At 67.4% G+C, this 57,671-nt stretch carries 47 protein-coding genes and 1 riboswitch (2 of these 48 only partly in view); of the genes, 18 read left to right on the top strand and 29 right to left on the bottom strand.

Features of this window, described 5'->3' with window-relative positions; translation table 11 throughout:
- Positions 1 to 1,048: the beginning of an FUSC family protein gene (locus LGN19_RS16440; protein WP_043182124.1), read on the bottom strand. It extends 1,244 nt beyond the left edge of the window; only the first 1,048 of its 2,292 coding nucleotides appear in the window; it begins with the start codon at positions 1,046 to 1,048; its stop codon lies off the left edge, out of view.
- Between the two features lie 498 nt (positions 1,049 to 1,546).
- On the opposite strand from LGN19_RS16440, the gene recC reads away from it, so the two are divergent.
- From recC to arfB, 4 genes are read left to right on the top strand one after another with little or no spacing between them, the layout of a single operon-like run.
- Positions 1,547 to 4,885 (top strand): exodeoxyribonuclease V subunit gamma, encoded by a 3,339-nt coding sequence (gene recC / locus LGN19_RS16435; RefSeq protein WP_226215993.1) that lies wholly within the window; start codon positions 1,547 to 1,549, stop codon positions 4,883 to 4,885.
- On the top strand, positions 4,882 to 8,589 hold the full coding sequence (gene recB / locus LGN19_RS16430; protein WP_226215991.1) for an exodeoxyribonuclease V subunit beta: 3,708 nt from the start codon (positions 4,882 to 4,884) through the stop codon (positions 8,587 to 8,589). The genes recC and recB overlap by 4 nt, the downstream gene beginning before the upstream one ends.
- Complete coding sequence (locus tag LGN19_RS16425; RefSeq protein WP_226215985.1) at positions 8,586 to 10,895, top strand: AAA family ATPase; 2,310 nt, start codon at positions 8,586 to 8,588, stop codon at positions 10,893 to 10,895. The genes recB and LGN19_RS16425 overlap by 4 nt, the downstream gene beginning before the upstream one ends.
- A complete protein-coding gene (gene arfB / locus LGN19_RS16420; protein WP_122944909.1) occupies positions 10,892 to 11,296 on the top strand; it encodes an alternative ribosome rescue aminoacyl-tRNA hydrolase ArfB in 405 nt (134 codons plus the stop codon). The genes LGN19_RS16425 and arfB overlap by 4 nt, the downstream gene beginning before the upstream one ends.
- A 58-nt stretch (positions 11,297 to 11,354) precedes the next feature.
- Here the strand turns inward: arfB and LGN19_RS16415 are convergent, their stop codons facing one another.
- The 5 genes from LGN19_RS16415 to thiC form a co-directional block, all read right to left on the bottom strand.
- Positions 11,355 to 12,635 carry an EAL domain-containing protein gene (locus LGN19_RS16415; protein ID WP_122944910.1) on the bottom strand — a complete coding sequence of 427 codons (1,281 nt, stop codon included), beginning with the start codon at positions 12,633 to 12,635 and terminating at the stop codon, positions 11,355 to 11,357.
- Between the two features lie 460 nt (positions 12,636 to 13,095).
- Positions 13,096 to 14,022, bottom strand: coding sequence for a DMT family transporter (locus LGN19_RS16410; RefSeq protein WP_226215977.1), 927 nt, complete (start codon positions 14,020 to 14,022; stop codon positions 13,096 to 13,098).
- Positions 14,023 to 14,165: 143 nt separating this feature from the next.
- The gene (locus LGN19_RS16405; protein WP_122944912.1) at positions 14,166 to 14,414 is read right to left on the bottom strand and encodes a hypothetical protein; all 249 of its coding nucleotides are present in this window, start codon (positions 14,412 to 14,414) and stop codon (positions 14,166 to 14,168) included.
- A 191-nt stretch (positions 14,415 to 14,605) separates the two neighbouring features.
- On the bottom strand, positions 14,606 to 14,818 hold the full coding sequence (locus LGN19_RS16400; RefSeq protein WP_043182137.1) for a glycine zipper 2TM domain-containing protein: 213 nt from the start codon (positions 14,816 to 14,818) through the stop codon (positions 14,606 to 14,608).
- A 250-nt stretch (positions 14,819 to 15,068) separates the two neighbouring features.
- Positions 15,069 to 17,000, bottom strand: coding sequence for a phosphomethylpyrimidine synthase ThiC (gene thiC, locus LGN19_RS16395; RefSeq protein WP_048024440.1), 1,932 nt, complete (start codon positions 16,998 to 17,000; stop codon positions 15,069 to 15,071).
- Between the two features lie 124 nt (positions 17,001 to 17,124).
- Positions 17,125 to 17,241, bottom strand: a riboswitch (TPP riboswitch).
- 270 nt (positions 17,242 to 17,511) lie between these two features.
- On the opposite strand from thiC, the gene LGN19_RS16390 reads away from it, so the two are divergent.
- The 3 genes from LGN19_RS16390 (at position 17,512) to LGN19_RS16380 (ending at position 19,328) form a co-directional block, all read left to right on the top strand.
- Positions 17,512 to 17,787, top strand: a complete 276-nt coding sequence (locus LGN19_RS16390) for a pentapeptide MXKDX repeat protein (protein WP_122944914.1) — start codon at positions 17,512 to 17,514, stop codon at positions 17,785 to 17,787.
- 91 nt (positions 17,788 to 17,878) lie between these two features.
- A complete protein-coding gene (locus tag LGN19_RS16385; protein WP_226215975.1) occupies positions 17,879 to 18,511 on the top strand; it encodes a cytochrome b/b6 domain-containing protein in 633 nt (210 codons plus the stop codon).
- Positions 18,512 to 18,539: 28 nt separating this feature from the next.
- On the top strand, positions 18,540 to 19,328 hold the full coding sequence (locus tag LGN19_RS16380; protein ID WP_226215973.1) for a molybdopterin-dependent oxidoreductase: 789 nt from the start codon (positions 18,540 to 18,542) through the stop codon (positions 19,326 to 19,328).
- A gap of 78 nt (positions 19,329 to 19,406) precedes the next feature.
- Here LGN19_RS16380 and LGN19_RS16375 read toward each other — a convergent pair whose 3' ends face one another.
- Together LGN19_RS16375 and LGN19_RS16370 are read right to left on the bottom strand one after the other, a co-directional pair.
- Positions 19,407 to 19,688 carry a helix-turn-helix domain-containing protein gene (locus tag LGN19_RS16375; RefSeq protein WP_226215971.1) on the bottom strand — a complete coding sequence of 94 codons (282 nt, stop codon included), beginning with the start codon at positions 19,686 to 19,688 and terminating at the stop codon, positions 19,407 to 19,409.
- The gene (locus tag LGN19_RS16370; protein WP_226216034.1) at positions 19,685 to 20,038 is read right to left on the bottom strand and encodes a type II toxin-antitoxin system RelE/ParE family toxin; all 354 of its coding nucleotides are present in this window, start codon (positions 20,036 to 20,038) and stop codon (positions 19,685 to 19,687) included. Before LGN19_RS16370 ends, LGN19_RS16375 begins: the two co-directional genes overlap by 4 nt.
- Positions 20,039 to 20,541: 503 nt before the next feature.
- On the opposite strand from LGN19_RS16370, the gene LGN19_RS16365 reads away from it, so the two are divergent.
- Positions 20,542 to 21,723 carry an EamA family transporter gene (locus LGN19_RS16365; RefSeq protein WP_226215969.1) on the top strand — a complete coding sequence of 394 codons (1,182 nt, stop codon included), beginning with the start codon at positions 20,542 to 20,544 and terminating at the stop codon, positions 21,721 to 21,723.
- A gap of 21 nt (positions 21,724 to 21,744) precedes the next feature.
- Here LGN19_RS16365 and LGN19_RS16360 read toward each other — a convergent pair whose 3' ends face one another.
- From LGN19_RS16360 to LGN19_RS16315, 10 genes are all read right to left on the bottom strand, one after another.
- Positions 21,745 to 22,944 (bottom strand): MFS transporter, encoded by a 1,200-nt coding sequence (locus tag LGN19_RS16360; protein ID WP_174957244.1) that lies wholly within the window; start codon positions 22,942 to 22,944, stop codon positions 21,745 to 21,747.
- A gap of 177 nt (positions 22,945 to 23,121) precedes the next feature.
- A complete protein-coding gene (locus LGN19_RS16355; protein WP_226215967.1) occupies positions 23,122 to 23,946 on the bottom strand; it encodes a phosphodiesterase in 825 nt (274 codons plus the stop codon).
- 84 nt (positions 23,947 to 24,030) lie between these two features.
- A complete protein-coding gene (locus LGN19_RS16350) occupies positions 24,031 to 25,062 on the bottom strand; it encodes an ABC transporter ATP-binding protein (protein WP_226215965.1) in 1,032 nt (343 codons plus the stop codon).
- A gap of 13 nt (positions 25,063 to 25,075) precedes the next feature.
- Positions 25,076 to 25,972: an ABC transporter permease gene (locus tag LGN19_RS16345; protein WP_226215963.1), complete on the bottom strand. Its 897-nt coding sequence runs from the start codon at positions 25,970 to 25,972 to the stop codon at positions 25,076 to 25,078.
- A 10-nt stretch (positions 25,973 to 25,982) separates the two neighbouring features.
- Positions 25,983 to 26,807: an ABC transporter permease gene (locus LGN19_RS16340; protein ID WP_089445290.1), complete on the bottom strand. Its 825-nt coding sequence runs from the start codon at positions 26,805 to 26,807 to the stop codon at positions 25,983 to 25,985.
- 17 nt (positions 26,808 to 26,824) lie between these two features.
- The gene (locus LGN19_RS16335) at positions 26,825 to 27,853 is read right to left on the bottom strand and encodes an ABC transporter substrate-binding protein (protein WP_043182161.1); all 1,029 of its coding nucleotides are present in this window, start codon (positions 27,851 to 27,853) and stop codon (positions 26,825 to 26,827) included.
- 70 nt (positions 27,854 to 27,923) lie between these two features.
- Entirely contained in the window at positions 27,924 to 28,949 is a 1,026-nt protein-coding gene (locus tag LGN19_RS16330) for a substrate-binding domain-containing protein (protein WP_226215957.1), read from the bottom strand.
- Positions 28,950 to 29,275: 326 nt separating this feature from the next.
- Complete coding sequence (locus tag LGN19_RS16325; protein ID WP_226215955.1) at positions 29,276 to 30,388, bottom strand: hypothetical protein; 1,113 nt, start codon at positions 30,386 to 30,388, stop codon at positions 29,276 to 29,278.
- Positions 30,389 to 31,479: 1,091 nt separating this feature from the next.
- Positions 31,480 to 33,123, bottom strand: coding sequence for a serine hydrolase domain-containing protein (locus LGN19_RS16320; RefSeq protein WP_226215953.1), 1,644 nt, complete (start codon positions 33,121 to 33,123; stop codon positions 31,480 to 31,482).
- 19 nt (positions 33,124 to 33,142) lie between these two features.
- On the bottom strand, positions 33,143 to 35,518 hold the full coding sequence (locus LGN19_RS16315) for a TonB-dependent receptor (protein ID WP_226215951.1): 2,376 nt from the start codon (positions 35,516 to 35,518) through the stop codon (positions 33,143 to 33,145).
- Positions 35,519 to 35,777: 259 nt separating this feature from the next.
- On the opposite strand from LGN19_RS16315, the gene LGN19_RS16310 reads away from it, so the two are divergent.
- Complete coding sequence (locus LGN19_RS16310; RefSeq protein WP_226215949.1) at positions 35,778 to 36,776, top strand: ATP-binding protein; 999 nt, start codon at positions 35,778 to 35,780, stop codon at positions 36,774 to 36,776.
- A gap of 127 nt (positions 36,777 to 36,903) precedes the next feature.
- Positions 36,904 to 38,370 (top strand): M81 family metallopeptidase, encoded by a 1,467-nt coding sequence (locus tag LGN19_RS16305; protein ID WP_226215947.1) that lies wholly within the window; start codon positions 36,904 to 36,906, stop codon positions 38,368 to 38,370.
- A 33-nt stretch (positions 38,371 to 38,403) separates the two neighbouring features.
- Here the strand turns inward: LGN19_RS16305 and LGN19_RS16300 are convergent, their stop codons facing one another.
- From LGN19_RS16300 to LGN19_RS16270, 7 genes are read right to left on the bottom strand one after another with little or no spacing between them, the layout of a single operon-like run.
- A complete protein-coding gene (locus tag LGN19_RS16300) occupies positions 38,404 to 40,065 on the bottom strand; it encodes a serine hydrolase domain-containing protein (RefSeq protein ID WP_226215945.1) in 1,662 nt (553 codons plus the stop codon).
- A gap of 9 nt (positions 40,066 to 40,074) precedes the next feature.
- Positions 40,075 to 41,094: a dipeptide epimerase gene (locus LGN19_RS16295; RefSeq protein WP_226215943.1), complete on the bottom strand. Its 1,020-nt coding sequence runs from the start codon at positions 41,092 to 41,094 to the stop codon at positions 40,075 to 40,077.
- Between the two features lie 22 nt (positions 41,095 to 41,116).
- The gene (locus tag LGN19_RS16290; protein ID WP_226215941.1) at positions 41,117 to 42,478 is read right to left on the bottom strand and encodes an MFS transporter; all 1,362 of its coding nucleotides are present in this window, start codon (positions 42,476 to 42,478) and stop codon (positions 41,117 to 41,119) included.
- A gap of 24 nt (positions 42,479 to 42,502) precedes the next feature.
- Entirely contained in the window at positions 42,503 to 42,931 is a 429-nt protein-coding gene (locus LGN19_RS16285; protein WP_122944931.1) for an ExbD/TolR family protein, read from the bottom strand.
- A 28-nt stretch (positions 42,932 to 42,959) separates the two neighbouring features.
- Positions 42,960 to 43,391: an ExbD/TolR family protein gene (locus LGN19_RS16280; protein WP_122944932.1), complete on the bottom strand. Its 432-nt coding sequence runs from the start codon at positions 43,389 to 43,391 to the stop codon at positions 42,960 to 42,962.
- A gap of 3 nt (positions 43,392 to 43,394) precedes the next feature.
- A complete protein-coding gene (locus LGN19_RS16275; protein ID WP_226216032.1) occupies positions 43,395 to 44,183 on the bottom strand; it encodes a MotA/TolQ/ExbB proton channel family protein in 789 nt (262 codons plus the stop codon).
- Between the two features lie 56 nt (positions 44,184 to 44,239).
- Positions 44,240 to 44,878: an energy transducer TonB gene (locus LGN19_RS16270; protein ID WP_226215939.1), complete on the bottom strand. Its 639-nt coding sequence runs from the start codon at positions 44,876 to 44,878 to the stop codon at positions 44,240 to 44,242.
- Between the two features lie 374 nt (positions 44,879 to 45,252).
- Here LGN19_RS16270 and LGN19_RS16265 point away from each other — a divergent pair, with 374 nt between their 5' ends.
- Positions 45,253 to 45,963 carry a response regulator gene (locus LGN19_RS16265; RefSeq protein ID WP_205169303.1) on the top strand — a complete coding sequence of 237 codons (711 nt, stop codon included), beginning with the start codon at positions 45,253 to 45,255 and terminating at the stop codon, positions 45,961 to 45,963.
- An 81-nt stretch (positions 45,964 to 46,044) separates the two neighbouring features.
- On the opposite strand, the gene LGN19_RS16260 is transcribed toward LGN19_RS16265, so the two are convergent.
- Positions 46,045 to 46,539, bottom strand: coding sequence for a DinB family protein (locus LGN19_RS16260; protein WP_226215937.1), 495 nt, complete (start codon positions 46,537 to 46,539; stop codon positions 46,045 to 46,047).
- A 310-nt stretch (positions 46,540 to 46,849) separates the two neighbouring features.
- Complete coding sequence (locus tag LGN19_RS16255) at positions 46,850 to 47,824, bottom strand: LysR family transcriptional regulator (protein WP_226215935.1); 975 nt, start codon at positions 47,822 to 47,824, stop codon at positions 46,850 to 46,852.
- A gap of 84 nt (positions 47,825 to 47,908) precedes the next feature.
- On the opposite strand from LGN19_RS16255, the gene LGN19_RS16250 reads away from it, so the two are divergent.
- The 5 genes from LGN19_RS16250 (at position 47,909) to lpdA (ending at position 54,427) form a co-directional block, all read left to right on the top strand.
- Positions 47,909 to 48,940, top strand: coding sequence for an alcohol dehydrogenase catalytic domain-containing protein (locus LGN19_RS16250; protein WP_226215933.1), 1,032 nt, complete (start codon positions 47,909 to 47,911; stop codon positions 48,938 to 48,940).
- A 482-nt stretch (positions 48,941 to 49,422) separates the two neighbouring features.
- Positions 49,423 to 50,655, top strand: coding sequence for a 3-methyl-2-oxobutanoate dehydrogenase (2-methylpropanoyl-transferring) subunit alpha (locus tag LGN19_RS16245; protein WP_175032861.1), 1,233 nt, complete (start codon positions 49,423 to 49,425; stop codon positions 50,653 to 50,655).
- A gap of 2 nt (positions 50,656 to 50,657) precedes the next feature.
- Positions 50,658 to 51,698, top strand: coding sequence for an alpha-ketoacid dehydrogenase subunit beta (locus tag LGN19_RS16240; RefSeq protein WP_043182180.1), 1,041 nt, complete (start codon positions 50,658 to 50,660; stop codon positions 51,696 to 51,698).
- Position 51,699: 1 nt separating this feature from the next.
- Positions 51,700 to 53,028: a dihydrolipoamide acetyltransferase family protein gene (locus tag LGN19_RS16235; RefSeq protein ID WP_226215931.1), complete on the top strand. Its 1,329-nt coding sequence runs from the start codon at positions 51,700 to 51,702 to the stop codon at positions 53,026 to 53,028.
- Positions 53,029 to 53,035: 7 nt separating this feature from the next.
- Positions 53,036 to 54,427, top strand: coding sequence for a dihydrolipoyl dehydrogenase (gene lpdA / locus LGN19_RS16230; protein WP_226215929.1), 1,392 nt, complete (start codon positions 53,036 to 53,038; stop codon positions 54,425 to 54,427).
- A 99-nt stretch (positions 54,428 to 54,526) separates the two neighbouring features.
- Here lpdA and LGN19_RS16225 read toward each other — a convergent pair whose 3' ends face one another.
- Positions 54,527 to 55,666, bottom strand: a complete 1,140-nt coding sequence (locus LGN19_RS16225; protein WP_226215927.1) for an alpha/beta hydrolase — start codon at positions 55,664 to 55,666, stop codon at positions 54,527 to 54,529.
- 81 nt (positions 55,667 to 55,747) lie between these two features.
- Between LGN19_RS16225 and LGN19_RS16220 the strand changes: the two genes are divergently transcribed.
- Together LGN19_RS16220 and LGN19_RS16215 are read left to right on the top strand one after the other, a co-directional pair.
- Positions 55,748 to 56,767: an AraC family transcriptional regulator gene (locus LGN19_RS16220; protein WP_226215925.1), complete on the top strand. Its 1,020-nt coding sequence runs from the start codon at positions 55,748 to 55,750 to the stop codon at positions 56,765 to 56,767.
- 145 nt (positions 56,768 to 56,912) lie between these two features.
- Positions 56,913 to 57,542: an NAD(P)H-binding protein gene (locus LGN19_RS16215; RefSeq protein WP_226215923.1), complete on the top strand. Its 630-nt coding sequence runs from the start codon at positions 56,913 to 56,915 to the stop codon at positions 57,540 to 57,542.
- Between the two features lie 24 nt (positions 57,543 to 57,566).
- Here LGN19_RS16215 and LGN19_RS16210 read toward each other — a convergent pair whose 3' ends face one another.
- Positions 57,567 to 57,671, bottom strand: the 3' end of a protein-coding gene (locus tag LGN19_RS16210) for a LysR family transcriptional regulator (protein WP_226215921.1). It continues 813 nt past the right edge of the window; only the last 105 of its 918 coding nucleotides appear in the window; its start codon lies beyond the right edge, outside the window; its stop codon occupies positions 57,567 to 57,569.

Raw genomic sequence — 57,671 nt, 5'->3', positions numbered from 1 at the left:
GGCGCGTCGCGCTCCAGATGCGCCGGAACGTGGCGAGCACGGCCGCATACGCCTCCGCGTTGGTGGCCGCGAAGTTCTTCTTGCGCATCAGCTCGATCTCGTACTCGATCGCGCGCAGTTCGGCCTTCACGCTGATCCGCGAATGCGGCGCGCGGTTCTCGAGCACCGCGAGGCCGATCTCCTCGAGATCGGCGGCTGCCTTGCAGATCAGGTCGCGATAGAAAATGATCAGATCGGAGCCGCCGAACGTATTGCGCACCAGCGGGTAGTCGGTATGCGCGCCGACGAACAGCTCGTGCAGGTCGACGCTGTTGATGAACAGGTTGTACATCGTCGTGCGGCCGGGGTCGAGCTTGCCGCGCCGCAGCTTCGGCAGGTTGCGCAGCACGATGTCGCGCGCGGTTTCCTGCGTTTCGACCGCGGTGATCTGCCGGGCGACGAGATTGCGGTAGCACTCGTCGAGATCGGCATCGAGATCGTAGAACTGTGCGCGCGCGAGCAGGTAGTCTGCGCAGGCGAACAGGCTCTCGGCGAGTGCTTGCTGCTCGATCCGGCGCGCCTGCCATTGCGACACGAGCGTGGCCCAGTACGTGTACCAGAGGCCGCCCGCGAGAATCCAGCCGGCGTTGATGAACGCCTGCAGCGGCGTGAACTTCTCCTCGAGCGTCATCACCATCATGAACAGCGTCGCGAAGCTGATCTGCGGCCAGCGGTTGCCGTACACGACGATCAGCGACAGCACGAAGGTGAGCGGCACGATGGCGAGCCACAGCACGAAGATGTTCGGTGTCGCGAGGCCGGTGGCGAGCGCGGCCAGAAAACCGATCACGCTGCAAGCGAGCATTTCGTTGTGCTTGTACTTGAGCGGGCCCGGCATGTCGACGACGCAGGCGCCGAGCGCGCCCGTCGAGATCGTGAAGCCGAGCTCCCGGTTGTGAAACACGATCAGGCACAGCACGGCCGGCAGCGAGACGCCGACCGCGATCCGCAGGCCGCCGAAAAAGTACTGGCTGTAGAAAAACTTTCTGATTTCGACCGAATAGCGCATCGATGGGCTGAATGGCAGACGAAGACGCCCGGGGGCGGCATCTTGACTGGCGACGAGTCTATCGTATTTCGCGGCGCCCAAACCCTGGGACCTGTTTACGCTCATAACGGGCTTGCGCTGGCCACCAGAAGGGCCGAGCGCAAGGATTGCGACGAAGCGAATACTCGACGTATTCGCGAGGAGCATGACGCAGCGATCGGCCCTTCTGGTGGCCAGCCCCACAAATGTCTTTTTCCAAACAGGGGAACGTGCCTTTCCGCCCGCATTGCGGCGTCGTTCGTCACTTGTCCCCCAAGGGGACTTCCTTCGGGGCGTTTGGCACGGCCAAACGGCGCTCCTCACTCCTTGCACTACGAGCGGAAAGGCACGTTCGCAAGCCCGTTATGAGCGTAAACAGGTCCCAGGCCTTCCGGCCGATTCTCGTGACCGCGACCCTTTGCTATCCTTGGTGATCCTGTTCGCCCGGCTGGCCCGGCGCGACGTACCGACTCCCGCTTCATGCTCCATCTCTTCTATTCGAACCGTCACGAAACGCTGGCCGATGCGCTGCTCGAGGATCTGGCCGCGTTCCCGGCCCGCAATGGCCCGTGGGCGCCGCAACAGGTCATCGTGCCGAGCGCGGCGCTGCGCCGCCGTCTCGAGCTCGACATCGCCGCGCGCAACGGCGTGTGCGCGAACGTCGAGTTCACGTATCTCGCGCAATGGCTGTGGGCACAGATCGGCCGCGTGCTGACGGTGCCCGCGCGTTCGCCGTTCGCACCCGATCGTCTCGTGTGGCGCTGCTACCGGCTGTTTGCGCAGGCGTCCGACGGCGCGCCGTGGCTCGCGTCGCCGCGGCTGGCCGCGTATCTGTCCGCGTCCGACGATGCGATGCGCTACGAGCTTGCGCACCGCGTTGCGGCCGTGCTCGATCATTACCTGACCTATCGCCCCGAATGGCTGGCCGCGTGGCAGGCCGGTGAATCCGTGCTCGCGGGCGACGGCGCGCCGCGCGGCGTCAGCGACGCCGCACGCGACGACGAGCGCTGGCAGGCCGCGCTGTGGCGTGCGCTGCTCGCCGAGCTGAGCGACAGCGGCACGCCGCCCGCGCACCGCTTCCTCGTCGAAGCGCGCCATCTCGATGCCGATGCGGTTGCGCGAGCCGACTGGCCCGAATCGGTCAGCGTGTTCGCGCTGCCGACGATGCCGCCGCTGCATGTCGCGCTGCTGCGCGAGCTGTCGCGCTGGATCGACGTGCGCGTCTATGCGCTGAATCCGTGCCGCGAATTCTGGTTCGACATCGTGACCGCCGCGCATGCCGAGGCGCTCGATGCGGCCGGGCGGCTCGACTACCAGGAAGTCGGCCATCCGCTGCTCGCGGAATGGGGCAGGCAGACCCAGGCGCAGCTGCACATGCTGCACGAACTGACTGAAAGCGCCGCGTCGGGCGACGCGTCGCGTTTCGTCGAGAATCCCGCGCCGACGTGGCTCGCGCGCGTGCAGAACGCCATCCTCGACCTGCAGCCGGAGGCCGAAGCCGGCGACGCGCCGGCCGAGCGCGGGGTCGAGGTGCACGTGTGCCACAGCCTTGCCCGCCAGCTCGAGGTGCTGCACGACCGGCTGCTCGCGTGGTTCGACGCCGACGCGAGCCTGCAGCCGTCCGACGTGCTCGTCGCGGTGGCCGATCTCGCGGCGGCCGGGCCACTGATCGACGCCGTGTTCGGCACGGCCGGCGCCGGCGGCGCGCGCGTGCCTTACCGGATTACCGGCCTGCCGCCGTCGCAGGCGAACCCGGTCGCGCGCGTGCTGCTCGACTGGCTCGCGTTGCCGGAACGGCAGGTCGGCGCGCCCGAGCTGGTCGAATGGCTGCGCGTCGACGCAGTGGCGGCGCGCTACGGCATCGATGCGGCGGCGCTCGAGACGGTGCAGACCTGGCTCGCGGCCGCCGGCGCGCGGCGCGGGCTGTCGCCGCTCGCGAGCGACGACGCGGCCGTGCCCTCGCCGCGTCATACGTTCTCCGATGCGCTCGCGCGGCTCTTTCTCGGTTATGCGATGCCGGAAGGCGCGGCGCCGGTCGGCGCGTGGCTGCCGATCGAGGCAGCCACCGGCAGCGAGGCCGAACTGCTCGGCCGGCTCGCGCGCTTCACCGACGATCTCGACGGCTTCGCGCGGCGGTTGGCCGAATCGCATACGCCGCAAGGATGGAGCGAACTGTTCGCCGACACGCTCGCGCGTTTCTTCGATTCGGGCGCCGCCTATGCGGACGCGCTCGCGGGCGTGCGCGATGCGCTCGACGCGATGCTGGCCGCGATGACGGAGGGGGCGCCCGACGAAGCGTTGCCGGCGGCCGTCGTCCGGGCCGGGCTGGCCGCCGCGCTCGACGATCCGGCGCGCGGCGGGGTGCCGTGGGGCGGCGTCACGTTCTCGTCGCTGACGAGCCTGCGCGGCTTGCCGTATCGCGTCGTCTGCCTGCTCGGGATGGACGACGGCGTGCTGCCCAGCCTCGCGCGCGCCGACGAATTCGACCTGATGGCCGTGTTGCCGAAGCTCGGCGACCGCCAGCGCCGCGACGACGAGCGCAACCTGTTTCTCGACCTGCTGCTCGCCGCGCGCGACCGGTTGCTGATTGCCTATACGGGCCGCAGCATTCGCGACAACGCGCCGTTGCCGCCCGCGGCACTCGTCGACGAGCTGCTCGACCATCTCGCGCTCGTCACGGCCGGGCCCGACGCTCCGCCGGACGCGGTCGATGCCGCGCGGCGCGCATTCGTCGTCGAGCATCCGCTGCAACCGTTCGCGGCCGCCTATTTCCAGCCCGGCAGCGAGCTCGTTTCCTATGACGCCGAGCGTGCGACGCTCGCGTCGCTGCTGGCCGCCGAGGCGTCGCGCGACGGGCCGCGCGAGTTGCCGTTCTTCGCGCAGCCGCTGCCTGCCGAACCGGTCGAGCCTGTCGCATTCAGCGAATTCGAACGTTTCTGGCGGCATCCCGCGCGTGCACTGCTGCGCGCGCGGCTCGGCATCGTGCTCGCCGACGCGCAGGCGGAACTGCTCGACACCGAGCCGTTCGCGCTCGACTTCGCCGGCAGCGACGCGCTCGCCGAGCGCGTGCTGCCGCTGCTGATCGAGTCGGACGAGGGCGGCGTGCACGATCACGCGCTGCGCATTGCGGACGCGAGCCCCGAACTGCCGGGCGGCGCGACGGGCGCCGTGTGGCGCGACCAGGCGCTCGGCTCGATGACGCAGCTCGCGTCGCACGTGCGCCGCGCGCTGGCCGACGGGATGGAACGGCGGCCGTTCTCGCTCACCGTCGTGCCCGCGTGGCCCGACACGGAACAGGCGCTGTTCGGCGCCGACGACGCGCTGCTGTCGGGCGACGCGGTGAGCGCGCCGCTCGAATTGCACGGCACGCTGAACCGGCTCACGCCAGCCGGGCAGATCATCTACCGCTATGCGCGGCCGAGCGCGCGCGATTACTTGTCCGCGTGGCTCGCGCATCTCGTCTACTGCGCGATCGAGCCGGACGGCCCGCGCCGCACGCTGTGGTTCGGCAGCGGCGGTGCATTCGAGCTGACGCCCGTCGCGGCGCCGCTCGAGCGGCTCGCGCCGCTGGCCGCGCTGTTTCGCGCGGGGCGGCGCATGCCGCTGCGGTTCTTCCCGCGCAGCGCGTGGGCGAGGGTGTCCGACGGCGAGGCCAAGGCCGCGAGCGTGTGGATCAACGAGCGCGTCGTGAGCGAGGCTGACGATCCGGCCATCGCGATCGCGTGGCGCGGTGCGCATGCGTCGCTCGACGAACCGTTCGGCACGCTCGCGCGGCTCGTGTTCGATCCGCTCGTCGAGCATCTGAAGGAGGTCGCATGAGTGCCGTGTCGCAGAATCAGGCGCTCGAACTCGACGTGTTCGCGTGCCCGCTCGACGGCGTCAACCAGATCGAGGCGTCGGCCGGCACCGGCAAGACCTGGAACATCTGTGCGCTGTATGTGCGCCTGCTGCTCGAAAAGGATCTCGGCGCGGACGAAATCCTCGTCGTGACCTTCACGAAAGCGGCGACCGCCGAGTTGCACGAGCGGATTCGCGGCCGGCTCGCGCAGCTTGCACATGCGCTCGACACGGGTGACGACGGCGGCGATCCGTTCATCGAACGCCTGCTCGAGACGACGCTCGGCGAAGGCGGCGCGCTCGATCCCGAAACGGCCGCGAAGCGGATCCGGCGCGCGCTGCGCGCATTCGACCAGGCCGCGATCCATACGATCCACGCGTTCTGCCAGCGCGCGCTGCAGGAAGCGCCGTTCGCGGCCGCGATGCCGTTCGCGTTCGACATGGAGGCCGACGACGCATCGCTGCGCTTCGAGCTGGCCGCGGATTTCTGGCGCACGCGCGTCGAACCGGCGGCCGCGCACTGGCCGGGCTTTGCGACCTGGCTCGTCGAATCGGGCGCTGGCCCGGCCGCGCTCGATGCGCAGCTTGCGCGCCGGCTGAAGAAGCCGCTCGCCGCGCTGCGCTGGGACGGCGTGACCGAGCCGGACGAATCGGCCGAGGCCGCCGCGGCCGAATGCTTTGCCGAGGCCGGGCGGATGTGGGCCGCCGAGCGCGAAGCGATCGATGCGTTGCTGCGCGTCGCGCAGCCCGCGCTCAACCAGCGCTCGCACAAACCCGAAGCGGTTGCCGATGCGCTGGCCGCATGGGCCGCGCATTTCGCGCAGGGCGACGCAACGGCCGCGTTGCCGAAGGCCGCGCTGAAGCTCACGCGCACCGCGCTCGTGAAGGCCACGAAAAAAGGCGGCACGACGCCCGAACACGCATTCTTCGACGTGGCCGACGCGCTCGAAGCGGCCGTGGCGGCGGCCGAGGCCGCGCAGCGCGCGCGCTGGCTCGCGCTGATCGCCGAATGGCTCGACATGGCGCCGGGCGAGTTGGCCGAGCGCAAGCGCACGCGGCGCGTCGTCTCGTTCGACGATCTGCTCGCGAACCTGTACCACGCGCTGCATGCGCATCCGTGGCTTGCCGAGACGTTGCGTGCGCGCTATCCGGCCGCGCTGATCGACGAGTTCCAGGATACCGACCCGCTGCAGTTCGCGATCTTCGACAAGATCTTCGCGCCCGGCGGCCCGCTGTTTCTCGTCGGCGATCCGAAGCAGGCGATCTACAGCTTCCGCGCGGCCGATCTGCATACCTATCTTGCCGCGCGCGCACGGGCGAGCGCGTGCTACACGCTCGCGGTCAACCAGCGTTCGACGCCCGCGATCGTCGATGCGTGCAACCGCTTCTTCATGTCGAATCCGCGCGCATTCGTGCTCGACGGGCTCGACTACTACGCGGTGCGCGCCGGCACGCGCGTGCGTGCGCCGTTCGTCGACGCAACCGATCCGGGCCCGGCCGGCGACTTCCGGGTGTGGGCGTTGCCGGGCGGCGAAGGCACGCTGCTCAAGCGCGATGCGCAGGCGCAGGCCGCCCAGGCCTGCGCGGCCGAGATCGCGCGGCTGATGCGCGGCGCGCGCGAAGGGCGCGTGCGGCTGGGCGAGACGCCGCTGTCGCCGGGCGATATCGCGGTGCTCGTGCAGACGCACCGGCAGGGCAGTCTCGTGAAGCGCGTGCTGGCCACGTGGGGCATCGGCAGCGTCGAACTGGCGCAGGCCTCGGTGTTCTCGACCGGTGACGCCGAGCAGCTCGAACGCGTGCTGGCGGCGATCGATGCGCCGGGCGACCTGCGGCGCTTGCGTGCGGCGCTCGCGTCCGACTGGTTCGGCCTCGATGCCGGCGCACTGTGGCGGATGGAGCAGGGCGACGGCGACGCGCAACGGGAAGCATCGGCGGCGGATAGCGCCGACGCGATGAGCTGGGTCGAGCGCTTTTCGCGGTACCGGCTGTTGTGGCGCGAACGCGGCTTCGCGGTGATGTGGCGCACGTTCACGCGCGAGCTGCGGATTGCCGAGCGGCTGATGGCCGGTGCGGACGGCGAACGTCGCGTGACCGACATCAACCATCTGGCCGAACTGACGCAGGCACGCGCGTCCGCGCAGCCGGGCATCGCGCCGACACTGCGCTGGCTCGCCGCGCAACGGCTCGACGGTGGCGGCGAGGAAGCGCAGTTGCGTCTCGAATCCGATCGCAACCTCGTGCAGATCGTCACCGTGCACAAGTCGAAAGGCCTCGAATACGCGATCGTGTTCTGTCCGTTCCTGAACGACGGCGGATTGCGCGAGCCGCCCGCGTCCGCACTGCCCGATGCGCGCGAATATCACGACGATGCAGGCGACGCGGTGCTGCATTACGGGTGCGACGACGAGGCGGCCGAGCACGCGGCGCGGCAGGCGTTGCGCGAGCAGGCCGCGGAACGCGCGCGGCTCGTCTACGTGGCGCTGACGCGCGCGGTCTATCGCTGCTACGTCGTCGCCGGGCCGTATCTGTCGTCGCGCTCGACGCGCGAAGCGCGGCGCAGCGTGCTCAACTGGCTCGTCGCGGGCGCCGGCCAGTCGTTCGATGCATGGCTCGACGAGCCGCCCGACGAAGCCGCGCTCGATACGGCGTGGCACGCGCTTGCCGGCGGCCCCGTAAGCGTCGCGCCGCTGCCGGCGCCGGCGCGACCCGAGCGTCTCGCGGCCGGGCACGACGCGTCGCAGACGCTCGCGGCGCGCCATGCGACGCGCGTGCTGCGCGATGCGTGGCGGATGGCCAGCTTCAGCTCGCTGACCGCGTCGATGGCGCGCGAGGAGGCGGGCGTCGCGGCCGTGCCCGATGACGAACTGCGGCCCGATCACGATGCGCTCGCCGCGGCGGTGCCGGATGGCGAATGGCTGTTGGCCGATACGGTCGCACCCGAACCGCCCGACGACGACATCCTCGTGTTCCCGCGGGGCGCGGCGGCCGGCGAGTGCCTGCACCGCCTGTTCGAACTGAGCCGCTTCACCGAGCCCGAGTCGTGGCCCAGGGCCGCGCTCGGCGCGCTGCACGACCGGCCGGTCGAGGCCGTGCCCGAGCTGGCCACGCGCCTGCCGGCGATGATGGTGCAGCTGGTCGACGATGTCGTCAGCACCGAACTCGTGCCGGGCATGCGGCTCGCCGATCTCGATCCGGCGAAGCGACTCGACGAAATGGGTTTCCTGTTCCCGGCGCCGTCGCTCGACCTGATGGCGCTGCGCCGCCTGCTGGTCGCGCACGGCTACCCGGACGTTGCACTGGAGGCGGGCATGCTCGCCGGTTTCATCAAGGGTTTCATCGACATGATCGTCGAACACGACGGCCGCTTCTGGATCGTCGACTGGAAGTCGAACCATCTCGGCACGACGCCGGACGCCTACGGCCCGCGCGCGCTCGACGTCGCGATGGCCGATCACGCGTATCACCTGCAGGCGCTGCTCTATACGGTCGCACTGCATCGCTATTTGCGCGGGCGGCTGCCCGATTACGACTACGACACGCATATCGCGGGCTACCTGTACCTGTTCGTGCGTGGTGTGCGGCCCGACTGGCGCAGCGGCGGCGAGCCGGCCGGCGTGCATGCGCGGCGGCCCGAGCGCGCGCTCGTCGACGCACTCGACCGGATGATGGAAGGGGGCCGCGCATGAACACATCCGACGATACGCTCGAATTTACCGGCGGCCTCGTCGCGCGGCTGCCCGAACCCGCCGATTTCGGCATCGCGCTCGCAGAGGGTTTTGCGCGCCGCATCGGCGACCTCTCTCGCCGTGCCGGTGCGCCCGCCGTGGCTGCCCGCTGGGCGGCGCGCGCCGCGTTCGCGACGAGTCGGGCGACCGCGGGCGGCCACGTGTGCGTCGCGCTCGGCGCGCTCGCGCAGCGCTACGAAGCGCCGCTCGACGAAGTCCGCACGGCGCTTGCCGCGAGCGGCGTGGTCGCGTTCGGCACGCTCGCGCGCGGCGACGAGCGGCCGCTGATCGTCGACCGCCACGATCACCTGTACCTGTCGCGCTATTTCGACTACGAACGGCGGCTTGCCGATGCGCTCGTCGCGCAGGCCGGTGTGGCCGCGCCGGATGAAGGTCTTGCGCCCGACCGGTTGCGCGACAGCCTCGCGCGTTACTTCGGGCCGGCAACGGGCGAAGTCGACTGGCAGCGCGTCGCGGCGATCGTCGCGCTGACGGGCCGCGTGACGATCGTCAGCGGCGGCCCGGGCACGGGCAAGACGACGACCGTCGTCGGCGTGCTGGCCTGTCTGCTCGACGCGCACCCAGGGCTGCGCGTCGCGCTGGCCGCGCCGACCGGCAAGGCCGCGCAGCGGATGCAGGAAGCGCTGCATGCGCGGGCCGGCGACCTGCCGCCCGAACTCGCGGCGCGCCTGCCCGATACGTCGTACACGCTGCACCGGCTGCTGGGTGGCGGTGGGGCGGCCGGCTTCCGGCATCATCGCGACAATCCGCTGCCGTACGACCTGATCGTCGTCGACGAGGCGTCGATGATCGACGTCGCGCTCGCCGCGCATCTGCTCGATGCGCTCGCGCCGGGCGCACGGCTCGTGCTGCTCGGTGACAAGGACCAACTGGCCGCGGTCGAGGCGGGCGCCGTGTTTGCGGAGCTGAGCGCGCGGCCGTCGTTTACCGCCGCGGCGCGCACTCGCATCGCGCAGGCGCTCGGCATCGACGAGGCGGCATTCGTCGCGGCGTTGCCGGTGCCGGACGAAGCCGCGACCGCAGCCGTTCCCGCTGCGCATCCGGTTTCCGCCGCGGCACGGGCCCCGGCGCCGCCATCGGCGCCAGCCGCCGCTGCTACACGCAAACCTGCGTCGCGACGGAAAGCCGATGAACGACAGGCATCGCTCTTCGACGACGAACCGCAGGCTGACGAAGTTGCGCCGACCGATGTCGCGCCGCTGCCGGCCGCAGGTCCGGAGCGGACTGAAACCGGTGAAGCCGGCGGCGCGGGCGAGGCCCCCGCGTGGATCGAGGTCGACGAACTCGCGTGGCTCGACGCCGTCGAATTGCCGCCGTTCGACGCAGGCGACGCGGCGCTTGCGTCGGTCACGTCCATATCTCCGGATGAAACCGCAGCCGCGTCCGCCACGCCCACGTCCACACCGGCACCGCTCGCCGACTGCGTGGTCTGGCTCGAACGCAATTACCGCTTCGGCCTCGATTCACCGATCGGGCGGCTGTCGCTCGCGATCCGCAGCGGCGACGTGCAGGCCGCGCTCGACGCGCTGCCCATCGACGATTCGGCCGCCGCGTCGTTCCACGACGATGCGGGTGAGTCGCTCGCGTCGTCGACGGTCGAGCGACTCGCGCGGCGCTTCGGTGCTTACCTCGACGCATTGCGCGACACGCTGGCCGCGCCGGTGCCCGATCCGCTGCCGCTGTTCGACGCGCTCAACCGGTTCCGGATCCTGTGCGCGACCCGCAGCGGCTTGCGCGGCGCGGAGCACGTCAATGCGCTCGTGGCCGCGCATGTGCGCCACGCGGCGCGCGTGCCGCTCGCGGTCGGCGCGCACTGGTTCACGGGACGGCCGATCATGGTGACGCGCAACGACTATGCGCTTGGGCTGTTCAACGGCGATATCGGCATTGCGCTGCCCGACGCGCACGGCGTGCTGCGCGTGTGGTTCAGGCGCGCGGACGGCACCGCGCGCGGGGTGTCGCCGGCCGCGCTGCCGCCGCACGAAACGGCATTCGCGCTGACGGTCCACAAATCGCAGGGTTCGGAATTCGACGAGGCTGCGCTCGTGCTGCCGGCATCGTTCGGCCGCGTGCTCACGCGCGAACTCGTCTATACGGCCGTCACGCGTGCGCGCACACGCGTGCAGGTGATCGGGCCGCGGCGCGTGCTGGCGCAGGCGGTCGCGACGCGCACGCAGCGCGATTCGGGGCTCGCGGCCCGCGTCGACGAAGCGCTTGCGCGGCGCCGCGGGGAGGCTTCGCGATGATGATCCGCTATACGCTCGATCCGGCCGAAGTCGAATGGACGGCCGTGCGCGCGCAGGGCGCGGGCGGGCAGAACGTGAACAAGGTGTCGAGCGCGATCCACCTGCGCTTCGATATCCGCGCGTCGTCGTTGCCGCCCGTCATCAAGGAGCGGCTGCTCGCGCTGTCCGACCAGCGCATCACGCGCGACGGCATCGTGGTGATCAAGTCGCAGGAATATCGCACCCAGGAGAAGAACCGCGAGGCCGCGCTGGCGCGCCTCGATGCGTTGATCGGTGGCGTCGCGTACACGCCGCGCGCACGGGTCGCCACGCGGCCGACGCGCGCGTCGAAGGAACGGCGGCTCGAGCACAAGTCGCGCCGCAGCGTGGTGAAGTCGGGAAGAGGGAAGGTGATCGACTGACGAATGGATGAGCGGACGAATGACGGGCGCGATAGCCGATCGCCCGCCGTCGTGCCCGTTACCGCATGACGGTTCCTGCGCTGTCGAGCACGAAATCGACGCAGAACACGACGAGCCGGCTCTGCGCGCGGATCGCGACGGCTGCGGTATAGCAGTCGCGGCCTTCCGTCAGCGAGAAGTGCGGGCCCATCAGCGCGACGCGTCCGGGCGCGGCGATCGCGCGCTGGAAGTACGGGCGCCGCGACCAGTTGCTGTGCGTTTCCGGGAAGAGTGGTGCGAGGCGGGTGACGCCCGCCTGGCCGTCGTCGGCGCGTGCGCCGATCGACGGCAGGAACTGCTCGCCGGTCTCGTCGGTGACGAACACACGGCGCGCGGCCGGCACCGCGAACACGCGTTGCGCGGCGTCCTGCAGGTTGCCGCTCGCGGAAAACGCGGCCGCGCCGGTGAGCACGAGCCGCTCGATCGCGTCGAAGCCCGGCTGTTCGGCGACGACCGGCGTGTGCCGGCGGGCGATGAAGCGCTGCCACGCGGCGTCGAGCATGGCGGGTGCCGCCGCGCTGGCATGGGCGATCGATGCATCGGGCTGGCCGAACTGGAAACCCTGCACGAAATCGATGTCGGCGTCCATCAGCGCCTGCAGCGAGTCGTCGCTCTCGACGCCTTCGGCAAGCACCATCGCGCCGGCCTGATGCAGCATCGACACGAGGTGATGCAGGATGCGGCGATCGTCGGCCGATCCGGTCGAGCGCACGACGAGCGAGCGATCGAGCTTGACGATGTCGGGGCGCGCGCGCCACACGCGGTCGAAGTTCGAGAATCCCGTGCCGAAATCGTCGATCGCGATCAGGAAGTCGCGATGCTGGATCATGTCGATCGTGCGGGCGAGTGCGGCTTCGTCACGCGCGGGCTGTTCGATCACTTCCAGCACGATGCGGTTCGGCGGCAGTGCGAAATGCCGGCACAGCGCCTCGACGAATTCGCGCTGCACGAGGCCCGAGTCGAGCACGCGCGGCATGACGTTCAGGAACAGCCAGCCGTCGCCGATGCCCTGTGCGACGAAGTTGGCCGTGTGCAGGCAGCGCGCGAGCCGGTCGAGCAGCAACGCGTCGGCGTCGGCGCGCGTCTTGTCGAACAAGGCGGTGGGCGAGATCAGTGCGCCGTTCGTGTCGACGACGCGCAGCAGCGCCTCGTAACCGACGACCCGCTTGTGCGTGATCGACAGCACGGGCTGGAACACGCTGCGCAGCGTCGTGGTGCGATAGGTGGCGACCCAGCCGCCGGGTGTCGGCGTGAGGCGTTCGAGCAGGGAGTCGAGCGAGAGGTCGCGGGCGGGCTTCATGTCAACGGTGCCCGGGAGTGAGCGGCGGAACGGCAACGCGCCGCCACGCTGAAGCAGTCGCACGCGCCGGCGGACGCGAAAGGACGTGGGACATCGAGACCGCCTTCTGCGGGTAAGTGTTCGGAGTGTAACGGGAACGGGGCCGCTCGCGTATCAGGGAAACTCCACACGCACCCGGGTACGCGGCGGCGGCCGGCAACGCACGCATGCGGGCCGCGCATGACCGCCGAGCAGCGTTGGGCGCCGCCGCCGCACATGACAATCGGACGGCATGGCGTGCGCGGTGACGCGGGAAAGTGCGGCAGCCGGCCAGTGGCGAGCGAATGGGCGAGCGCATGTCGCCGTCAGAGGAATGCCGGCCGCGCTGCGGCACCATTCGCCGCGTGGTGGTAAACACTCGGCGCCCGGTCGTCAGGCATCGCGGCCCGACCGATGGCGGTGCGTGTGCCCGAATGAAACGTCAGGTCGCTTCGCCGCTGCGTGGCCGGATCCCGGGAATCCGCTTGATTACGCCAGTCGCGAGCGCGGTGCCGACGAGCACGATCGCGCAGCCTTCGATCATCACGGCCGTCACGTGTTCGCCGAGGAACAGCGCGCCCCACAACAGGCCGAACACGGGGATCACGAACGTCACGGTAATCGCGCGGGCGGGGCCGACATGCGCGATCAGGTAGAAGTAGATGAAATACGCGATGCCCGTGCAGGCCACGCCGAGGGCGAGCACCGAGCCCCATGCATGTGCGCCGACCGGCGCGGCCGGCCAGGTGGCGATCGCGAACGGCAGCAGCAGGATGGTCGAGCCGATCATGCTGCCGGTCGCGTTGACGAGCGGATCGACGCCGGTCAGCTTGCGCTTCGTGTAATTGGCTGCAATGCCGTATAGCAGCGTCGCACCGAGCGCGGCGGCGGCGGCGAGCGCGGTCGCGGTGGCGCCCGTTTCGCCGTGCGCATTCGCGATCTGGTTCCACACGAGCGTGAGCACGCCGGCGAAACCGATCACGAGGCCGAGCGCGCGCGGCAGCGACAGCTTGTCCTTCAGCCACACGTAGGCCACGAGCGCGCCCCACAGCGGGGTGGTCGCGTTGATCACCGACGTCACGCCGGCCGACAGCGTCAATTCGGCGAACGCGAACAGGCAGAACGGGATGCCCGAATTCAGCGCACCGACGACGAACAACGGCCACGCATGACGGCGCAGCCGGGCGCCGAGATCGGCGGGCTTGAAGCGCGTCAGCGCGAAGCCCGTGAGAAACAGTGCACCGATACCCACGCGTAACGCCATCAATGGCGCGACGCCGAGATCGACGACGCCGATCCGGATAAACAGGAACGACGCACCCCACAGGGCAGCGAGCACGGTCAGCAGAAGGGCGTTCTTGGGGGACATCGATCGTGAAGGGCGGGGACGGGATGCGGAGAATCTTACACCCCGTTACCACCCCGTCGTTTCACGATTCGATGAAATGGCAAGAAACGGGAATGTCACCGGTGGCCGGCGCGGGGCGGCTGCCCGCCGGCGGTCGTGCCCGATCAGTGATGGCGCCAGCCGCCGCGTCCGCCGAAGCCGAAATTGAGCGAAACCGCCGGTCCCCAATAGCCGCCCCACGCGGGCGCATAGGCAGGTGCCGGATAGTAATAGGCGGGGCCGGGATCGACGTAGACGGGGGCCGGCTGCACCGGGGCGGCCGTGTAATAGCCGCCAGGATAATAGCCGTACGGGTAGTAGCAGCCGGCGAGCGTCACGCAGGCGAGCGCCGTGGCGACGAAGGTCCTGTTCATGATGTCTCTCCGGCGGAGCCGGCAATCGGCAGATGCTTAAGCTTAGGCCGCGCGCCGATGACACGGTGTGCAAAACGGTAACGGATCATTTCCGTGCGGGCTGCAGGTTACGTTGCGGCGCCGCATGCGAAAACGGCGCTTCCGCCCCGCGGAAACGCCGTCTGGTTGACCGTCGCGGCGCGCTTCGCCGCTTACTTGCCGACCTGGTTGCCGATGATGCCGCCGGCCGCCGCGCCGCCCAGCGTCGACAGCGCGCTGCCGCCGATTGCCGCGCCGGCGACGCCGCCGACACCTGCACCGATTGCCGTGTCGCGCTGGCGCCTCGTCATCGAGTCACAGGCCGACAGGCTGGCCACGGTCGCGACGAGCAGCGCGCATACCCCAATACGCCGTATCGAATTCATGATCGTTGTCCTTGCGGTTGTGAACGGAGGACACGCGACCGGCCGGCGGCCGCGCATGAACCCAATCTACGCGCCGCCCTGTGGCGCTGCTGTAAGGACTTGTTAAGGCTCGCGCGGTTTCGTAATGAATTGTTTCCGGTGGTTTACCCGTGTACCGGCAGGCACGCGACATGCGTAAAAAAGCCCGCTCGAAAGCGGGCTTCGTGCATCGCGAGGGGGCCGGCGGGGATCGCCGGACCGCCGCTTGCGCTTATTGACGGTGATAGATCTCGGCGCCGGTCTTGACGAACTCGACCGCCTTCACTTCCATCCCCTTCTTCAGTGCTTCGGTTTCCGACACGCCCTGCTGCGCCGCGAACTCGCGCACGTCCTGCGTGATCTTCATCGAGCAGAAGTGCGGGCCGCACATCGAGCAGAAGTGCGCGACCTTTGCCGAATCCTTCGGCAGCGTTTCGTCGTGGAATTCGCGCGCCTTGTCCGGATCGAGGCCGATGTTGAACTGGTCTTCCCAGCGGAACTCGAAGCGCGCCTTCGACAGCGCGTTGTCGCGCACCTGCGCGCCCGGGTGACCCTTGGCGAGGTCGGCCGCGTGCGCGGCGAGCTTGTACGTGATGATGCCTTCCTTCACGTCGTCCTTGTTCGGCAGCCCGAGGTGCTCCTTCGGCGTCACGTAGCACAGCATCGCGGTGCCGAACCAGCCGATCATCGCGGCGCCGATGCCGGACGTGATGTGGTCGTAGCCCGGTGCGATGTCGGTGGTCAGCGGCCCGAGCGTGTAGAACGGTGCTTCCTTGCACCAGTCGAGCTGGAGATCCATGTTCTCCTTGATCAGCTGCATCGGCACGTGGCCGGGGCCTTCGATCATCACCTGCACGTCGTGCTTCCATGCGATCTGCGTGAGTTCGCCGAGCGTCTTCAGCTCGCCGAGCTGCGCTTCGTCGTTCGCGTCGTAGATCGAGCCGGGACGCAGGCCGTCGCCGAGCGAGAAGCTCACGTCGTACGCCTTCATGATCTCGCAGATCTCTTCGAAGTGTTCGTACAGGAAGCTTTCCTTGTGATGCGCGAGGCACCACTTCGCCATGATCGAGCCGCCGCGCGACACGATGCCGGTCATCCGGTTCGCGGTGAGCGGCACGTACTGCAGGCGCACGCCCGCGTGGATCGTGAAGTAGTCGACGCCTTGCTCGGCCTGTTCGATCAGCGTGTCGCGGAAGATTTCCCAGGTCAGGTCTTCAGCCTTGCCGTTGACCTTTTCCAGCGCCTGGTAGATCGGCACCGTGCCGATCGGCACCGGGCTGTTGCGGATGATCCACTCGCGCGTTTCATGGATGTGCTTGCCGGTCGACAGGTCCATCACCGTGTCGCCGCCCCAGCGGATCGCCCACGTCATCTTGTCGACTTCCTCGCCGATCGACGACGTGACGGCCGAGTTGCCGATGTTCGCGTTGATCTTCACGAGGAAGTTGCGGCCGATGATCATCGGCTCGGATTCCGGGTGGTTGATGTTCGCGGGGATGATCGCGCGGCCGCACGCCACTTCCGAGCGCACGAATTCCGGCGTGATCTCGGCCGGCGCGTTCGCGCCGAATGCCGCTGCGCCGAACGCCTGGCCCGGGTGCTGGCGGCCCATCATCGCGGCGAGCTTCGCGCCGTTCGGGCCGCTCGCCTTCAGGCTCTCGAGGTACTCGGCACGGCGCTGGTTCTCGCGGATCGCGATGTATTCCATTTCCGGCGTGATGATGCCCTGGCGCGCATAGTGCATCTGCGTGACGTTCTTGCCGGCCTGGGCGCGGCGCGGGTTGCGGTGCAGGCCCGGGAACCGCAGGTCGGCGGTGGCCGGGTCGGCCGCGCGCTCGAGGCCGTACTGGCTCGACAGGCCGCCGAGCACTTCGGTGTCGCCGCGTGCTTCGATCCAGCCCTGACGCAGTGCAGCCAGGCCCGCGCGGATGTCGATCTTCGCGTCCGGATCGGTGTAAGGGCCCGACGTGTCGTACACGTAGATCGGCGGATTCTTTTCGCCGCCGAAGCCGGTCGGCGTGTCGGCCTGCGTGATTTCACGCATCGGCACGCGGATGTCGGGCTGTGAGCCGGTGACATAAACCTTGCGGGAATTCGGCAGCGGGGCGACGGCCGCAGCATCGACATGAGCGTCGGCGGACAGAAACTTCGGATTGGCGTTCATGCAATCTCCTGTGTGAGCGCCGGACAGGCGCTTCGGCGCTTGCCCGGAGCCCTTGACGTATGTGGGGCTCGAGCTAAGCAGGAGACGAGGCTTGGTGAGGCGGCGGATTTCGTCAGAAGGATGGCGGCGAAATCCGTACGCTTCCCTGCGCTGGCATTATCCAGATCAGGTTCAAAGGGTATTTCTCACCCGCAATGCCGATTGTTTGACCGGACGCATTGCAGGACCCCCGCGTTAGCAGCGCACACGATACACTGGCTTGGCGGCGGTTTCAACCGGGAGAGGATCGGCAGCCCCGGTGCGGCCGCAGCATGGCGGGCGGTACGGTGGCCCGTCGAAATGGCAGCGCGCGTCGTCGCCGCATGGCCTCCCGGCTCGGCCGGCAACGGCGAAGCGGTGCAACATGACGCGCTTTCGCGCAACCTCAAAAAAAAATTTTCGCAGCGGCTGTCATTTCCCGCGACGTCGTCCGTCTATTCGGCTCCTTAAACCCATGTTTTGGAGAGATGTCATGAAAAAAGTACTGATTGCCGCTTGCGTCGCCGCTTTCGCCACGATCGCCACGGGCGCGTATGCGCAGAACGACGCGATGTCGCAGCCAGGTTCGTCGATGTCGAAGGACGCGATGGGCCACGATGCGATGGCCAAGGATGCGATGGGCCATGACGCGATGAAGAAGGACGGCATGAAGAAGCATGCGATGAAGAAAGACGCGATGAAGAAGGACGGGATGTCGCACGACGAGATGGGCAAGTCGTCGGGCGACAAGATGACGCCGTCGTACTGACGGAGGCGGACGCGGCGCGGCCGGCGCGTGCGTCGCACGGCGGCCGCCCGCCCGCATCGCGTTTCGTCGACCCATTCCGGGAGACTTCATCATGCAAACCGTTCCCGCCACCGGCCGCGCGGCCGCCACGCCGCCCGCGCGCCCGATCCATCCGCTGTGGGTGCGCGTGAGCCACTGGCTCAACGCGCTCGCGGCGATCCTGATGGTGCTGTCCGGCTGGCGCATCTACGACGCGTCGCCGATCTATCCGCCATTCGTGTTTCCGCATGGCATCACGCTGGGCGGCTGGCTCGGCGGCGCGCTGCAATGGCATTTCGCGGCGATGTGGCTGCTCGTCTTCAACGGGCTGTTCTACCTGACGATGTCGATCGCGACCGGGCGCCTCGCCCGCAAGATGCTGCCCGTCACGCCGGCGTCCGTGTGGCGCGACGTGCGCGCGGCGTTGAGCGGCCGGCTCGCGCATGACGATTTGAGCGTCTACAACGCGGTGCAGCGCGCCGCGTACCTGGTCGCGATCGTCGATCTGATCGTGCTGGTGCTGTCCGGGCTGACGATCTGGAAATCCGTGCAATTCCCGCTGCTGCGCGAACTGTTCGGCGGTTACGACAACGCGCGCGTCGTGCATTTCTGGGCGATGTCGCTGCTCGTCGGGTTCGTCGTCGTGCACGTCGCGATGGCGCTGCTGGTGCCGCGTTCGCTGCTCGCGATGCTGCGCGGGCGCTGACCGTCAACTTCGCGTGAAGGAAATCATCATGTCGCAATCCGAAGACAAGCGCGACGGTTCGCGCTGGACGCTCGACCGGAAGTCGCTCGAACTCGACGTGCGCCGCGAGCTCGAGATGCCGTCGCGGCGGCTGTTCAACCGGCGCATCCTGACGCTCGGCGGCCTGACGATGCTGACCGGCTGCACGCTGCAGGACGACGCGTCGGTCAACACGTTCCTCGAGAGGGTGTCGCGCATGAACGACCGCGTGCAGGCGTGGCTGTTCAGCGGCGAGCGGCTCGCGCCGACCTACACCGAAGCCGATATCACGCGACCGTTCCCGTTCAATGCGTACTACGGCATCGACGACGTGCCGCACGTCGATGCGTCGACGTATCGGCTCGTGCTGTCCGGCCGCGTGACGGGCAAGCGCGTGTGGACACTCGACGAACTGTATGCGCTGCCGCACGCGGAACAGATCACGCGGCATATCTGCGTGGAAGGGTGGAGCGCGATCGGCCGCTGGGGCGGCACGCCGTTCGGCGCGTTTCTCGCGCGGGCGGGCGCCGATACGAAGGCGAAGTACGTCGGCTTCAAGTGCGCGGACGATTACTACGAGAGCATCGACATGCCGACCGCGCTGCATCCGCAGACGCTGCTCGCGTTCGACTACGACGGCCATCGGTTGCCGCCGGAATTCGGCTTCCCGATGAAGCTGCGGATGCCGACCAAGCTCGGCTACAAGAACCCGAAGCACATCATGGAGATCTTCGTGACCGATACGTTTCCGGGCGGCTACTGGGTCGACCAGGGGTACAACTGGTTCGGCGGATCGTGAGTGAACCGTGAGCGGCGCGTGGCACACGGTGGCGCCGCATGCGCGTGCCGCGATGCATCGGGCATCGCACGTGACGCGTCACGCGGATTCGCGCACCTGGAGGTCGACGCGCAGGCCGACAGCCGCCGCCATGTTCACGAGCGCGTCGAGCCCGAACAGGTTGATCTTGCCGCGCATCAGGTCGGAGACGCGCGGCTGCGTGACGCCCAGCTGTTTCGCGGCCTGGACCTGACTGAGCTCGAGCTGCGCGATGCGCTGCTTGAGCGCGATCATCAGCTCGGATCGCAGCTTCATGTTCTCGGCTTCGGCCGGCTGGCCCTCGATTGCGTCCCAGACGCTTGAATAACGTTCGTTGGTCATCGTTTCCTCTCCATCGTCAGCGCGCGATAGCGCCGGGCGGCCAGTTCGATATCGGCCCTGGTCGTGCGCGCCGATTGCTTCCGGAAGCAGTGCAGCACGTAGACGGTGTCGGCGAATGTCGCGACGTAAATGATCCGGAACGCGCCGCTCGCATCGCGCAAGCGAATTTCCCGCACGCCGACGCCGACGGTGCGCATCGGCTTCCAGTCGTCGGGCGCCAGCCCGCGTTGCACCTGGTCGATCTGGTGGCCGGCTTCGCGTCGCGCGGGCAGCGGAAAGCCGCGAAGATCGGCTAGCGCGCTGCCGACGAAAACGACGGGCTTCGGCGGAAGAATGGTTGGATTATACAAAATTTTGTATGGCTGGTGCGGGTTTCGAAGGAAGGCCGCGCAGGGCGGGAGGCGCGTGGGTCGACCGTCACGATAAGGGGGAAGTGCTGGCCGACGTGCAGGACTGGCCGTTCGGCCGATGCCTGGTTCGATCGCGACGTACTGTCCTGGATGGCGGGGCGAAGCAGATTCGGCAACGCATGCGCGACGTGTATCCGGCCCCGATTTCACCTGTCCGCCGGCCGGAAAATGTCGCGCGGAAACATCATTCGTGATCCTTTCAGACAGGTCCGACGATGCTTTCGAATCCTTGATGCCATAATGCCGAGCGTGCGCAGCCGAAGCGGTTGCGCGCGTTTTTTTTGTCCCTCTGCCGCCGCTTGCCGGTTCTCTTTCGTCGCCGTTCGCACTGTCATGTCGTTCCGCACGTTCGCTCTGCCTTCCCGGTCCCGCCAGGGCCGTTTGCCGGCATCGCCGGCGTCTTTCAGCGGGGCGCGCGGCGTGACGTGCGGGCAGGCCGCACGATGACGCCGCTCGACCGTCTCCTCGACTTCTTCGCCCGCTTCTCGTTCCGGATCCGCCTGCCGCAAAGCCGCAGCGGTCGCGTGGCGCTGGCGCTCGTCTTCATCTATTTCGTCTGGGGTTCGACCTACAGCGGCCTGCATTTCGCGCTGCAGTCGTTCCCGCCGCTGCTGCTGTCGGGGCTGCGCAACCTGCTCGGCGGGATTGGCCTGTTCATCTTCGCGCTGCGGCGCAAGCCCGAATGGCCGACGCTGCTCGAAATCCGCAACGCAGGGATCGTCGGCACGATGCTCGTCGCGCTGTCGTCCGGCACGATCGCGCTCGGGATCAGTTTGGTCAGCAGCGGCTCGGCCGCGGTGATGGTGGCCACGGTGCCGCTGTTCGCGACGGTGATCGCGGCGGTTGCCGGGCGGCCGGTCACGAAAGGCGAGTGGTCGGCCGTCGCGCTCGGGATGGTCGGTATCGTCGTGCTGAATTCGGGTGGTGCCGCAGCGCAGAATTCGGCGCTCGGCACGATCTGCGTGCTGGCCGGCGCACTGTTCTGGGCTGGCGGCGCGCATCTCGCGACGCGGCTCAAGCTGCCGTCCGACCTGTTTTTGTCGACGTCACTGCAGATCGGCCTCGGCGGCATGATCTCGACGCTCGTCGCGTGGCTGGTCGGCGAGCGCGTCGAGCACCTGATGGTGGGGCCGGTGTTCGCGTTCCTGTACCTGATGGTGTTCTGCACGATGGCCGCGTACGTCGCGTACGGCTACCTGATCCGCCACACGAGCCCGATCATCGCGAGCAGCTGCATGTACGTGAACCCGATCGTCGCGGTTGCGCTCGGTGCGCTGCTGCTCGGCGAACCCGTGACGATGGCGACGGTGGTCGCGACCGTCGCGATCCTCGGCAGTGTCGGGCTGTCGTTCGTGTTCGATCCGGCGCGCCGGTCCGCTGCAGCCGCCGCGGCTGCGAGTTCGCCGGGCGTGGCTAACGAGCCGGCGGTGGCGGCGGGTGCTTCGTCCGCCGCACCCGAGCAGATCGCGATCCCGGAGGCGGCGCCCATTCTCGCGCCTTCCGCCGTCCCGCTGGCCGTGCCGGCGCCGGGCGCCGTGGTGGATCCCTCCGCCGTGATCGACCCGCCACCGGCGTTCGCGCAGCCGCAGGTCGACGAACCGGCCGCGCCCCGCGCCGACGCGTGACCCTGCCGTGGCCGGCGGCGCTCAGTCGCGCTGGCCGCCGCGGTAGTGGAACCAGCCGGCGAGCGCGGTGAACAGCAGCCCGACCGCGCACGTACCGAGCCAGCCGAACCCGCGCCACGCGGCGACGCCGGCCGACGAGCCGAGCGCGCCGCCGATGAAATAGCACACCATGTACACCGTGTTCACGCGGCTGCGTGCTTCGGGCTTCAGCGCGTAGATACGCGACTGGTTCGAGATCTGCGCGGCCTGCACGCCGACGTCGAGCACGATCACGCCGATCACGAGCCCGACGAGGCTCGTGCCCGACAGCGCGAAGATCACGTACGACAGCGCGAGCAGTGCGATCGCAAGCGAGATGATCGTGCGCGGGCCGCGCTTGTCCGCGAAGCGGCCCGCGTACGGTGCCGCGAGCGCGCCCGCCGCGCCGACGATCCCGAACAGGCCGGCTGCCTGCGGGCCGAGATGGAACGGCGCGCCGGCGAGCAGCAGCGTCAGCACCGGCCAGAACGCGCTGAACGCCGCGAACAGCGCGGCGCCCGTCAGCGACGCCTCGCGCAGCCCGCGCAGTTCGACCGCCAGATGCCACATCGAGCCGAGCAGCTTGCCATATGGCAGCGTCGACGTCGGCGAGCTGCGCGGCAGCCGCAGCACGATCACGGCGGCGAGCGCGACGAGCGCCGCGACCGATGCGGCGAACACCGCGCGCCAGCCGAAATACTCAGCGACGAAGCCGGCGGCCGTCCGCGCGAGCAGGATGCCGAGCAGCAGGCCGCTCATCACGGTGCCGACCGCATGCCCGCGTTGGGCGGGCGGCGCGATCTCGGCGGCGAACGGCACGGCCTGTTGCGCGATCGTCGCGAGCACGCCGATCGCGAGGCTCGCGATGGCGAGCACGGCCAGCGACGGCGCGGTGGCCGCGACGATCAGCGCGATCGACAGGCCGGCGATCTGCATCAGGATCAGCCTGCGGCGGTCGAAGCGGTCGCCGAGCGGCGCGAGCAGGAACATGCCGGCCGCGTAGCCGAGCTGCGTCGCGGTGGGTATCACGCCGATCCAGGACGCGCCGTCGGGAAACGCCGAGCGGAAGCTGTCGAGCAGCGGTTGGTTGTAGTAGATGTTTGCAACGGACACGCCCGCGATCGTCGCGAGCAGCAACAGCAGGCTACGCGAATAGTGGGGCGAGGCGGCGTCGGTCGGACGGTCGGTGGAGGCGGTGGACATGGCTGCGCGGACGGAGTGGGGCGGCGCGGCGCGCGGCGCACGCGTCGGGTGCGCAGGCGGGCAGGGCGCCGGTCAAGGCTGCCGATCATACCGGAGCGACGTGAATCCTGCCGGACGGGGGCGAATCGGCGAAACCGGCCGGCCGCCGCCGCCCGTCATCGTGCGGACTTCATCCCGTCAGTCGACCAGCTCACCCGTCGGTTCATAAAACGGATAAGGCCCGGCGCCTTCATCGACATACACGTGATGCGACGTCATCCCCGTATCGGGTGCATGGCAATGGATCGCGAATGCCGGCGGTTCGAGCCGGAAAGCGGAGGGGGCATCGGTTCGCAGGTCGAATGCGACCTGATGCGCGGGCGACGGCACCGCGGACGCGATTGTGCCGCCGAAGCGCGTGAACATCGTGCGATGCACGTGGCCGCACAGCACCCGTTCGACGTTCGGATGACCGCGCAGCAGCGCGTCGAGTTTCGCAGAAGCGGCGGGCGCGAGGCGCAGCTTGTCCATGTGGCCGATCCCCGACACGAACGGCGGGTGATGCAGCGCGACGATGACGGGCCGGTCGCGCGCGGCGTCGAGCTGCGCGGCGAGCCAGGCGAGCCGTGCGTCGCACAGGTCGCCGTAGCTGGCGCCCGGTACCTGCGAATCGAGCGCGAGCACGCGCACCGCGCCGACGTCGAGCGAGTACTGCACGAATTCGCCGTCCAGCAGCTCGGCGCGATCGGAAAACGCACGGCGCAGTCCGGCGCGGTCGTCGTGATTGCCGATCATCAGGTAGTACGGAATCTCGAGCGCCGCGAGCAGCCCGCGCAGGTTGCCGTACTCTTCATCGTGACCGAAGTCGGTCAGGTCGCCGGTGACGAGCACGGCGTCGGGGCGTGGTTCGAGCGCATTCAGCTTAGCGATGCAGCGCGCGAGCGCGGCCGCGGTGTCGACGCGCCGGTACGCGAGCTGGCCCGGACGCTTGATGTGGAGATCGCTGATTTGAGCAAGCAGCATCGTCGTTCCTCGGAATCGTCTGATTGTTGTCGCGGCGTCGTGCGCCGCGGTGGGGTGCTGCATGAATGATGCCCGAATGACGGGTTACGCACCGAGCGCGATCAGGCCTTCCGGTGCGATCGTGAGGCCGACCGCCGTACCGCGTGCGAGCGCGATGCGGCCCGGCACGTCGATCACGAGCGCGTCGGGGGCCGCGTGCTCGATCGTGAGGCGCGTGCGTTCGCCGAGGAACGCGCATTCACGGACCGCACCGCGCAGCGGCGCATGCGCGGGATCGGCGAGTTGCGCATCCTCGGGGCGGAAGAACCACTCGTCGGCGGCGTGCGGCGTCGCGATCGTGCCGCCCGTGGTCACCAGCGTGCCGTCGCGCCACTGCCCGGCGAGCCGGTTCAGCGTGCCGATGAACTGCGCGACCGTGCGATTCGCCGGGTGGTAGTAAATGTCGCGCGGCGTGCCGATCTGCTCGATGCGGCCCGCGCCCATCACGACGATCCGGTCGCCGAGCTCCATCGCCTCGGCCTGGTCGTGCGTCACATAGACCGTCGTCACGCCGAGTTCGCGCAGCAGCGCATTCATTTCGCGCCGCAGCGTGTCGCGCAGCTTCGCGTCGAGCGCGGTCAGCGGCTCGTCGAGCAGCAGCACGCGCGGCCGTACCGCCAGCGCGCGGGCCAGCGCGACGCGCTGGCGCTGGCCGCCCGACAGCTGATCGATCGGCTTGTCCGCATGTGCGTCGAGCCGCATCATCGCGAGCAGCTCGTCGACGCGCTCGCGCAGCGCGCGCGGCTCGGTCTTGCGGATCTTCAGCCCGTAGCCGACGTTGCCGCGCACCGTCAGGTTCGGAAACAGCGCGTAGTTCTGGAACACCATGCCGACCTGCCGGCGCTCGATCGGCAGCGGGGTCACGTCGTCATTGCCGAACGCGATCGTGCCGCCGGCGTCCGGCGTGTCGAGGCCCGCGATCAGGCGCAGCGTCGTCGTCTTGCCGCAGCCGGACGGCCCGAGCAGCACGAGCGTTTCGCCGGCGCCGATCGACAGGTCGAGCGGTTCGAGCACGCGCGTGCCGCGGAACGTCTTCGCGCAGCGGGTCAGGGTGATGGGGGTGGAATCGAGTTTCATGTCTGCGAGAAATTCAGCGCGGGCGCTTCTTGAGCGCGCGCGTGCCGGACGGATCGACGCCGAGCCACTGCATCGCGACGAGCAGCGGCAGCGTCATCAGCAGGAACAGGATCGTGTACGCGCTGCCGACTTCGAGGCGCAGCGACGCATACGTATCGGCGAGCCCGACGGGCAGTGTCTTGGTGTCGGGCGTATGCAGCATCCACGTGAGGTTGAATTCGCCGATCGACAGCGTGAGCACCGCGAGCGCACCCGCGACGATGCCGGGGCGCAGGTTCGGCAGCACGATCGTGACGAAGCGCGTGACGAACGACGCACCGAGGCTGGCCGCACCTTCCTCCAGCGTGCGCAGGTCGGCACCGGCCGCGACGGCCGCGACCGCGCGCACCATGAACGGCAGCGTGAACACGACGTGGCCGGCGACGATGAACCACAGGCTCATCCGGAACGCGGTGAAGCCGCCGTACACGACCAGCAGCGCAAGCGCCGATGCGAGTCCCGGCAGCGCGACCGGCAGCACGAGCGCTTCCTCGATCGCGCGCGCGACGCGGCTCTTGCTGCGCGCGAGCGCATAGCCGGCCGGCACGCCGATCGCCAGCACGATCGCGAGCGTCGCGAACGCGACGTAGAGCGACAGCGCGACCGAGCCGTGATACTGCTGCCACACCTGTTCGAGCCAGCGCAGCGTGAGGCCGCTCGACAGGCCTCGGAAGTAGTTGACCGTGAGGCCCGCGAGCACCGACATCACGACGGGCACGATCAGGAACGCGCACAGCAGCAGCGTGACGCCCCATTGCAGCGCGGCGATCGCGCGCGTGCCGGTGACGCGCGGCGCGCGGCGCGCGACGCCGTTCGCCTGCACGGGAGCGGGGGCCGGCGACGGTGCGGAAGAGCCGGAAAGCGATTGCATGCGGGAATCCTCAGGCCGCGGCGGCGGCGGTGTGACCGGTGAAGCGGCGCGCGAGCGCGAGCACGGCCCAGGTGACGATGCCGAGCACGATCGACAGGCCGGCCGCCGTCGCGATGTTCGCGTTCAGCGTGAACTCGGTATAGATCGTCATCGGCAGTACGTTCAGGTCGGTGGCGAGCGTGAACGCGGTGCCGAACGCGCCCATCGCGGTCGCGAAGCAGATCGCGCCGGCCGCGATCAGGCCCGGCGCGAGCGCGGGCAGCACGATGTCGACGAAGATGCGCCACGGCGATGCGCCGAGCGAGCGCGCGGCTTCCTCGAGCGACGCGTCGAGCTTCGACGCGGCCGCGATCACGGTGACGATCACGCGCGGAATCGAGAAGTACAGGTAGCCGATGAAGAGCCCGGCCACCGAGTAGGCGAATACCCACTTGTCGCCCGTGAGCTTCGCGGACAGCATGCCGATCAGCCCCTGCCGGCCGGCGAGCATGATCACCATGAAGCCGACGACGACACCCGGGAACGCAAGCGGAAACGTCAGCAGCGCGAGCAGCACGCGCTTGCCCGCGAATTCGCGGCGCGCGAGCAGGAGGCCCGAGATCGTCGACAGTACGAGCGTCGCGAGCGTGACGCCCGCGGACAGCGCGACGGTCTCGCCGAGGCTCTTCATGTAGCGCGCATTGCCGAGCAGCGCCGCGTAATGCGAGAAGAACGCGCCGTCGGCGGACACCTGCACGAGTGCCGCCATCGGCAGCAGCCAGAACGCGGCGAACACCGCGAGCGCCGGCGCGACGAGCGCGACGCGCCAGCGCAGCGGGAAAGTCAGGTCGAGCATCGGTTGCGTCCGGCGGCTTACTGCATCACCTGCAGGTACTGCTGGCCGAATGCCTGCTGGCCGGCCGCCATCTTGCCGAAGTCGACCGATTTCGCGCGCGCGTATTCGCTCGCCGGCAGGAACTTCGATGCGATGTCCGCGCCGAGCGTCTGTGCGCGTACCGGACGCAGGTAGGCGTTGGCCCACAGCTTCTGGCCTTCGTCGGACAGCACGAAGTCGAGCACCTTCTTGCCGTTCGCGTCGTGCGGCGCACCCTTCACGAGACTCATCACGTACGGCACCGCGATCGTGCCCTCCTTCGGAATCACGAACTCGACGTTTGCGTTGTCCTTGTACTTCGCGCGATACGCATCGAAGTCGTAGTCGAGCAGGATCGGAATCTCACCCGACAGCACGCGCGCATACGCGGTCTGCTTCGGCACGATCGGTGCGTTCGCCTTCAGCTTCCTGAACCAGTCGAGCGCCGGCTTGAAGTTGTCGAGGCTGCCGCCGAGTGCCTGGTTCACGGCGACCGCGCCCGCATAGCCGACGAACGCGCTCGACGGATCGAGATAGCCGACCATGCCCTTGTATTCCGGCTTCAGCAGATCGGCCCACGAGCGCGGTACCGGCTTGCCGTCGAGTGCGTCCTTGTTTACGAAGAAGCCCAGCGTGCCCGAGTGGATCGCGAACCAGTAGCCTTGCGGGTCCTTCAGGTTCGCGGGAATGTCGTTCCAGTGCGCGGGCTTGTACGGCGCGATCACGCCCTTGTCCTTCGCCTGGAACGCCGACGACACGCCGAGATAGACGACGTCGGCGACCGGGCTCTTCTGCTCGGCGATCAGCTGCGCGATCGACTGGCCCGAGTTCTTGTTGTCGAACGGCACGCGGATGCCGGTCTTCTGCTTGATCGCCGCGATCTGCGCGGCCCAGTCGGCCCATTCGGGCGGGCAGTTGTAGCAGATCGCGGTTTCGTCGGCGTGGGCGGCGGGCGCGCCGGCGATGAGCGCGGCGCAGGCGAGCGGCGCGGCAAGCGCACGCAGCAGCGAGGTCAGGCGAAAGGACACGGCAGGTCTCCGGGCGAGGGTGAGGCGCTGGGGTGGTGGTGTTGTGTACGGGGTGGTGCGGCGCGCTCGTTCAGGCCTGGCGCAATTGCAGGTCGGTGGCCGGCGGGGCGACCGTCGCGCCGTCGCGCACCTTGTGAGGCAGGATCAGCGACGTGCGTTCGATCGCTGCGCCGCCGATGCATTCGACGAGACGCTGCCACGCGTGGCGGCCGATGTCGCGGTTCGGCGTCGCGACGCTCGCGAGCGGCGGTGCGAGCAGTTCGCCGATCGCGATCCCGTCGAAGCCGAGCACCGACAGGTCGTCCGGGATCGAGAAGCCCGCACGGCGCAGGCCGCGCATCACGACCATCGCGAGCAGGTCGTTGCTGCAGAAGAGGGCGGTCGGACGCGTCGCATGTGCGGTGAGATGCGCAAGCACCGCGTCGGGCAACTCGGGCGCGTTGAAGTCGACTTCGACCGGCGGCAGCGTGGCGACGCCGCTTTCCTCGAGTGCCTGTGCATAACCGAGATGACGCTGGCGCGCCCGATCCGATGCGGCGAGCGAGCCGGCCAGCATCAGCACGCGGCGGTGGCCGCGCGCGGTCAGCAGCCGCACGCCGTCGTAGGCGGCGCTGCGGTTGTCGACCGATACCGACGGGCGGCGCTGCGTGTCGTTGTGCATCAACACGTAGTGCGGGCCGTCGCGGTCGAGCATGTCGAGGAGCGGGTGCGTGTCCGCGTCGGCGACCGTGAGGATCAGCCCTTCGACGCGCTGCTCGCGCAGCGTCTCGATCGCATGACGCTCGCGCGCCGCATCGTATTCGGTCGTCATCAGGATCAGCTTGAAGCCGGCCGCGGTCGCGAGCTCGTCGATGCCTTGCAGGCAGTCGGCGAACACGGGGTTCGACAACGTCGGCACGACGACGCCGACGAGCCGCGTGCGCTCGCCGCGCAGTTGCCGGCCGAGCGGGCTCGGGCGGAACTGCAGCGTGTCGATCGCGGTGCGGATCGTTTGCAGCGTGGCGGGACTGACGGTATGCGGCGCGTTGATCGCGCGTGAGACGGTGGCGATCGAGAAGCCCGCGAGGGCAGCGACGTCCTTGATGGTCGAGGTCATGTGGTAGCGCGATGTAAACGTTTTCGGCCGGGAAATTATCGAAAACGTTTGTGACTTGCCGATGACGCGTGAAGGGGGCACATCGGACAGCGCGCACGGGCTCGTATGACGAAAGCGCTCGTGAAACCACGCGTGGATTGTAGCGGCGGAACGGAGTGGCGTGTGGGCGCGCGCGAGGTGGTTGGTGATGAAGGATCGTTTCAGGCGCGTCTGCCGGCACGGTAGCGGGGTGGGCGCGCGCGCGGAACGGCGCCCCCCCCGAGGCGCGTGGCCCGCGTACCGCCCGTCGCCCCGGGTGACGGACGGTACGCAAGCGCCGACGGACGTTACAGCGCGACGAACAGCATGCCGTGCGGATCCTGAAGCGCCGACGCGTTGCCGACGCTCGTTGCGATCGGCGTCAGGTGGCCGGTCTTCGGATCGAGCTTCATCACCTGGCCCTGGCCGGCGCTGTATGCGTCGCCCTGGCTGAATGCGGCATCGACGCGGTACGTCGTGTTGTTTGCGTCGGTGAACAGCATGAAGGTCTTGTTTTGCGGCCCGGGCGCCGGCACCCAGCGGGTATCGTCGACCGGATACACGGGGCCGTCCTTGTCGTTGAAGAGCGTGAGCGTCAGCACGCTGACACTCTGGCTTGCGCCTGGATTGTGGATGAACACCAGCTTGCCGTCGGCCTGGCTGTCGAGGACGAGGTCGCCGGCCGTATCGATCGCTTCGGAATCCGGGTCCGTCAGGGCCAGCGTGACCGGCTGGTTGTAGGTCGGATTCGGTGAACCGCCGACCGACGGCGTCAGGTCGGTCGCCTGTGCATTGCCGGCCAGTACGGGGGCGACGTCGAACGTCGTGCCGTTGGCGTTCAGCGTGAGCTGGACGACCGTCGGCGCGGTGCCCGGCGTCGCCGGGTTGGATGCGCTCACGTAGACGTTCCCGTTGAGCAGTTGCATGTCGTCGAAGCCGCCGCCGTGTGCGGTCGGATTGACGGTCGCCGCGTAGGTCTTCTGCGTGCCGGCCTTGAGATCGATGATCGTCAGCTCGGGATTGCCGTCCTCATTGGCCATCGCCCATAGCGTGTTCGTATCGGCGCGGGCCATCAGGCCGTCGACGTGGCCCGGCACCGTATACGTCTTGAGCACGTTGCCGCCCAGGTCGTACTGCACGACATCGTTGGTCAGCCCCGGGACCGAGCCGTCCTTGACGTCACCCGCCTTCTGGTAGCCGATGAAGACGGTGTCGTTGAACTGGACGATCGAGTCGGGTTTGTCGGTGGAGACCGGCGCTTTCGCGAACACGGACAGCGCGTAGCCGGACGCGGTGGCCGTGTTCGGCACGGCCGCCGTATTGGTCGGTGCGATACCGGGGGTCGAAGTCGCATCGTCTCCACCGCATGCCGCAAGAAAGACCGATGCTGACATCACAATGAACAGAGGCTTTCTAAACATTTCGTTTTCCTGAATAGATGATTCGCGCCAACCGAATCGGGTTGATCTATTACCGCTGGTTACATGGGCGCGGGTCAGGCTAAGGCGCGCATATTTCGTTTCGGTGAAAAAATCGCGAACGTGCGGCGTGCCGTTCGCAACGCCGGGATCGGCTATCACGGCGTTGCTTAAGGCGGGCTTAACGAAAGGTGGCGAATCGCCCGTGTATCGAAATTCCGTCGGAAATCGGGGCATCGGCCGCGTCGGTCGAGCATGCGGATGTCAGGCGAAATCGAAGCCTTTCATTTTCCGGATGTAAGGCGCATGCGATCGAACGCGCGGCCGATCGTGCCGGCAAGCATCGGCGCGGTTGCAAGGGGCGTTGTTTCAACGGACCGGATCGGTCTCGGGGCATTATCGCGGCAGCGCGTCGCCGGTCGGGCAAGCTGCGACGGAACAAATGAGGAAGGGGGGCGCGAGCAATGGTAGAATCGCGTCCGCCCTCTTGCCGGGGTGATGAAATTGGTAAACATAGCGGACTTAAAAGATTGAGTGCCCGGCCGGAAACGGTCGGTGCAGAACCCTTCAAATTCGGTGAAACCCCTGATGCGCGCATCGAGGCAACGCCGAGCCAAGCCTCGCGGTATCCGCGAGGAAGGTGTAGAGACTAGACGGGGGGCGCCTAAGGCGCACGGGCAGCAGGCACGCCCGCGCGCGACGGTGAAGGCATAGTCCAGCGCACGAACGGCATCGCGCACGCGACGCCGGCTTTGAAAGAAGCAGTGTGACGAAAATCCGCCGCCTTAACTGGCTTGCCGGTTCGAGTCCGGTCCCCGGCACCACGATCGCTTTCAGTGCGATTCGATGAAGGGTCGAAAGCCCGCGAGAAGCCTAGCGCTCGCGGGTTTTTTGTTTTTGTGGCGTGGCATCGATTGCGATTGCCTTCGACCGAACGACGAAGCCACCGTCATCAGCGACTCGTCGAATGGACCGGCAGGGCGGTCTCCGGCGACGTCACGGCGAGTCATCACAGGCGCGTGGTGGAACTCGCACCTCCTGACGAAGCTGCAAGCCCCACCACGCAAACGTCACACCATGAAGTGACGCGATATCTACGAATCACACCGCTGTCGTGTGAAGGTCAGGTTGCGCGTGCGCGACGTGTCGATGCGAAAGCGCGTCACCTCGTGACCCGAGCGTTCCACCGTCAGGACGCCGTGGATGACGGCAAACTGACCGGCGGGGTCGAACGTGAAAATATCGTCGGCCACCGGCTCCAGCCGGTAGTCGGCACTGCCTGCGACGCCGTGCATGGTCAACATGAGTTCACCGTTCGTCACTGCGATCGTCGCACGTGCCGCGGCATCGTGACCGTGATACATGCCCGTCAGACCGGCCGACGCATCGGAGAGCGACGGTGCGTGATCGGGCAAGCGCTCGAGCGTCTCCGCGTGCCCGCAGTCCACCAGCTCGATAGCCGTTACACGTGCCGCTGCCGCCGACGCTCGAGGTTTGATCAGCAGCGTTCCGCCGGCCCCTTCATCGACCCGCAATCCGGCTTTCGTTTCGATGAGCGCCTGAGGCATCTGTCTGGCGTTGTGCAAGCTCACGTTGACTTGCCCGTCGAGATCGTCGATCACGCAATACGTCCCGGATACACGCGAGTGGTACTTGCCGAGCAAGGCTTCGTGCCCGGTAGTTTGCAGCGGCGCGGCAGGTTTCGCGCCAAGGATGGCATCGCCCAGAACGATATCGACTATCTGCGTAGCCAGTTCAACCACATTGGCTGCCGCGCCGTTCGTGAGAATGATGACATCCAGTGCGTGCCTGGCCACGGTCAGCATCTGGCAGGTGCCACCGAACACACCGCCGGCATGATGCAGCACCTCCACGTCGCGATGGGGCGTGAGCATCAGCCCGAGGGCGTAGACGCCTTCTGCGCCGCTCGAATAGTGCGGTTTGGTCAGCATCTGGCGCCAGCTTGCTTCGCTGCCGACCCGCTTGGGGCCGCGCAGGTGCGCGAGCCAGCGCAGCATGTCGTCGACCGTCGACACGATCCCGCCCTCACCGAGCACTTCCCACGACGGAAAGAGGCCGCGCATGAATCCGCCTTTTCCGTCCGGCACGTGCTGGGTCGCCATGCGCGGGCGGATGCGCATGTCGTCGGCGACCGACTCCGTGTCGACCATCCCCATCACGTCGAAGATGCGTTCCTTCAGAAAGGTCTCGAAGGGGAGGCCGCTGACCCGCTCGATCGCGAGCGACAGCAGGTGATATCCGCCGTTGCAATAGATCATCCGCTCGCCCGGCGGGAAATTGACGTCGCGTTGCCGGACTTCTGCCGCCAGCACGCCGCCACGCGGCAGCGTCGCCACGCCTTGCGCGAGCAGCGTGAGGTCGAGATAGCAGCGGTAGCCGCTCGTATGCGTCATCAGCTGGCGCAAGCTGGGATCGCCTGCCAGCAGCGGCAGTTCAGGCAGGTACGTGCGAATCCCGGCGTCGATGTCGAGCTTGCCGTCCTCGGCGAGCAGGAGCGCGGCGAGACAGGTGAAGTGCTTGCTCGTCGAGCCGATGCGCAAGCGTGTGGCCGGCGTATTGGCTACGCCGTGTTCCAGGCTTGCCATGCCGAAGCCTCGTCGGTAGAGGACTTCGCCTCGATGCGCCACGGCCACGACGAGGCCGGGTTCATCGGATTTGTTGAAGCGTTCGAACAGGGTATCCAGTTGCTTGGCGATATCGTGCGATTCTTGCGTCATTTTCAGTTGTCCCTATGATTTAGAACGGAACGGTAAGTGCCGCGCCGATCGTGCGAGGCTGAATCACGCTGACGAGCGCCGGGCCGCCCAGCGGTATCAGCGAAGTACCGGCCGCGATCAACGCGCGCCGGTCGAACAGGTTGCGAACATAGAACGCCAGGCTGAACTTCCTGAAGTCCACGCCCGCCTGGAGATCCGTGATCGCGTAGCCTGGCAACGGGTAATCCGGCCGGCCCGAGCTGGCGTCGAACCCGCTATGACGCCGGCCGACGAATCGCTGCGTAATACCCGCATACGACGGAAACCCGTGTGCGCTGAACAGATAGGTACCCGAGAGCGTCGCGGCGACCTTGGCCGAGTTCGGCAATGGCTGGCCCGCTGTCGTACCCGCGCTCGCGTTGCCGGTCGTCAGGCTGGCGTCGATGAGCGACAGGTTCGCACTGAAGTTCCAATGCGGGTTGGGGCGGAACGTGCCGGAGAACTCCAGGCCCTTGATGCGCGCGTTGCCGGCGTTGATGACCTGGTTGACGCCATCGACCGTGCCGAGCTGCTGAATGTTCTTCCACTCGATGTCGTAGACCGACGTCTCCAGCGATAGCCGCTTGTCCAGCAGGTCGGCCTTGTAGCCCGCCTCGTAGCTCCACAGCGTGTCGGGCGCGAAGGTCGGGCTGCCCGCCGCGCGCATGCCGGTGAGGGGATCGATCAGCAGGGCATTCGGGCCACCGGGCCGGTATCCGCTGGCGATGCGGACGTACGCATTGCTGTTGGCGGTCAGCGCATAGCGCGCGGTGAACATGTAGGTCTTGCTGGTGTCCGACGACGGTGCCGAGATGGTCTGGGTCGGACCGGCGAGCGTACCGGAGGTCGTCTGTTCATAGGTCTGGGTGTTGTGGGCGATCCGGACGCCGCCCGTCAGCGAAAGGCGCGGCGTGAGGTGATAAGTCAGGTCGCCGTAGGCCGCGTACTCGTTGTACGTACTGGGCGCCTGGAGCTCCGACAGGTTCGGGCCGGGCGTGCCGTCGGGCAACGTCGTCAGGAAGCCTTCGCTCGAGTTGCTGCGCTCGTGCGTATAGAAGAGGCCGGCCAGCCACTCGAGGCGCTGGTTGCCCGGCGAGGTCAGGCGAAACTCCTGGGTCACCTTGTTCGTGGTGGCCACATCCTTGGCGACTACCGAACCGAGATCCAGCCCCTGTGCTGCAAATAGCGGCCCATAGACACCGGTCAGGTCTTGCGGCGCGCTCGTGTTGATGCGTTGATACGACGTGATCGAGTTCAGGCGCGCCCAGCCGAGTTCGTATTCGATCCCGGCCGAATACAGCTGGATGTTTTGATGAAAGGGCTGCTGGGCAAACTGTCGCGTTGTCAGGTCGCCCCAGACCGGCTGCCCGTTGGCGCCGTATTCGACGTAGTTCGGATCGTTGCGATTGATGTTTTGCGAGACCGCGGACAACCGGACCGTCAAATCGCGGGTCGGCGTCAGCAGCAACGACGCGCGGGCGCCGTAGGTGTCGCCGCGATCGATGTGGGAGTCCGCCTTGGGGCCCACGGCGTCGACATAACCGCCATCGTGCTGCCCGAACACGGAGACGCGCAGCGCGGCAACGTCGGTCTTCAGCGGGATGTTCAACGCGGCGTTGGCCGAACCGCTCACGCCGCCATGCGCCGTTCCCGATACGCCGGTGCCGACCTGCCCGGAAAACTGACTCGGGTCCGGTTCGTTGGTCACGTATTTCAGCAAGCCGCCCATCGCCCCCGCGCCATACAACGTGCCCTGTGGACCGCGCAGGATCTCGACGTGGTTGAGGTCGAGCAGGCTCATGTCGAGCGCGAACGTTGCACTTTGGGAGAACAGGGTGCTGCCGCCGAACGCGACGTCGTCGATATACATGCCGACCGTCGGCCCTGTCTGAACACCCGTCGTCACGCCGCGGATACTGACCTGGCCCGACCCGCTGCCGCCACTGGCGTTCAAGTCGACACCCGGCTCCGCAGAGAGATAATCGGACATCGTTTTCGCACCGCTCTTCTGCAGTTCGTCGGCCGACAGGACATTGACCTGCATGGGGACTTCGCGAGCCGGTTCGCGTCGGCGTGTCGCGGTCACCACCACGGTATTGAGCGTCGCGCCATCCTTGCCTTGCGCTTTCGACGTCTCCGCTGCAGGGGCATTCGGTACCGCGGTGCCGGGCACCGCGGCAGGCGTCGCAGCGGACGCCGCATCAGGCGCGGCGATCTGCTGAGTCGGCACGGGCGTTTGCGCCTGTTCCTGCGCGTGCACGCCCAACGATGCCAACCCGAATACCGGTCCGACGAAGAGGGGGGCGTAACGCCCGCCGTGCCGCAGCGGTAGCGTTGCCGAAACCGCCGGGTGCTTCGTCCGGTTCTTCACCTTCATCATTGTCTCCTCCTGATTTTGCGATCGACTGAACGCGATGCCGTGTAGCGCAACTCAGGGGGAACGGTAAGTGCCGGTTATTTCTGGTTCATGTGGCGTTTGTATCGTCGGTGATACAAACGATCGGTGAGAGTGATGGCAGGCCAGGCGGGCAGACGAGGTGGACGCGGGACGAAGACATGTTTCGGGTTTGCAATAAACGGCACACATGGCCCCTACATTCACGGGCGATAATCGAAGCCATTGCTCGCTGTCGGCCATGACCATGCACAGACCCCGCTTCGATTCGGCTTTCTATCGCCTGTTCTTCGTGATGATCTCGATCATCCTCGTGATGCAGATCAGTGCCGGCCTGCTGCTCTTCAAGCTCTACAGCACCGCTCCCTTCAAGCCGCCTCCGGGGATGAGCGCATCGTTGCAGTGGGGCGCCGCGGTGATGATCCAGGTGATGCCGGCGCTGATTTCATCCTGGATCGGCGCGCGCATGCTGGCCGCCCCGTTCCGCACGCTGACCGTAGGGGCAGCTGAGCTGTCGAGGAATATCGATGCGCCGCCCATCAAGGAAATCGGCCCGGTCGAGGCGCGTCAGGCCGCCAGCGTGTTCAACACGATGCAGGCGTCGCTGCGGCGCCAAATGAGCGAGCGCAACCGCTTTCTTGCCGCCGTATCGCACGATCTGCGTACCCCGCTGACGCGCATGACGCTTCGCCTTCGATCTGCTCAGGATGTCGAATTGAGTGACCGGCTCAGAGACGACATCGACGAGATGACGCAGCTTCTGGAGGCCACGCTGTCGTTTCTGCGCAATGAAGAAGTGGTCGAGGCGTTCAGTCCGGTCGATATCAATGCACTGGTGGATGCCATCGCGGAAGATGCGGCCGAACTCGGTCAGAAGGTGACGATCAGCGGTGAGGTGCCGCCGATATCGGCCCAGCCGCTGGGCCTCAAACGCTGCCTGACGAACCTGGTTGCCAACGCGATTCGATACGGTGAAGACGCGCACATCCGCCTGATCGACACGCCGTCGTGCGTGCGTATCCAGGTTGTCGATCACGGCCCGGGCATACCGGAGTTGCAGCTGGAGCGGGCGCTGGAGCCGTTCTACCGGGTGGAAAGTTCGCGCAACAGGAACACGGGCGGGACGGGGCTGGGCCTTGCCATCGCGAACGACGTCGTGAAGCGTCACGGCGGCGAACTGGTGTTGCGCAACGGGTCGGAAGGCGGGCTGGTGGCGCAGGTCACGTTGCCGCGTCGATAGGGCGAGGGGCTCGGAGCGATCGTTGGCACTGCTCTGTTTCACGCTTGATACAGATTGCTCACAAAGCGGAAACAGCGCGTGCTTATAGTCGTTCCACGCCCTTCAATCCCTTTCGGCAGACCTCGTCATGAAAATATTCACGGCTCAGCTTTCGACGGAAACCAATACCTTTGCCCCGTGCCCGACCGGATGGGGCGGCTTCGAAGAGTTCACCATTTTTCATGGCGACGCGAGTGTGCGCGAGCCCGATGGCATGGGGCATGTGCTTGCGGAAGTGCGGCGCCTCGCGGAGAGCGACGGTCACGAAATCGTTGAAGGTCTGTGTGCCGAAGCCCAGCCGTCCGGCCGCACGATTCGTGCGGTCTACGCGTCCCTGAGAGACGAAATTCTCGATGGCGTAAAGGCTGCGTTGCCGCTGGATGCCGTGATTCTGCTGCTGCACGGCGCGATGGTGGCGGAGGGCTACGACGATTGTGAAGGCGATCTGCTCGCCGGCGTTCGCGCCATTGTCGGCCCCGACGTGCCGATCTCGGTCACGCTCGACCCGCACTGTCACTTCACGCAATTGATGAAGGCATCGGCAGATGTCTTGATTGCGTACAAGGAGTATCCGCATGTCGATGCCGTCGATCGGGCGCGCGAAGCCTATCGGCTGGCGCTCGAGATGGCTGCCGGACGCATCCGCCCGACGATCGGCGTGTCGGACTGCCGGATGGTCGGTGCCTGGCACACCACCGGCGAACCGATGGCGGGGTTTGTTCGGCGCATGAAGTCGTTCGAAGGACGCGACGGCGTGCTGTCGGTGTCGCTCGGCCACGGGTTCCCATGGGGCGACGTGCCGGAAGCCGGCGCGAAACTCTGGGTGGTGACGGACAGCGATCTCGCCAAGGCCGAGGCGCTGGCGGCGCAACTGGCGCGCGAGTTCTGGGAGCTGCGCGACGCGACGCGCCCCGCATGGCTCGATATCGATGCCGGACTGGATCGAGCGCTGGCGGTCGACGGCGGCCCGGTCGTACTGGCGGATGTCGCGGACAATCCGGGCGGCGGCGCGCCGTGTGACAGCACGTTCATTCTGCGTCGCGTGATCGAGCGACGGATTGCCAATGTTGCGATCGGGTGCTTCTGGGATCTCGGCGCCATCCAGATCTGCAAGGACGCGGGTGTCGGGGCAACGCTGAATCTGCGCATCGGCGGTAAATGCAGTGTGTACTCGGGGGACCCGGTGGACCTGCGCGTCACGGTGCGCAGTGTGGTCGAGCGGCATACGCAAAGCATCATGGGTCTCGAGCAGCCGCTCGGCCGGGCGGTGTGGGTAGAAGCGGACAACGGGCTCGACATCGCGCTGATCTCGGTTCGCACCCAGGTGCTGGGCGTGGACGCATTCACCGGCCTTGGCATCGACTTTGCCGGCAAGAAGCTGGTGGTCGTGAAATCGACGCAGCATTTTCAAACCGAATTCGCGCCGCGTTCGAAGGCCATCTTTCATGTCGCTGCGCCCGGTGCGCTCACGGTGAACTTCGCCGAACTGGACTATCGGCACCGTGACCTCAACTACTGGCCGCGCGTGTCGAATCCGTTTGCGTCGGCGATGTGAATACGTGCCGGCGCTGTTCGGCGCCGGCACGCATCAGGCATCGGCGTGCACCCGCGTGAAGGCCAGATGCCGGGTGCGCGGCGTATCGACGCGAAAGCCGGTGATGTTTGCGCGCGTTGCATCGCGGGTCAACGTGACGATTCCGGTCATGACGTCCACTGGATCGACCGGCGCCAGCCGGAAGGCATCGTGGGCCAGCGGCGTGAGGCGGTAGTCGCAACGGCCCACCGCGCCGTGCATGCGAAGAACGAGGGTTTCGTTGTCGAGTCGAATGACGGCGTGGGCGTGGGCATCGTGGCTTGCGAATGTGCCGGACATCGCGGCGGCGAGAGGCGGTGTCATCGCAGGTGCTTCGCCGAGGCGTGCGAACGTGTCGACATGGCCGCAATGCACGATGCGCAGGCTGGAGAGATCGTCCGGTGTGCAAGACGATCCCCACCGCAACGCCAGCGGCCCGTCGCCGCCCGCTTCGACCTGGACGTCGTTCAGGCCGTCGGCGCTGTCGTAGAGCGTCATCGGCGGCCTGGGGCAAAGCGGCCCCGCCAACACCAGCGCGCCGTCATGATCTTCCAGTGCATACACGGCGCCGGTGCGGGACGACCGGTAACTGCCGAGGCGCGCCACATGATCGGCGGCGCGCGCCGCGACAGGTGGGCCATCGCCACTCAGGTCGTCCGCCAGCACGATGTCGACGACACGCTTCGACAGTTCGAGCGGTGCGTCGAGCGCGCCGTTGCTGAGCAATACGACGTCAAGCCCGTGCGCCACCGACACCAGCATCTGGCACGTTCCACCGACGACGCCACCGGAATGGTGGATCAGCTCGACACCTCGATAGAGGCTCTGCGTGAGACCGAGCGAGTATCGGCTACGCTGACCGCTGGAGAACACGGGCAACGCCAGCATCTGGATCCAGGTATCGGCGTTGCCGACGATCTTGTCGCGGCATCGCAGGTGCGCGGTCCATCGCAGCATGTCGTCGACGGTCGAGACGATCGAGCCTTCACCCAGCAGTTCCCACGTCGGAAAGATACCGCGCCGGAATCCGCCGTCGCTGCCACGAATATGCATCGTCGCGATGCCGTGCTCGAGTGTCATGTCGTTGGGTACGCTCGCGGTGTCGTGCATGAGCAGGGGAGCGAAGATATGGGTCGCGACGAATGCGGCGAACCGCATCCCGCTCGCACGTTCGACGGCGAGCGAAAGCAGGTGATAGCCGCCGTTCGAATACATCATGCGTTCTCCGGGCGGAAAATTTTCGTCGCGTTGACGTTGCTGCGACGCCAGGAACGCGCCAGGCGGTGACATGGCGAGACCCTGCGTCAGTAGCGCCAGGTCCAGTGCGCATCGCTGCCCGCCGCGATGCGACATCAACTGCCGCAGCGTCGGTCGGCCCGCGGCCGGCGGCAGTTCCTGCAGATACGCGCCGATGGGGGTGTCGGCGTCGAGCGCGCCGCGCTCGCACAGGAGCAGCACGGCGAGGCAGGTGAAATGCTTGCTGACCGAGCCGATGCGCATGCGTGTGGCCGGCGTGTTGGCGATGCCGTGTTCGAGGCTGGCCATGCCGAAACCGCGCCGATACAGTAGTTGGCCGCGATGGACGATGCCGGCGATCAATCCGGGTGCATCGGCGTGGTGATAACGCGCGAACAGTGCGTCGAGCTGCGTCGTCGTGGCGGTTGAGTCCGATGTCATGTCGATAGCTCAGTGAGAGGAAGCAGGGACGCCCGCGTGGCCCCAGACCTGGGGCGGGCAGTGCAGCAGGCCGTCGATGTAGGCGACGCCCGGCTCGCGATCGCGGGCGAGGAAGATCGGTCCGTCGAGATCGACGTGATCACACAGTTGCCCGAGCAGAAAGGCGGGGGCGATCGCCAGCGACGTGCCTGCCATGCAACCGACCATCACGGACAGGCCGGCTTCGCGTACTCGCGTGGCAAGGTCGAACGCGCGCGTCAGGCCGCCGCATTTGTCGAGCTTGAGGTTGACGATGTCGTAGCGACGCGCGACCGTGGGCAGATCACCGAGATCCTGAAACGATTCGTCGGCCGCGAGCGGGATCGGACAGTCGATATGTTCGAGACAGGCGTCTGCACCGATCGCAAACGGCTGTTCGAGCATGCCGACATCGAGCCGTTGCAGCACGGGGAGCATCGCGTCGAAGTGCGCGCGCGACCAGCCCTGATTCGCGTCGACGGCGAGCGTGACTTCCGGGCGCGCCTCACGGATTGCCGCGAGGCGCGCGTCGTCGGCGGCGCTGCCGTCCAGCTTGACCTTCAGCGCCCTGGCGTGGGGCAGCCTCCGGGCGGCCCCGGCCATTGCACTCGGCGTATCCACACCGATCGTCATCGTGGTCCGCAACGGGCGCGGCGCGGAGAGGCCCGCGATGCGCCAGGCAGGCACGGCCTGCTGTTGCGATTCAAGCGCCCACAATGCCGCATCGACCGCGTTGCACGCGCCGCCGGGCGGCAAGACGTCGAGCAACTGCGCGCGCGTGACGCCCGCTTCTATCGACGCCCGGGCGCTTTCGATTTGCGCGGCGATGGATTCAGATGTCTCACCCAGGTAAAAGACCCCGGATGCTTCGCCGTTGCCGGCGTGGTGCCCGTCGTCGACGGTCACGCTCACGACGCGAGCGGCGTCGATGACGTGGCCGGTGATATGGAAGGGAGCCGCCAGCGGCCAACGTTCGATGCGCAGCGAGAGCGAGAGTGTGCGGGGTGACATGGGAGCAGGAGGAAGAAGGGAATTACGCATAGCGTTCGATTGCTTCGCGAACGCCACGGCCGGCCGCACGCATCAGAATGCAGGCGGCAAAGAAGCCGAACGCCGCCACGCAGACGATCGACCCCAGCAAGCCCTGGCTGAACGCGTGCAGACGATCCGACATGAAGCCGATGAACACGGGGCTGCCGGATTGCACGACGATCGTCGTCAGCGCGCCGATCGCCGCCACGCGCGAGCGCAGGTGGGCAGGGCAGATGTTCTGCATGATGGTGGGAAACAGCACCATGCCGGCGACCATGCAGGCGAGCTGTGCGCCGAAGAGCGCGTAGACCGGCGTAAGCGAGCCGACCGCCAGATAGAGGAACGACAGGCCGCCGGCGACCAGCGCGCCGCATTCGCAGACACGCAGTGGCGCGAGCACGCCGAAGCGCGCTTTCATGCGGCCGGCAACGAGTCCGCCGAGCACGCAACCCGCGATGCCACCGGCCATCGCCGCCACCCCCATGCCGCCGCCGGCTTCGGCCGGCGTGGCGCCGAAAGTTCGCACCGCCACGACCGGCATCCACGTCGCCACACCGCCGAACGACAGATTGACCAGTCCGATGGCACCGAAGAACTTGAGCATCATGATGGCTTCGCGCCGGAAGTAGACCGGTGCGGACGGCAGCGGCGCGGATGGCCGCTGCCGCGCGGCGGATGCTTCCGTGTCGCCGTGCCTTCCGGGTCGAATGAGCAGAACCAGCACGACCAGCACGGGGGCGGGCAGGGCAACCGCAAAAAACGCGAGCCGCCACGGCGCGAGATCGGCGAGCCCGACCGGCAACGCGCCGTGCACCGCCGCGATGCCGTGCATCAGTGCGCCGCCGAGCGCCATCCCCGCACCTGAGCCCAACAGGTTGGCGAGCGCGAAGATCGCGTTGGCGAGCACGCGCTGGCGCGCAGGGAAGAGATCGGGAATCAGGCCGTAGATCACCGGCACCAGTCCGGCTTCGCCGATCCCCAGCCCGACGGTGGCGATGAACAACTGCCAGAAGTGGGTGGTCATGCCGCAGATCGCGGTGGCAGCGCTCCAGACGATGACGCACGCGACCAGCACCACACGGCGATCCACGCGGTCGGCGACCCAGCCGATCGGCAGCGAAGCCACGCCGGCGAACAGCGCGATGCCCGCGCCTTGCATCAGGCCGATTTGCGTGTCGGTCAGCCCGAAATCGTGGCGGATGGGCTCCGTCAGCAGGATCAGCATCTGACGGTCGACGAACGCGAAGAACGCCACGATCACGAGAATCGCCAGGCCGAACCACGCGAGTGGTCCGGCGGGTGATTCCGATGGCGGGCTCGGGGTCGCCACGGGGGCGAGCACGTCGGGGTTGGCGTCGAACATGAGGGCTCCGTGATGAGAATGCGGTTACTGCATGAACTGCTCGTTGCCCACGAGCCCGATGCGGTTCGCGCCGAGCCGCTGCGCGGACGCCATGACCATGGCGACGGCTCGGTAAGGCGCCGCCTTGTCGGGCCGCAGATGCAGTTCGGTCGGCGCGGGGTTGACGGCGACGTCGTGCAAACGCGTTTCCAGTTGCTCGCGCGAACTCAGCGTCTCGCCATTCCATGCGATGGTGCCGTCGGCCGCGATATCGATCTGCACCACGGGCGGTGTCTGCAGTTGCGACGGCGGCGCGCCGGTCGGCATGTCGAGCTTGACCGCGTTCGTCTGGATCGGAATGGTGAGGATCAGCATGATCAGCAGGACCAGCATCACGTCGATGAGCGGTGTGGTGTTGATCTCGATCATCACGTCGGGTTCGTCGGCGTTGCCGGTGGGCATCGTCATGGCCATCTTGGGTCTCCTTGTCGGTGTGGAGGGATCATTGGCGCGGCGGCGGTTCGGTGATGAAGTCGACCTTGACGATGCCCGCCCGCTGGCAGGCAAACACGACCCGGCCGATGGCCGCGTAGCGCGCGTCGAGATCGCCGCGGATGTGCACTTCGGGTTGCGGCGATTGCACCGCAACCGCCTTGAGCTTCTCGACGAGCGTTGCCGCGTCCGGTACGCGCCGTTCGTCCCAGAACACGTCGCCTTCTTTCGTCACGGCGAGAATCACGTTCTGCGGGGTCGTTTGCAGCGGCTGCACGGCTTCCTTGGGCAGCGTGACCGGCACGGTGTGCGATACCACCGGAATCGTGATGAGGAAGATGATCAGCAGCACCAGCATCACGTCGACCAGCGGCGTCGTGTTGATGGACGACATGGTCTCGTCGTGCTCGGCGCCGTCGCGGGGGCCTACGGTCATGGCCATGGTTCACCCCACGCGGGTGAGGGCAGCGGCCTTGGTCGCGGCGGCGGCCCCGGCCGTGGTCGTGCCGGTCAGGATGACGATGTGCAATTCCGTCGAAAACCCGCGCACGCGCTCCATCACCGCCTTGTTGCGGCGCACGAGCCAGTTGTAGCCGAGCACGGCGGGCACTGCGACAGCCAGCCCGATCGCGGTCATGATCAGCGCTTCGCCGACCGGCCCCGCGACCTTGTCGATGGACGCCTGACCGGCGATGCCGATGGCAGTCAGTGCGTGATAGATGCCCCACACCGTGCCGAACAGGCCAATGAACGGCGCGGTCGAACCGACGGTGCCGAGAAACGCGAGGCCGTCCTGCAAGCGGCTCGAGACCGACGTGGTGGCCCGCTCGATGGCCGCCGCGACCCACTGGTTGAGGTCGACCTGTTCGACCAGCGCGCCTTCGTGATGGTCGAATGCCGCGAGACCTGTTTCGGCGATGAAGCGGAACGGGCTGCCGGCGTCCAGTTTTTTCGTGCCTTCGCCGAGACTGGCCGCTTTCCAGAAACCCGTTTCCGCCGCCTTCGCGCGGCGCAGCACGCGCGTTTGCTCGAGCAGTTTCGCGACGATGATGTACCAGCTGCCCATCGACATGACGACCAGAATGAGCAGCGTGCCGCGTGCGATGAAATCCCCGCCTTTCCAGAGCGCATCGAGGCCATAGGGATTCGACACCGTATCGGTGGCGGCGTGCGCGGCGCTGGCCGCGAGGAACAGAGCCGTCACCAGGGCGGCCTTGCGGGTACGGTTGATCATGAGTGTCTCCTGAAATGCGTTGGCAAGTAGAAAAGGAACGGCTGTCGAGGGCACCGTCAATCGAGCTTGAAAGAGAAGGGCACCTGCACGCGGACTTCCTCGCCCTGTGCGACGCAGTGGAACTGCCGCACTGCGTTTTCCGCGGCCCTGTCGAGGACCGGCGCGGCCGACTGGGTCACGCTCAGGTCCTTGACGTTGCCGTCGGTACCGACCACGAAGGTCACGACGACGTTGCCGGTCAGGTTGTCCTTGAGCGCTTCACGCGGATAGCGAATGGCGGCGCGGACCTGCGTCGAGTTGGGGCACACCACGCCGACGCTCGTCGACACCGGCGCCGCAGCGGCGGGCGGTGCCGGCGGCGCGACGGGTGCCGACGGCGCAGGCTTGGTCGATTGCGTGGTGATCGTGTTCGGCGACGGCGGTGCCGCGACGCGCACTTCCGGGGGCGGCACGAACGGCGGCGGTGGCGCGACGTGCTTCGGCGGTGGCGGGGCGATCCGCTTCGGTGGCGGTGGTGGAGGGGGCGGCGGCTTGATCTCTTCGATGATCCGCGTCTCGATCGGCTGACGAATCACGTCCACGACTTTCGTCGCGAGACCGGTGAGCAAGGCGTAGACGATCACGGCGTGCAATCCGACCACGAAGGCGATGCCGCCAATGCGCCGGACAGGTGGCTTGGGTTGTGCGTAGTTCATGTCCCGCGTGTCTCCTGCGTCGATATGACTTGGGAGCCACGTTAAGACCCGGGCATTTCTGGTTCATATCGGCTTTGTATCTGCGCTGACACAAAGTCTTTCCGGTTGGGCAATGTTGCGGCAGGACGCGCGAAACCAGACGGGGCGGCGCAGGCGGACGATGCTCGGCGGCGTCTCTTCGGGAAAATACCGGGCGGGTTATCCATGACGCGAATGCTCGTCAGGCATCCCGATTTTTCCGGATGACCTTGTGGGGCAAGGTGCCGGGGCAATTATTTCAACGCTGCAACAATTCGTGCAAAAAGCCCTTATATTGACGGGCAATAATGAGTGCGGGGCACATCTCACCGCCGCAACATCGGAGACAAGACGCCGTGAACAAAGCGATTCGTATTCTCGTCGTCGACGACGACTCGCAGATTCGCAGCCTGTTGTGCGACTGCCTTGCAGACTTCGGCATGACGACCGCGCAAGCCGGCACCGGCGCGGAAATGCATCACGCGCTCGGGGAAGGCGGCTTCGATCTCGTGGTGCTCGACCTGATGCTGCCGGACGACGACGGCCTCAATCTCTGCCGCGAGATTCGTGCGACATCGGAGATTCCATTGATCATCCTGACCGCTCGCGGCGAGATGACCGACCGGATTGTCGGGCTGGAACTGGGTGCCGACGACTATATCGTCAAGCCGTTCGAACCGCGCGAACTGGTCGCGCGCATCCAGACGATCCTGCGCCGCGTGCGTGCGCAAACGCAAGGCCGGACGAGGGCGCAGGAGGAAAGCCGGTTTGCCGGATGGCGGCTTCACCAGATCGGCCGCCACCTGATTGCCGCCGACAATACGGTCATTCCGTTGTCGAACGCGGAATTTCGCCTGCTCAACGCGTTCCTTGCCGCGCCGGGGCGAGTGCTGAGTCGCGAATACCTGATGGATACCGCGCGCGGCAAGTCGATCGACACTTTCGACCGCAGTATCGACGTACAGATATCGCGCCTGCGTCAGAAGTTGCGCGAGGACATCAAGGAGCCGCGCCTGATTCGCACGATTCGCGGCGAAGGCTACATGCTGGATGTCGGCCATCGTTAGGTGTGCGTGCCGATCGATGCAGCTGAGCATCAGCATGCGATGCAAGCGGGGCGCCGGACGGTTCGCCGGCGCGTTCCGTCATCATCGACTCAAATAGACCGGCAGGTCGGTCTCCGGCGGCGTCACGCCAAGTTCGAACAGCATCTGGCACACCCAGCCACGGTGGTACGTCTTGTGGTTGTACAGGTGCAAGAGCATCGCGCCACGCGCCATCTGCCCCGCGCGACCGGAAACGAATGCGAACGACACCGTTTCCGCAAGGATCGCGGCATCCTGCCCGTCGACCCATTCGATCAGCCACTCATTGGCGTTGCATTGGGCGGCGACGAGTGCCGGCAGCGTCGGGCACAGCAGGTCGCGTCGCGAGCTGAACCCGTGCTGGCGCCCCGTCAGATGCGCATGCCAGATCAGATCGACCTGATAGTTGTGATTCAGCGTCGCCAGTAGCGAGCCGAACAGCGTGTTGCTCGGGCCAACGATCTCGTGCATCGGCACATTCTCCAGCGCACCGAACAGCGTGCGGTCTGCCCAGTCGTTGTAGCGTGCGAGGAGGCATGCGGTGTCGGAATCCAGCATCGGGGCGTCTCCTTTCAGGAAGGCTCGGCGCTGCATATCAGGCGCCGAATACGAAGGTCGACAGCCATTATTGATGCATGACGACGCGTTGGATACTCGCGTTTGTTTCGCGGGCCGACCCGTTCCGGAAGCGTTGCGCCATACGGCGTCGCACCACGGTATCGTGCTGAAGCGCGGTGCACCGGCTCACATTGGGTTGCTGCGGCGCCATGCGGGTGAACCGCAGGATGCCGGTGGAACGCACCGCATCCGCGCGCTGCTCGGATGGACTGCCGTGCGATTCGGCGACGATCCGACAATCCGCAGGCAATCAGTCGCTCGCGGGTTTCCTGCTTTTGCGGCGTTGCGCCGGTTGCGATGCCGCTCGATTGGCATCGGGCGATTGAACCCGCACCCTGTCGATCAGCGCACGCAGCCCGCCCGAAACATGGCGATGACCGGGGTAATACAGGCACAGCCCCGGCATGACCGGGCACCAGTCCGCCAACACGCGTTCGAGCCGCCCGTCGGCCAGCGCATCGCGGACGAGATGGTCGGGCACGAATGCGATTCCGATCCCGTCGATCGCGGCGTCGACCATCAACGGCTGGTCGGTCAGCGTGAGCGGGCCGCTGACGTTCACCGTTTCGACGACGCCGCGGCGCTCGAACTCCCAGCGGTAGATCGCACCGCTGTCGAAGCGAAAGCGGATGCAGTCGTGCCGGTCCAGGTCCTGCGGCACGTCGGGGCGGCCATGCGCGGCGAAATAGGCCGGCGACGCGACGGCGGCGAATCGCACCGGATCGGACACGCGCACCGCGATCATGTCCTGCGGCACCGCTTCGGCCAGCCGGATCCCCGCGTCGAACCCGCCGGCGACGATGTCGCCGAGCTTGCCGTCCGTCACGATATCGAGATGGACTTGCGGGTAGTCGCGCAGGAAGCGCGCGAGCACCGGCTTCAGCACGAGGCGGATCGCGCCTTCGCTGGCGTTGATGCGCACGGTGCCGCTGGGCGTGTCGCGCATCCCGTCGACCGCGAGCATCGCCTCCGCAACCGACGAGATCGCCGGGCGGAGCTTGTCGACGAGCCGTTCGCCGGCGTCCGTCAGCGACACGCTGCGCGTGGTGCGATTGAACAGGCGTACCCCCAGGCGCTGCTCGAGGCTCTTGATCGAATGACTGATCGCCGACGGCGTGACGTCGAGCTCGACCGATGCCGTGCGGAAGCTGAGGTGCGTCGCCGCGGTGAGGAACACATTGAGCGAGAAGAGATCGCCGCTTTTCAATTGATGAGCTGATTTCATCGTGACGTAAAGATTGGCGAGATTGTCATGATAATGCGCCTTTTCTAGACTAGGCCCTGCGTTCGGTTGATCAAGGAGCAGGCAATGAAGATGAAGGCGATCGTGATGACGGGGGCCAACCGGCCCTGGGAAGTGCAGGAAGTGCCGGTGCCGGAAGCCGGTCCGGGGCAGGTGCTGGTGAAGGTGCACGCGTCGGGGATGTGCTACACGGACGTGTGGGCCACGCAGGGCTACGGTGGTGACATCTACCCGCAGACACCGGGCCACGAGGTGGTTGGCGAAATCGTCGAAGTGGGCGCGGGCGTGCATGCGCGCCGGGTGGGCGACCGGATCGGCACGACGTGGGTGCAGTCCGCATGCGGGCGCTGCCCGTACTGCCGCGAGCATCGTCCGCTTTCCGGCCAGACGGCCGTGAACTGCGATGCGCCGCGGACCACCGGGTTCGCATCGCAGGGCGGGCATGCCGAGTACATCGCCGTCGCGGCCGAGGGCACGGTGCTGTTGCCCGACGCTCTGGCGTATGTCGATGCCGCACCGATGATGTGCGCGGGCTACACGACATGGAGCGGCTTGCGCGATGCGGCGCCGCAACCGCACGAGAAGGTGGCCGTGCTCGGCATCGGCGGATTGGGGCACGTGGCGCTGCAACTGTCCCGCGCGTGCGGCTTCGAGACCATCGCGATCACGCATTCGGCCGACAAGCGCGACCTCGCGATCGGGCTGGGCGCGGACCGGGTCGTCGCAAACGGCGCGGAGCTGCGCGACCTGGGTGGCGCGGATGTCCTGCTGGTCACGACCAACGAGTTCAGTACTGCGGAGGAAGCGATGACGGGCGTGCGGGTCGACGGCCGGGTGATCCTCTGCGGGCTCGACTTCAGCAAGCCGTTCTCGATCGCGTCGCAGCGCAAGCCGTTCCACATGATGCGCCAGCAGGTCATCGGCTCCACGCATGGCGGCTTGCGCTACCTGAGCGAAGTGCTGGATCTCGCCGCCAAAGGCAAGGTCAAGCCGATCGTCGAGACGTTCTCGCTCGACCAGGCGACGGAAGCCTATGACCGCCTCGCGTCCGGGAAGATGCGCTTTCGTGGCGTCTTCACGCCCGCGCAAAGCCACTGACGCTCAAGGGTGCCCGGAGATGCGGGGAGGGTTCTCCCCGCAAGCGGGCGTGGCCGACTCGCCGCGCTCCGCGCCTGCATAGTGATCGAATGGGTCACATCGATCGGCGGCCTTCGTCGGCGATCGACATGCCCCTGATATCGACTGCCGCCCGTTCGGGCGCGGCATACCGGCGTTGTCCGGCGCATCCGGTCCTCGCCCTGCATGGGTCGTCGCGACATCCGTGATTTCCCGTCAGGCCCCGATTCGCCCGGGCACGGCAACGCCGGGACACCGGTCGGGGCCCGCATGGCGCCCCTCTCGCACCCGACATGGCAAATCTGCTCACCGCAGTCGAGCGGGTTGGTCATCGACGGCTGGCCCCATATTGCCTAAATTGGAAAGATTGACGTGCCTATCCGCACGCCAGTCAGCGCGCAGGCCGGCAACCGGCCGCGCGTTCCTAATCAGCGTGAGACACAATCGAGCGTGGAGACGACACGATGAGCCTGTCAGAGCCATTGCGTCTGCATGTGCCGGAGCCCACCGGGCGCCCGGGCTGCAAGACGGACTTTTCCTATCTGCATCTATCGCCGGCCGGTGCGGTTCGCCGCCCGCCGATCGACGTTGCCGCGGCGGACACCGCCGATCTCGCCCGCAGCCTCGTGCGCGTGCTCGACGACAGCGGCAAGGCCGTCGGCCCGTGGGCACCGGATCTCGACGATGCGCGGCTGATCGCCGGCCTGCGCGCGATGCTCAAGACCCGCATTTTCGACGCGCGCATGATGATCGCGCAGCGCCAGAAAAAGATCTCCTTCTACATGTTGAGCCTCGGCGAAGAGGCGATCGGCACCGCGCACGCGATGGCGCTGCGCGACGGCGACATGTGCTTCCCGACCTACCGCCAGCAGAGCATCCTGATCGCGCGCGACGTGCCGCTCGAACGGATGATCTGCCAGCTGATGTCGAACGAAGGCGACCCGCTGAAAGGCCGCCAGCTCCCCGTGATGTATTCGGATCGCGACGCGGGCTTCTTCTCCATTTCCGGCAACCTCGCGACGCAGTTCATCCAGGCGGTCGGCTGGGCGATGGCGTCGGCGATCAAGGGCGACACGAAGATCGCGTCCGCGTGGATCGGCGACGGCGCGACGGCTGAATCCGACTTCCACACCGCGCTCACGTTCGCGCACGTGTACCGCGCACCGGTCGTGCTGAACGTCGTCAACAACCAGTGGGCGATCTCGACGTTCCAGGCGATCGCGGGCGGCGAAGGCACGACGTTCGCGGGGCGCGGCGTCGGCTGCGGGATCGCGTCGCTGCGCGTCGACGGCAACGACTTCCTCGCGATCTATGCGGCGTCGAGCTGGGCCGCCGAACGCGCGCGCCGCAACCTGGGCCCGACGCTGATCGAGTGGGTGACCTACCGTGCGGGCGCGCATTCGACGTCGGACGATCCGACCAAGTACCGGCCGAGCGACGACTGGTCCCATTTCCCGCTCGGCGATCCGATCGAGCGCTTCAAGCGCCACCTGATCGTCAAGGGCATCTGGTCGGACAGCGCACATGAAGCGCTGACGGCCGAGCTCGAAGCGGAGGTGATCGCCGCGCAGAAGGAAGCGGAGAAATACGGCACGCTGGCCGACGACCGGATTCCGTCGCCGGCTTCGATGTTCGACGACGTGTACAAGGAGCTGCCCGCGCACCTGCGCCGTCAGCGCCAGGAACTGGGAGCGTGATCATGGCGCAACAAGAGACAGGCACGGCAACGCAGCCGATGACGATGATCCAGGCGCTGCGCTCGGCGATGGACGTGATGCTCGGGCGCGACAGCGACGTGGTCGTGTTCGGGCAGGACGTCGGCTATTTCGGCGGCGTGTTCCGCTGTACCGAAGGACTGCAGAACAAATACGGAAAGTCGCGTGTGTTCGACGCGCCGATCTCCGAAAGCGGGATCGTCGGCGCGGCGGTGGGGATGGGCGCATACGGGCTGCGCCCGGTGTGCGAGATCCAGTTCGCCGACTATTTCTACCCGGCATCCGACCAGATCGTGTCGGAAGGCGCGCGGCTGCGCTATCGGTCGGCCGGCCAGTTCATCGCGCCGATGACGATCCGCATGCCCTGCGGCGGCGGCATCTATGGCGGCCAGACGCACAGCCAGAGCCCGGAGGCGATGTTCACGCAGGTGTGCGGGCTGCGCACGGTGATGCCGTCGAATCCGTACGACGCGAAAGGGCTCTTGATCGCATCGATCGAGAACGACGATCCGGTGATTTTCCTCGAGCCGAAGCGGCTGTACAACGGGCCGTTCGACGGCCATCACGACCGGCCGGTCACGTCGTGGCTCAAGCATCCGGCAAGCGCGGTGCCCGAGGGCTACTACACGGTGCCGCTCGATACGGCCGCCGTGGTGCGGCCCGGCAACGACGTGACCGTGCTGACCTACGGCACCACGGTGCACGTGTCGCTTGCCGCAGCCGAGGAGACGGGCATCGACGCGGAGGTGATCGACCTGCGCACGCTGTGGCCGCTCGACCTCGACACGATCGTCGCGTCGGTGCGCAAGACCGGACGCTGCGTCGTGGTGCACGAGGCGACGCGCACCTGCGGTTACGGTGCGGAACTGGTGTCGCTGGTCCAGGAACATTGCTTCTACCACCTCGAAGCGCCGGTCGAGCGCACGACGGGCTGGGATACGCCGTATCCGCATGCGCAGGAGTGGGCGTACTTTCCGGGCCCGGCCCGGGTCGGTGAAGCGTTGCGACGCGTGATGGAGGCCTGAGATGGGGATTCATGTCATCAAGATGCCGGATATCGGCGAAGGGATTGCCGAGGTCGAGCTGGTGGCCTGGCACGTGGAAGTCGGGCAGACGATCAAGGAAGACCAGCCGCTCGCCGATGTGATGACCGACAAGGCGGCGGTGGAGATTCCGTCGCCGGTGACGGGCAAGGTGCTCGAACTCGGCGGCCGGATCGGCGAGATGATGGCGGTCGGCAGCGAACTGATTCGCCTCGAGGTCGAAGGCGACGGCAACCTGAAGGCCGGTGCACCGGTGCGAGAATCAAAGGTAGAAACCGCACCGGTCGCGGCAGCGCCGTCGAAGTCGGTGGCCGCAGCGCCTGCTGAATCATCTGCCAAGCCGGCGGCGAAGCACGCGAGCGCGGAGCCGCGTCACGCGAAGCATGCCGGGCATACGGAGCATGCAGTGCCGTTGCGCGCTGCGCTCGCGCCGGGCGAACGGCCGCTCGCGTCGCCGGCCGTGCGTCAGCGCGCATGGGACATGGGCATCGAGCTGCGCTATGTGCGCGGCACCGGTGAAGCAGGGCGGATCCTGCACGCGGACCTCGATGCATATGCAGGCTCCGGCAGCGGTGCGGTGCGCGGCTCGCAAGCGCGCGGCTACGGCGAACGCAACGACGAAACCGAAGTACCGGTGATCGGCCTGCGGCGCGCGATCGCGCGCAAGATGCAGGAAGCGAAGCGCCGCATCCCGCACTTCAGCTACGTCGAGGAGATCGACGTCACCGAGCTCGAATCGTTGCGTACGGAACTGAATCGCCGCCACGGCGACACGCGCGGCAAGCTCACGCCGCTGCCGCTGCTGATCCGTGCGATGGTGATCGCGTTGCGCGACTTCCCGCAGATCAACGCGCGCTTCGACGACGAAGCGGGTGTCGTCACGCGCTACGGTGCGGTGCACATGGGCGTCGCGACGCAGACGGACGGCGGCCTGACCGTGCCCGTGCTGCGTCATGCCGAAGCGCGCGACGTGTGGTCGATCTCCGCCGAAATCGCGCGGCTCGCCGATGCCGTGCGCGCGAACCGCGCGCAGCGCGATGAGCTGAGCGGTTCGACGATCACGATCTCGAGCCTCGGCGCGCTCGGCGGCATCGTGTCGACGCCGGTCATCAATCATCCCGAGGTCGGCATCGTCGGCGTGAACCGGATCGTCGAGCGGCCGATGATCCGCGACGGCGCAGTCGTCGCGCGCAAGATGATGAACCTGTCGTCGTCGTTCGACCATCGCGTCGTCGATGGTGCGGATGCGGCCGAATTCATCCAGGCCGTGCGCGCGGTGCTCGAGCGCCCGGCACTGCTGTTCGTGGAGTGATAACGCAATGAAGAACGAACACACCACGCTGCTCGTGATCGGCGGCGGCCCGGGCGGCTACGTCGCCGCGATTCGCGCCGGCCAGCTCGGCATTCCGACGGTGCTCGTCGAGCGTGACCGGCTCGGCGGCACATGCCTGAACATCGGCTGCATTCCGTCGAAGGCGCTGATCCATGTGGCCGACGCATTCGAACAGGCCCGCGGCCACGCGGGCGAGGGCGCGCTCGGGATCCGCGTGCGCACGCCCGAGATCGACATCGGGAAAAGCGTTGCATGGAAGGACGGCATCGTCGACCGGCTGACGCGCGGCGTCGGCGCGCTGCTCAAGAAGAACGGCGTGCGCGTGCTGCACGGCGATGCGCAGGTGATCGACGGCAAGACCGTCGACGTCGTTGCCGGCGGCCATACGACGCGAATCAGCTGCGAGCACCTGTTGCTCGCGACCGGTTCCGAACCCGTCGCGCTGCCGTCGATGTCGTTCGGCGGGCATGTCGTGTCGTCCACCGAGGCGCTGTCGCCCGCGACGTTGCCGAAGCGGCTGGTCGTCGTCGGGGCTGGATATATCGGGCTCGAACTCGGGATCGTCTATCGCAAGCTCGGTGTCGACGTCAGCGTCGTCGAAGCGGCGGAGCGCGTGTTGCCCGCGTACGATGCCGAACTCGCGCGGCCGGTCGCCGATTCGCTCGCGCGGCTGGGCGTGCGGCTGTTGCTCGGCCACAAGGTGCTCGGACTCGCGGAACACGGCGCGGTGCGCGTGCAGGCCGCCGACGGCGCGGAGCAGGTGCTGCAGGCCGATCGCGTGCTGGTCGCGGTGGGCCGCCGGCCGCGCGTCGACGGCTTCGGGCTCGAATCGCTGCCGCTCGATCGCAATGGTCGCGCGCTGTGGATCGACGACGAATGCCGGACGTCGATGCGTAACGTCTGGGCGATCGGCGACGTTGCCGGCGAGCCGATGCTCGCGCATCGCGCGATGGCGCAGGGCGAGATGGTCGCCGAGCTGATCGCCGGCAAGCGCCGCAAGTTCATGCCCGCGTCGATCCCGGCCGTGTGCTTCACCGATCCGGAGATCGTCACGGCCGGCTGGTCGCCGGACGACGCACGTGCGGCCGAGGTCGATTGCGTGAGCGCGTCGTTCCCGTTCGCGGCGAACGGGCGTGCGATGACGCTGCAGGCGACCGACGGCTTCGTGCGTGTCGTCGCACGGCGCGACAACCACCTGATCGTCGGCTGGCAGGCGGTCGGGCGCGGCGTGTCGGAGCTGGCCGCGGCGTTCTCGCAGTCGCTTGAGATGGGCGCGCGGCTGGAGGACATCGGCGGCACGATCCATGCGCACCCGACGCTCGGCGAAGCGCTGCAGGAAGCCGCGCTGCGCGCGCTGGGGCATGCGTTGCACGTCTGACGCGTATCGCGCGTGACACGAAGCCGCCGATGCGCAGCGTGCGCATCGGCGGCTTTCCGTTTGCCGTGCCGGCTTTCGCACCGGCGCGTGCACGGCTCGTCAGGACGGCGCGCGGAAGTCGGCGTGTTGCGCCGTCACCTCGCGATAGAACGCATCGATCGCCTCGACCATCTGCGACAGCCCCGGCTGTTCGAGCGGATAGTGGCCTGCGTTCTCCAGCATGACGACCTTCACGGGCACCTTCCGCATGCGCTGCAGGAACGGTTCGCTCAGGTGCAGCGGCGTCCAGCGGTCCGCGGCCGGTTGCGTGAGCAGGATCGGGCACACGGCGAAATCCTCCGGCTCGACCGCCGGCCGGTACGACATGTAGGAATCGAGGAACGCGATCGTCATCGCATTGCCGGCGGAGGTGCGATCGGACAGCCACACCTTCAGCGCATCGCGGTCGTTGACGAGCGCGGACATCTTGCTGGCGAGCGTCATCGGCACGCGCATCGATTTCAGCGAGGTCATCGCGGTGAGATGCATCATCGTGCCGCCGACGCGGCTCATGAACACGTTGCGCGCGGTTTCGTCGCGCACCTGCTGAAGTCGCTGGTCGAGGAACGTCATGCCGACGATGCCCGCGACCTTGCCGTTCAGCGCGGCCACGTGATACGTGAGCATGCCGCCCGCACTCAGCCCGTAGAGCACGATCGGCCGGTCGTCCTTCGCGCGCTCCGCGTCGATCAGATCGCTGCCGGCACGCACCCAGTCGTCGTAGCGAACCAGCGCGCCCCTGGCGACCTCGGTCATCCCGTATTCGGGCATGTCGACCGCGATCGTTTCGTAGCCGCGGCGCGCCAGCTGCTCGCCGAGGATCATCGACATCTGCCGGCCGTTGGTGCCCACGCCGTGGAACAGGATCACCTTCACCCGCGCTTGCGGGTTGCGGTACGTGTCGAGATGCATGCGATGGCCGTGCCACGACCACCATTCTTCCGTCGGTTGCTGGCCGTCTTTCCACTGGAAGTCGGTCGGAAGGAATTTCTGCATGTCGCGCCAGACGGGCTGGTCTGCGTAGGTCTTGGGCATGGTGGCGGACTCCGGTGGATTGGGCGAAACGGCATCGTCAGCTCGTGCCGGCGCGAGCGGAGCGCCCGTCAGGCCGGCGGCCAGCAATAAAGTGCAGGCCGGGCGAAAGAGCGAAGAGAGCTTCATGGTGATCGACGCCGTGCGGGTTGCGATGTCGTTCATCATCGGCGCACGGGCTCGCGCGATCCATGCTGGGGCAGGCCAACCGCTTTAGAATCTAGGCCAACCCACGTCGCGAGGCGTCTGATGAATGTCTGGAACTTTGCCCGCAGTCCGGCTTCCGTCCTGCTGATGATCGAATTCGGGCGCGACCGCAAGATCGCGCCGCCGGCGTTGCTCAAGGGGTCGCAGCTCACCTTGAAGCAGCTCGCCGACCCGGATTTCACGGTGCTGGCCGCGCAGGAGCTGGCCGTTGCGTCGAACCTGCTCGATTTGACTGCCGGCGAGGCCGGCGTCGGCCTCAAGGTCGGCCTGTCGTACCAGCTTTCGGCGTACGGGCTGCTCGGGTACGGGCTCCTGAGCAGTGCGACCGGCATGGACGCGGTCGCGCTCGCGGGCCGCTACCTGGCGTTGACCTATACGTTCGTCGGGATGACGTTCCGCCGGGTCGGGCCGCACGACGCGATTCGGTTCGACGCGTCGCCGGAGCTCGCCGCGGACGTGCAGCGCTTTTTCGTCGAGCGTGCGATGGGCGCGACGTGCCGCGTGCTGCGCGACGTGATCGGCAGCGCGTTCGAGCTCGCGACGTTCGACCTCGCGTTTGGCGCCGGCCCTGACGCGACGCAGCCGGTGCTCGGCGCGAGGATCCGGCACGGCCAGCCCGCCAACACGCTCACGTTCGAGCATGCACACCTCGAGCGGCCGTTGCCGCAGGCGAATGCCGCGACCGCGGCGATGTGCGAGCGCATGTGTGCCGAGCTGATCACGCGCAGGCGGACGCGCGTCGACCTCGTATCGTTTCTCAACGAATACCTGGCCACGCGCCCGTTCGACCGGCCGCCGCAGTTGAAGGACATCGCGACGCTGCTCAACACGAGCGAGCGCACGTTGAAGCGCCGGCTGCAGGAAGAGGGCGCGTGCTTTCGGGATATATCGAGCACGGTGCGCAAGACTCGCGCACAGGCGTTGATTGCCGAAGGGCGGCTGTCGATCAAGGAAATCGCGCAGGAACTGGGATTCAGCGACATGTCGTCGTTTTCGCAGGCCTACAAGCGCTGGACGGGTGTCGCGCCGAGCCTGTCGCGCCAGGAGACGGCCGGGTCGTAGCGGGCTGCCCGCCGAAACAAGCGCGCCCTGTAACTTTTAGAGATGTTGAAAGGTTGCCGGCGCCGAGGCGGCCGACGATCATGTAGGAAGCCGGAAGCGGGCCGTTTGCGCCCGCCAGTACCGGCTCCACACGGAAAAACCGGACATGAAACTGCTGCTCGTCGGCGCGACCGGACTCGTCGGGCGTCACGTCCTCGAAGTCGCGCTCGCCGATGCGCGGGTCGATCAGGTGATCGTCCTCGCGCGCCGCCCGTTGTCGCCGCACCCGAAAATGCGCGCGCTCGAGGTCGATTTCGAGCATCTGCCCGATGCGGCCGACTGGTGGCATGCCGATGCCGTGATCTGCACGCTCGGCACCACGATGCGGGTGGCCGGCTCGAAGGCGGCATTCCGTCGTGTCGACCACGACTATCCGCTCGCGGTCGCGCGGCTCGCGCATCGCTACGGCACACCGGCTTACGTCCTGAATTCCGCACTTGGCGCGGATCCGGCGTCGCGCATCTTCTACAACCGCGTGAAGGGCGAGGTCGAGCAGGCGCTCGCCGGCGTCGGGTTCGCGTCGCTCACGTATGTGCGGCCCGGCCTGATCGGCGGCAGCCGCGACGAATTCAGGTTCGGCGAGCGGCTGCTGGTGTCCGCGTTGAACCTGGCCCACCCTGTGTTGCCGGCGAAGTGGCGCGTGAATCCCGCGTCGCGGATCGCCCGCGCGATGGTCGACGCGGCGATCGACGCGCGGCCGGGTGTGCAGGTCATCGCGTCGAACCGGCTCGTCTGACGCGGCCCGCCCGGCCTGCGTCGGTCACTGGCCCGCGACACCGTCGAGCCCGCCGAACTGGTCGGCGAGCGCCGCCGTGAATGCCTCCAGCGCCTCGCTGCCGTCGCAGTTCCTCGGTGTCGCGAGCTG

The organism is Burkholderia sp. AU30198, assembly GCF_020419825.1.
In the GTDB taxonomy this organism is placed as follows: Bacteria; Pseudomonadota; Gammaproteobacteria; order Burkholderiales; family Burkholderiaceae; genus Burkholderia.
The sequence above is the reverse complement of the archived record's forward strand: the minus strand, read 5'-3'. Positions and strand labels throughout refer to the sequence as shown.

Coding starts and splice junctions, on each gene's coding strand:
- recC (WP_226215993.1), top strand. CDS start 1,547: ATGCTCCATCTCTTCTATTCGAACCGTCACGAAACGCTGGCCGATGCG.
- recB (WP_226215991.1), top strand. CDS start 4,882: ATGAGTGCCGTGTCGCAGAATCAGGCGCTCGAACTCGACGTGTTCGCG.
- LGN19_RS16425 (WP_226215985.1), top strand. CDS start 8,586: ATGAACACATCCGACGATACGCTCGAATTTACCGGCGGCCTCGTCGCG.
- arfB (WP_122944909.1), top strand. CDS start 10,892: ATGATGATCCGCTATACGCTCGATCCGGCCGAAGTCGAATGGACGGCC.
- LGN19_RS16415 (WP_122944910.1), bottom strand. CDS start 12,635: ATGAAGCCCGCCCGCGACCTCTCGCTCGACTCCCTGCTCGAACGCCTC.
- LGN19_RS16410 (WP_226215977.1), bottom strand. CDS start 14,022: ATGTCCCCCAAGAACGCCCTTCTGCTGACCGTGCTCGCTGCCCTGTGG.
- LGN19_RS16405 (WP_122944912.1), bottom strand. CDS start 14,414: ATGAACAGGACCTTCGTCGCCACGGCGCTCGCCTGCGTGACGCTCGCC.
- LGN19_RS16400 (WP_043182137.1), bottom strand. CDS start 14,818: ATGAATTCGATACGGCGTATTGGGGTATGCGCGCTGCTCGTCGCGACC.
- thiC (WP_048024440.1), bottom strand. CDS start 17,000: ATGAACGCCAATCCGAAGTTTCTGTCCGCCGACGCTCATGTCGATGCT.
- LGN19_RS16390 (WP_122944914.1), top strand. CDS start 17,512: ATGAAAAAAGTACTGATTGCCGCTTGCGTCGCCGCTTTCGCCACGATC.
- LGN19_RS16385 (WP_226215975.1), top strand. CDS start 17,879: ATGCAAACCGTTCCCGCCACCGGCCGCGCGGCCGCCACGCCGCCCGCG.
- LGN19_RS16380 (WP_226215973.1), top strand. CDS start 18,540: ATGTCGCAATCCGAAGACAAGCGCGACGGTTCGCGCTGGACGCTCGAC.
- LGN19_RS16375 (WP_226215971.1), bottom strand. CDS start 19,688: ATGACCAACGAACGTTATTCAAGCGTCTGGGACGCAATCGAGGGCCAG.
- LGN19_RS16365 (WP_226215969.1), top strand. CDS start 20,542: ATGACGCCGCTCGACCGTCTCCTCGACTTCTTCGCCCGCTTCTCGTTC.
- LGN19_RS16360 (WP_174957244.1), bottom strand. CDS start 22,944: ATGTCCACCGCCTCCACCGACCGTCCGACCGACGCCGCCTCGCCCCAC.
- LGN19_RS16355 (WP_226215967.1), bottom strand. CDS start 23,946: ATGCTGCTTGCTCAAATCAGCGATCTCCACATCAAGCGTCCGGGCCAG.
- LGN19_RS16350 (WP_226215965.1), bottom strand. CDS start 25,062: ATGAAACTCGATTCCACCCCCATCACCCTGACCCGCTGCGCGAAGACG.
- LGN19_RS16345 (WP_226215963.1), bottom strand. CDS start 25,972: ATGCAATCGCTTTCCGGCTCTTCCGCACCGTCGCCGGCCCCCGCTCCC.
- LGN19_RS16340 (WP_089445290.1), bottom strand. CDS start 26,807: ATGCTCGACCTGACTTTCCCGCTGCGCTGGCGCGTCGCGCTCGTCGCG.
- LGN19_RS16330 (WP_226215957.1), bottom strand. CDS start 28,949: ATGACCTCGACCATCAAGGACGTCGCTGCCCTCGCGGGCTTCTCGATC.
- LGN19_RS16325 (WP_226215955.1), bottom strand. CDS start 30,388: ATGTTTAGAAAGCCTCTGTTCATTGTGATGTCAGCATCGGTCTTTCTT.
- LGN19_RS16320 (WP_226215953.1), bottom strand. CDS start 33,123: ATGACGCAAGAATCGCACGATATCGCCAAGCAACTGGATACCCTGTTC.
- LGN19_RS16315 (WP_226215951.1), bottom strand. CDS start 35,518: ATGAAGGTGAAGAACCGGACGAAGCACCCGGCGGTTTCGGCAACGCTA.
- LGN19_RS16310 (WP_226215949.1), top strand. CDS start 35,778: ATGACCATGCACAGACCCCGCTTCGATTCGGCTTTCTATCGCCTGTTC.
- LGN19_RS16305 (WP_226215947.1), top strand. CDS start 36,904: ATGAAAATATTCACGGCTCAGCTTTCGACGGAAACCAATACCTTTGCC.
- LGN19_RS16300 (WP_226215945.1), bottom strand. CDS start 40,065: ATGACATCGGACTCAACCGCCACGACGACGCAGCTCGACGCACTGTTC.
- LGN19_RS16295 (WP_226215943.1), bottom strand. CDS start 41,094: ATGTCACCCCGCACACTCTCGCTCTCGCTGCGCATCGAACGTTGGCCG.
- LGN19_RS16290 (WP_226215941.1), bottom strand. CDS start 42,478: ATGTTCGACGCCAACCCCGACGTGCTCGCCCCCGTGGCGACCCCGAGC.
- LGN19_RS16285 (WP_122944931.1), bottom strand. CDS start 42,931: ATGGCCATGACGATGCCCACCGGCAACGCCGACGAACCCGACGTGATG.
- LGN19_RS16280 (WP_122944932.1), bottom strand. CDS start 43,391: ATGGCCATGACCGTAGGCCCCCGCGACGGCGCCGAGCACGACGAGACC.
- LGN19_RS16275 (WP_226216032.1), bottom strand. CDS start 44,183: ATGATCAACCGTACCCGCAAGGCCGCCCTGGTGACGGCTCTGTTCCTC.
- LGN19_RS16270 (WP_226215939.1), bottom strand. CDS start 44,878: ATGAACTACGCACAACCCAAGCCACCTGTCCGGCGCATTGGCGGCATC.
- LGN19_RS16260 (WP_226215937.1), bottom strand. CDS start 46,539: ATGCTGGATTCCGACACCGCATGCCTCCTCGCACGCTACAACGACTGG.
- LGN19_RS16255 (WP_226215935.1), bottom strand. CDS start 47,824: ATGAAATCAGCTCATCAATTGAAAAGCGGCGATCTCTTCTCGCTCAAT.
- LGN19_RS16250 (WP_226215933.1), top strand. CDS start 47,909: ATGAAGATGAAGGCGATCGTGATGACGGGGGCCAACCGGCCCTGGGAA.
- LGN19_RS16245 (WP_175032861.1), top strand. CDS start 49,423: ATGAGCCTGTCAGAGCCATTGCGTCTGCATGTGCCGGAGCCCACCGGG.
- LGN19_RS16240 (WP_043182180.1), top strand. CDS start 50,658: ATGGCGCAACAAGAGACAGGCACGGCAACGCAGCCGATGACGATGATC.
- LGN19_RS16235 (WP_226215931.1), top strand. CDS start 51,700: ATGGGGATTCATGTCATCAAGATGCCGGATATCGGCGAAGGGATTGCC.
- lpdA (WP_226215929.1), top strand. CDS start 53,036: ATGAAGAACGAACACACCACGCTGCTCGTGATCGGCGGCGGCCCGGGC.
- LGN19_RS16225 (WP_226215927.1), bottom strand. CDS start 55,666: ATGATGAACGACATCGCAACCCGCACGGCGTCGATCACCATGAAGCTC.
- LGN19_RS16220 (WP_226215925.1), top strand. CDS start 55,748: ATGAATGTCTGGAACTTTGCCCGCAGTCCGGCTTCCGTCCTGCTGATG.
- LGN19_RS16215 (WP_226215923.1), top strand. CDS start 56,913: ATGAAACTGCTGCTCGTCGGCGCGACCGGACTCGTCGGGCGTCACGTC.